Source organism: Pseudomonas sp. CFBP 13719 (genome assembly GCF_014842095.1).
Lineage (GTDB): Bacteria > Pseudomonadota > Gammaproteobacteria > Pseudomonadales > Pseudomonadaceae > Aquipseudomonas.
Genome location: NZ_JACYVB010000002.1, coordinates 1 through 56,800 on the forward strand (window position 1 = coordinate 1; position 56,800 = coordinate 56,800).

Consider the following 56,800-nt stretch of genomic DNA (forward strand, 5'->3'; position numbering starts at 1 on the left):
TGCGAGTTCGATTCTCGCTGGGCGCACCAATTTTGCTGCTGTAGCTCAACTGGATAGAGCAATGGCCTTCGAAGCCAACGGTTGCAGGTTCGAGTCCTGCCAGCAGCGCCAGTTTTGGAAATGTAGCCGAGCCAGGTTCCAAGGCACGCGACTGTATATTGCGTATCGCGTATCGCGGATTCTTATCCATCATTTCCGTCATCTTTTTCAAAGCGCCAGTAGCTCAACTGGATAGAGCAACAGCCTTCTAAGCTGTAGTATGTGGGTTCGAGTCCCGCCTGGCGCACCAAGCAACGCATGGCCCTCTTCTTTGCTCAACACGAAGGTTCCTTTTAGACCTTCTCATTGGCTACCATGATGGTAAAGGAGAATCCCATGCCCCCGTCCATGACAAATGCCCAGCTGTCCCTACTCAAAGAGCAACTTTTCAATCTTGATCTCGAAAACCCTGATGGCGCTCTGTGCAAGTCTATCGAACAGATGTGTGTGGATCTTCTTCGGGCGGGTCAGCTTGAGTCGATCAAAAAGATCGTCGTGGAGGTTCAGCAGGTGTGGGATACGCTCCCCGAAAAGCCCCTTTACCGTGGCAAGGGCCGATTCATCCCGGAAATCAACCCTCTGGCCCACTTCATTGATTCCAACGAAACCGCTTTCCTCAAAGGGATCAACAAAAACTACTTTGGTTTTACAGCTGCCGGACTCGCCCTGGATGTTCCAGAGCGTCTCTTTGGGAAGCGAGAGGGTTATCTCAGATCGACGAGTCTGATCCAGGCGCTGAAAACGCATAAGGATAACTTCGCAGTGTTCCGTTGCGAGTCAAAGGGTCAGGTGGCTGCCTATTTACAATTGCTCTCTGATGATTCTGCCAGCCATGGAGACCATTGGGACTTTGTTCAAAATGGAGAAGTCGATTTTACTCACTACGGTGTTTGGGCTTTTTCTTCTGGTATGCTCCACTACCCAGCTTGCGAAGGGTTTGTAAAGGTTTGCGGATTTGGCCCTGAATTCGTTAGTCAGCAGGAATCTGAGACCCCTAGAACTGCACGCCAGATTGAAAATCAGAAGATTATGCTCAAGGTATTGAAGACCTCTGATGCCGGGCCCACCCTCATCGCCTTTCAAAACCAAATTTCAAAGCAGTATGGTGACATTCTGTCCGCTGTTCCTTTTTACGATAAGCTGGCCAAAAGTCTTGCTGCTGACCAGGATGTTGACTTTGGTGGCGTCAAACGTGCGATCGGCAAAGCTCTTCTTGCGATCAATTATGGCCAGGGGGAAACACACGCCAAAATAGCCGGGGACATCATCAGCTGGCTTGGAACAAACCTCATGGGGAAGATGTACAAGCAGGAGAGCCTTGAGCATTACTATGAGTTCACCAAGAGTTCTGCTCTTTTGCCCTTCATGCCTGTCGACTCTCGGCTGGACAAACACTTTGCGCGAGATCTGGGTCTTTAAAGATGAACAACTACAAGGAATTCCTCAACACATTGATCCAGTCCGGCAATATCGGCGCAATCGAGGCTCTGGTGGATCACGTGCTCCCCATGCTTGACGAATCCGCAATGGGCGAAACGCGGGATTTGATGGATGGTTACATGTCCTCGGCGCCGCATAAGGCAATTGTCGACCTCATTGCCTCCAAGATAGGCGTCACAGAGGAAACATCCTCAGCTTATCTGCTGGCGCGGATCGCAGATCCTTCCCTTGACAGGGTTGAACTTGGTCAGCACGTACAAAACCTGAAGGGTCTTTCGGGGCATATCCTTACCACAGCCATTTTCAAGGGGGATGTGCAGATCGTGAGGGCATTGCACGATAGCCATGCACACCGCTACCCCGTAAATTTCGGCTTTTTTAAAAATCTCGGCCCCTGTGTAGACGGCAAGGAAGTGAAAGCGAATCAGGACTTCACCTCTTTTGGTTCAGCTGCCGATGTGGAGTACATCTTCAGCGTTCTCATGAAAGCTGGCCTTGAGCAATTACTTGGTCGCAACAACGATGGAAGCGCCTGGATACTTGGAAAAAACCTAAGGGAAGCTGTGTTTTCTACCAGGGGGGCTGTTGTCGCACCCCAGATCCCCACCCTTTCACGTGGCCAGGTTTCACAGCCCGAACTTGCGCTGGCGCTTTGTGACAGACGCTCAGGCTCACCGTATCCGGAAATGTACAACAAGATTCTGGTGTGGGTGGACAGCAGCCAGGCTCATGACGTGCCTGGAACCCCCTTGTTGGCGCGACGTACGTTCACTATGGGCCCTGAGCCATCTTCTTATCCGGGGGCCAACGATGACCCTTCAGAAGAGTTTGGCTTGGAGGAATATGGGGCGGTCATGAAGGCTCAAAAGCCCTATCGTCAATCCTATGGGGAAATTAGCGGAGAAAGGGCATTCAGAGGCTTTTTCGTTGGACTTGACCCCTCCACCGAGACCAGAGTCGACATCAATCTGTCGTATGACCTTGCTCAGTACATGCTGACTGCTCGTCAACGGCTTGGACTCGATGCGCCAGCTGGGAAAACCCTGGTCTTGATGGATCTTGATACGGTGCTTGGTTACGACATCTCCCAGGTTAGTGATACCGCATTGGAGGCCGCCCAATTATTTGCAGCCGCCTATTTCCCGCTTGAAACACTGATTTCACTGCGGGATAAATCGCTGGTCATGGCCAAGGACGCCATTCCTTGCGACCTGGGCCTCACCACTGAGCAAGAATCTTTCGGGAGGAACCTGTTCAGCAAGCTTGCTGATCCGGAAATGGCGGGTGTTGTCTCACAACTTGTTCCTCGACCCATTCTGGAAAAGTATTTCGATCAAAACGCGTTGGCGTATGGCCAGGATGCTCGTGACGTTGTGAAAGCCATGGCGATTTCAGGTTTTTCACTGGGGAAGGACTCTTATACCCTGACCAAAAACAAAGCAATTTCCCTCAACGAAGCTGGGATCAGGTTCGCGGAGGTCAGCGATCAGGGGTTCACCAAGAGAGCAGCATTCGACACAACCAATGATCGAACTGAAGAGTCCTACCTTGCAGCGATGCAGATGGGGCTGTGGCCGGGCAAGTCGAATGAAATGGCTCTTTCCATCAAGGACGCTCTTACGCTAGCAATGCGGCTGAAGCAAGATCTGGAGTACCCGGCGCTCCTCAAACTGCATGGAGCACAGGCTGTGGCCCCTTTCATCAAGACCGAGCCCCAAATGAAATTGTTTGAGCGAGTTTTCCCTGCGCAAGAAATTCGGGATTGCCTGCAGCTGCTACCCAAGAAAATGAGAGAAACCGTATTCGCTGGCGACCTGGGGCTTTGACATGACTGACGTAAATTTCCATGATTGGCTGACAGAGGCCGCGAAGGCTGATCGCGCAGACGTCATTAAAGGCCTACTGGAGCCCATTCTTTTGTTGGCCAACGATGAAGAGTTGCGCAGCCTCAAACAAAATCTTGGATACCTGACAGATAAGCGAATCTCAGATGAGGTGCTCCTGGCCCTGTTTGGTACCATGCCGCCGAGTGACATGGGTTCGATTAACTATGTTACCAGCAGGCTCAGGGATTCCTCCCTGTCCCGTGAGAGCCTCGGGCTGTTTCTCCCTCATCTCGGTGAAGCGGCAGGTGCCTGCTTGCTCAATTGTCTCTACGTGGGTGAGTACACCATGGCGATGAGAATTTACGCCGACTACCCGTCGCAATTCCCTATGGAGGTTCATCTGAGCGGGGGCATGCGGGTCAAAGATTTTCCAGTCGATTGCCGAAGCGATACGATGGAAGGCTTTGGGAGCACCAGAGATATCAGAGGGTGCATAGAAATGCTTGCTGACCCGAGCATCATTGCGCAAGGAGATTCCAACGATGATGTTGCATTCTATTGGGCGATGGATGCGGACAAGCAAAAAGAATCACTCAGGCATCTGGCGATCAACTACGAGGGAAAGATTCCGGTTCTAGCTGGCAATACTCTTCAAATGCCCGAGCTGGCTCTCGCCCTTGCAGATGCGCGCAATGCCCCCTCCCAGTTCCCGGACATCTACAGCCATTTCCCTGCGTGGGTTGAAAACGAATACCTGAAGGACTGTCCAGGGGCCATCGGTTTCACCAGCCAGATCAAGTCGACTTGGGGTGAAGACAAGGATCGCATTTACACTGATCTAAGTGACTACGAGGGCCTGCGCTCGGAAGTTTTCACAGATCGCTATAACAACGTGTCCAATGGAATAAGGGCACTCAAAACGCTTGAAATCGGTTTGGCGACCCAACTGCCACCCGACCAGCACAACCTCTATCACCGATACCTCGAATATTTCGCAGATGACTACACCCTGATGGGGCTTGAGCAAAGGCCCGGCCAAACCCTGGCATTGATCCCGCTTGATACCCTGTCGAGGGTTGAAATAAGCCCTGTCGATGAGTCTCGGCTGGTAGAAACTATCGGCTTTTGTGAGAATTTTTTTCCACTCGACGTGCTGATCAATCGCCACATTGGAGACAAGACCTACCCGCTGCGGGCTGAGCAGAAGAAGGTGTTCGAGGCCGTTGGAGCAGTTCACCTGCTGACAGAAATCGCCCAGTCCCGCCACAAAGAGGCGGTTTTTGAATTGTTGCCACCCAAAATGATTGAAGATGCATTCGCGTACGCCGGCTTTGCTGCCTCTGCAAATGCGCTGGTCGAGCTTCAAGAGCGATTTGGGTGGAGGCCTCAGGAGACTGAACGTGATTTACAGATCACCACAGAGAAGCTTCAGGCGCTCGCAGACTCAGGTTATGACCTATGGGTTGATGACGCACATACGCAACGCAGGCAGATAATGCTCAAGGGTAATCTGGATGACCCTTTACCCTATTTGCAGCTATTGCGAATGGGCGGTTATCCTAAAGGACAACCAGAGCCTACCATTGAGGCGGCATTGCGAAACGCCAGTCGGCGAAACAATGCGACCTTCGCCACTGCTTTTCTGCAGTTTTGTGGGCCCATCGAAGTGGCCAAAGTCGCACGCACTCGTGGTGAATGGGACACTTATATGTCAATATTCACCCAAGAGGAAAAGCGCACCGCACTGGATCTGTTTCCAAAGAAGCGGCGAGAAGCCTACTTTTCCGAAGACCTTGGCCTTTGATGAGGATTTGATATGTCGTACACAGTGTATCTGGCGGGGTTCGATGTTTTTCGTGAAGATGCCGTCACCTGGGGTCAGCACCTAGTTAAGCTGTGTGCCGAAGTAGGTATCACAGCCCTCTATCCCCTCGATAATGCGTGCCCAGAGGGGTTGTCCAAGTCAGAAATGGCCACCTGGATCGCGCAGGCAAATGTCGGGTGCATCGAGCAATCGGATGCTCTCCTGGTCAACCTCAATCCATTTCGTGGTCATGAGCCAGATTCAGGCACCGTTTTTGAATTTGGTTATGCAAACGCGCTGAAAAAGCCGATATTTGCCTATTTTGAGGATGCCAGGCCTATGGTGGATCAAGTGCCGAATACTGATGGTTTGGATGCCCAAGGTTTTTTGGTTGAAGACTTCGGCCTGCCAAAGAACCTGATGATGGCAACGCGTTGGGCTGGTTCGGCAAGCAATTTCGAGGACGCTTTATCGCAGCTCGCTGCTCAGGCCAAACTTTCATCAAGCGTTTGAAGCAGATCGACAGCAGCAGCGCTTCGCGCAAAAAAGCGACCCTCTGCAGCAATGCTCCTTGTTCAATATAGACCTAAAGGGTGGTATAGTGGTCGCCACAGGAGGCCACTTCCATGCTTGAAAAACTCTCTGCCCATTTATCCAAGGCTCTAGCCAGTGGCGACCTCGATCTGGGCTATACCCTTTTCGAACATTTGTTTAATCTTCGCGAATCAGAATTAACCCCCGCACTGATCATCGATCACCTGGGTGTGCTTGAGCATGCGCCCGTCAAAGGATCAAAACTCTGTGAATTCTTCCAGTCGATCGACGAACCTTTGGCCAATGCCTATCATGCCCTTGAGCCTCGTCGCATAGGTGGTCTTGACCTCACTGCACAACTCAGATCCGTCCTCCATTTCACGACGATGGGGTGTCATGCTTGCCAGGATATTGCCTACTCTCGGGTTGAAACCGGGGTATGGGGTCTTGATCATTTCAAAACGCTTCAAGATTTGGTTGGCCAGCCTAACAGCTTGGATTTTGTGACCAAAATGGCCGATTCGGGCGCATCGTGGCGCGGACTTCGTTCTGATTTTGTTGCGGTGCTTGGATTGTACATGTCAGGAACAATCGAAAATCCCTTTGCGGTGATCTCAGAAGAGCGCATCGAGGCTGTTGTGTCTGTGCTCAATGAGCTTAGTGACCGTGGCCAGAACGACATCGAGAGACAAACAGCAATGCTTGCCCTTTGTCGACGGGCAAATCGAGCTATGTCAGACACTCAGTACATTGCCTACATGCTCGACAGCCAGATCCACAGGCAAATTTTGATGCACGCTCACCCAGAGTTGCGCGACAACGTCTTTGGCATGGATCTGGGGCTGTAGAGATGGCAAGCCTAAATCCTTTTCGTCGATATTGACATAAATTGCACGCATCTCGATAATCCCATCACTTACCCCCCCAGCCGGTCTAACTTCTACCATGCAAAAATATGCTTTTGCTTGCCTGGCCATCCTGCTTTCAGGATGTGCTACTCAGGATGGATCCAGCATCCCCGTTCAAGAGTCCTCGACCAGCCCATATGGCGTGATTATCGTTGAAGAGCCCGCCAGCTGGGATCCGTCCATCAATCAGCCCCAGGAGGTCATACAGGAGCCGATTAGCGATCTGAGTGCTCAAGCGTATGCGGTTGCTCCTGAAGAGCCTTTAACGTCTCCTCCGGACGCCAGCAACCTCGATGCAGATGGACTGTATGACCTAGGTCGCCGCTACATGGAGGGTGACGGCATCGAAAAGAGCGAGGTACTGGCTACCCACTATCTCGAATTGTCTGCGGAGCTGGGCAAGGATGAGGCTAAGCGTGTACTGGGTTTGATTGCCCTTCGCAAAGACCCATCAGATGTCCAGGCACTGTCGATGCTGGAGGATGCTGCATTGACTTCCAACAAGGCCCAGATGCAATTGGGCTTTCTTTTCAGCAATTTGGCAGAGCCCAAGCTCAATGATCCCGCTAAGGGCCTGGAATTATTGGAAAAAGCTTACGCTGGAGGTAATGCAGATGCAGCTTTCTACGTGAGCAAGCTCTACTTGCGCGATGGACGCACCCAGGAGGGCCAGGTTGCTCTTGGGTTCGCTGCCGAGCATGGAAGTCTCAAGGCCCAGTCAGCGATGGCCAAACAGCTGTCAAGCAGTGGCAAGGGGGCTCAGGCTGGGGAGTACTTCCTGGCTGCCGCTCGCCAGGGTGATATTGACGCGATGTATGAATATGCCAATGGGCTGATCATTCAAAAATTCCAAAGTACTCTCAAAGGGCGCTTTGCCCATCCAGCTGAAATCGAAGCGTTGGCGTGGTTTTCGATTGCTGAAGACCGTGGTGATGCCCGATCAGCTGAGGAGGTTCGAAACCTTAATGGTGTTATGCCTGAGCTCGCCCGTGCTGGTTATACGCTTGAAGACATCAAGGTTGAGCTTGAGGAAAAGCCAGAAGGGCTATGAGGGGGTGGGGGGGAGGTCGTCAATTCGGGGCGCAGCCCCGGCTTTCCTCTGAGGGCTCTCCCACGTCAAACTGTCGAGAGTGTCCGAGGAAAGATATTATGGCCAAGCGGCAGCCAGACCCATCCGTTTTCAATCTTCGCCCTAAGGGATGTGATCTTGAATACCCATCACCGGTCGCCTCAAAACGATACTGGGAAGATCTCAAGGAGCATCGCCTGGTTTTAGATCTTGTCCAACCAGACGGGATTGACCGTGCCGACATCATGCGGGCCTTTTTGTCCCTGTATGCATACATCCCCGAAGCGCGGCCAGGCCTTCTTGATGCCATATCGAAAACACATGGCTATCAGGAATGCTTTGAAGCCAATCAGAGGCTTGTATTCGCGTTGGAACCCATGACCGACCACATTGCGGAGGCTATGGAGGATATTCATGTGTTCTGTGAGCAAGGTGGGGCTACTAGAGTGAGAGGCTTCGACCTAACATGGAAGAATGCGACGTCGCAGGGCCTGGAAAGCCTGCTGCAGCGATCTATTCTCAAGCACCATGACGAGCGTAGCTATTGGAGGTCATTGACACTTACAGAGCTTGAGCGCTGGTACCCATTGTTTGCAGCCAGGCAAGGTTATCCAGATTTGGAGGTAGATAAACTTGACTGGAAGCAATTGCGCTCAGCCAGGCTTGGCCAGATTTATGGGATGGTCAAGAACCTTGAGGGTGTCGAAAGAGCCGTCGCGCTGTCTGCTCGTGGACTGAAGTACGACTTACGAGAAGAAGCCTCATGGCTGCCGCTGGAGGACGTCGTTCAGGTCTTCGGTAATGGCTCCCTTGATACCCTATTGGCATTACCCCAGGAAGGGGCTGGTCAGTTTGTGCGCAAGGTTTCAAAATTAGCCATTGGGTTGGCTTCCAATCGCATTGATGCAGTCGATTTGTTCAAGGGGTGTGACAGGTCGACACTCACCTATTGGCGTAAAGCGGGGTACATCGACCAGCTCACCTGGTATCGGGTGGTAGGTGCCACCAGCAAGCAGGTCGACACGATGATGGCCAGGGATATTGGTTTGTGAAATCGGTTAATCAATATATTGCCAGATAAGCAGCTTGGTGTGACAATATAGGTATAAATCGAATGGAGCAGATAGTCATGTCCACTAGCCACATCAAGCAATTTTCCTTCCCGATCAACATGGATTCCATCGTTCGGGGAGGGTTCTCATTGGTGGAGATTGAGTCCCATCCATTCGTACACCCCAAAGAACTGATGAGTGCTGTCAACCAGGCGGGTCAGGTAAAAATCCACTGCCCGGTTGATATCAACCAGCCCAAGAAAACTCACGTGATCGCTGTTGTGGGTACAGGCGCCACCATTCCATCGGACATGATCGATTGTCTTTATAAGCCAACTCCCCTGCTGCTGGGTGATTCGCGCTTTGGATACCATATTTATTTAGTATCAGATTTGCGTGGCGTAGTCGAAAACGGTTCTGACGCAGGTCTGAAGCCGGTGTTCAAAATCACTGTGTCGGTTGACATCTACGATCTGAATTCACGGGATGTCTTGGAAGACTTCGTGGATAACTTTTGTGTTGCCCATCCGACAGTTATCCGTGCTCACAAGGAAGCACTTGACCAAGGTGTCCTTGAACTCTTTTGCTACAACGAAGAGTTCAGCCATCAGCCCGAGTTCTCCAAACTCATGAGTTACCTCTACACCGCTAAGGCAGTGTTGAACGTCAGCCTCGGTAAGAACGTGTAAGGAGGTTGACATGAAGACTCTCAGAGAAGAAATGCTGGTCAAAGCGTCAGTGGACGTTAATTCTAACAAGTTCTGGCGCGCCCAACTTCTTGAAGATTTCTCAGTGCAGGTTTATAACGGCAGAATCGGCAGTGAAGGTCAAAAGCAGCCACTGAAAAGTTTCTCTTCCGAAGCGGCAGCAGTGCGCTTTCTGGAATCTAAGCTGCGCGAAAAGGAAAAGGGCGGCTATAAGCCTTTTCAGGGGGTAGCAACCACCAAGACCAAATCTGGTGCTAGCCGCCTGGCTCTCGAAATGGCCGCTTCGGAGCAGATTCGCACCCGCGACAAGGACAGGGTCATCGATTTGATCAAGCGTCTTGTACAGGCAAACGTCCACTCCATTTTGAAAAGCACAGATCTCAAATACGACGACGAGACCGGGGTTTTCCAGACGCCCCTGGGCATTGTGACCCAGGAGACCATCAACGAGGCGCGAGACCTTCTGCAAAAGCTTGGCAGGCACATTGAGGTTCAGGATTTCGATAGCGCAGACGTGAAGGCTCTATTGGCCAGCTACCTCATGCTGATCCCTCAGAAGGTGGGTCGCCAGTTGACCGTCAAGGGAGTTCTGCCAGATCAGGACTCCATTCAGAAGCAATCGGGTATTTTGGACGACCTGGAAAGTTCGATCGCTCAAGTGGCAGTGCTTCGCCAACAGCAGGCTCAGGCACAGCAAACAGCAACACCCGCGCCCATCGAAAAGATCTTCAATTGCGAGATTAACGTTGTAACGGATCAATATGTAATTGACGAGATTGCTGCCTTCTTCAAGAAGGGCGCAAAGTCCATGCATGCCTCATATGGTTACAAGATTAAGACGGTTTACGAGTTGACGATTGACTCAATGACTAAGGCCTTTGAAGAGCGCGGCAAGAAAGTTGGAAATATTGAAAGAATGTGGCATGGAACCCGACCTGGCAACCTTCTTTCAATATTGAAAAGCGGACTTATGATCCCCCCTAGCTCAAGTAGCTTCGTAACCGGGAGGCTCTTTGGAGATGGCATATATGGGTCGTATGAGTCAACTAAAAGTTTGAACTATTCGACGGGATGGTGGGCTGGCAAAGTTGAAAATCAGTGCTTCATGTTCTTGATCGACATGGCACTAGGAAAGACATACGTTCCTAATAGAACGCATGAAAAGCTGCCACGCCCAGGCACTGATTCTACAACCGCCGTTCCTGGCAAGAGCGGCATTCAGAACAGCGAGCTTATTTGCTACGACACTGCTCAGGTAGTTCCAAGATTCCTGATTGAATTCGAGCAATAAGTCCAAAGGAAAGCCCGGCATGCCGGGCTTTTTTAATTCTTGTCGCCCATGATACGCTGTCCTAAATGGAGAGAAATCATGGCCCGACCTGTTACCGAAACCCGCGAAATTGCACGGCTGCTTGAGGAGCTTGAAAAGCACCCTGAGGCGCTGGGTTACCTCAAGAAATTCGAAAATGCTGATCCTGTGGCTGGGCCGTGGAAAAACCCACTTTGGTATCGCGGCCAGCTCGAAGAAACCATTCTTTACCATGCTCAGTATGGTGATGGTGCGTGTCTGGATATGCTGCTCTACGCCGACATAAAGCTCAATGTTTTCGAGCGCTACCACGTTTTGATGGCTGGCAACAGGCTCAATGCCGTAGTCGAGGACGTGTTTGCTGGTCGCCGCATAAGCTCGCGGACAGGCGTGGTCTTCAATAATTGCCTAACCCAGCTTGTCGACACCGGCAACACCGAACTGTTCGAGGAGAAACTGCTCACGCTTTTGAGTATGGGTGGCCGAAAGCTGTTGGCGTCGCCCATCACAGCGGCCAACCTTAAGCCCCAGGATTTCTTTCATGCAAAAGACATACGCAAGACCCCTGAGACCCTAGCGCGTTTCAGGCTTGGTGTTGCCAGGCTGCTGGATGCGGGCATGACCAACATCCTTCAGCACCTGACAAGACCAGTAGATCCAGCCCTGCTCACGGGTGTCGATAAATTCTCGGAAGACGTCGGAAGAGAGAAGGAGAACAAGTACAACCACTGGGCCGATTACCTGAAGGCATTGGTTATCGGGCACAACCCAGAACGTCATGGCGCCATCCCAATCCTTAACGTCGGTGCCTGCGGGGCTGTTTTCGCTACCCTGAGAGAGGTGGTCAAAGAAAACGACCTGGACGCTTTCAAGAAGATATCTGCGTCATTCGACCTTGAGCAGGTCTACGCAACCCTGGATGCTTTCACGCCTCTCAAGCGAGATGTTTCAAAGACATTCAAGCTTGAGGAAGATGGCGCTTCGTTCACACCTATCAGCCTCCTGCTCTTGGCCATGCCAAGGCATGAACGACGCTCAGACGCCAGTGAGCTCGGGCAAGCCGATTCCAAACCTGATGATTTCGAAATGTTTGACCTTCTGAAGGAAGGTGGATTGTCGCGCTACCTCGATCAAGGTCATCACAAAGGCTACTTCGCAGCTGGGCTCGCCTCGCACTTTGAGGCTGCACCAGATCTGTTCGATGTGGCATACGAGAAAGCCGGCCTTGGCACTCTTGTCGATGATCTTTCCAACGCCGAGCTGGTGTCGAAAGCCCTCAACTGGGGATACGTAGGCTGCAGTTTCTATCAGAAAAGGATTCGAGAGTCAGAAAGCCCTGAGATGGTCAAGATCGAAATGCTCAAGAATCTGAATAGAAAGGAGCAGGAGAGGTTGTTTGAAAGTCCCGGCCTGATGAAGCGCTTTGGCGTTGTCGATGCAGACCGGCAGCACACCACCTCGGATACCCTTCGCACCCAACTGATGGCAATCGACCTGGGTCTTTAGGGTTCTAGGTGGTGGTCGGGGGCGTCCTTCAGCGTTTACCTGGCTTTTGGAAAGTCTTCGCTTAGGCGATCCAGAGCCACTTGGCTACCCAGGATGGTGATTCCGATGTCTGCATCCAGAGTCATGCCGGCATAATGCCGATTCCGTAAGAATGGGCCAAGATCGGCTAATCGCCCATCATCAATGGCTTCTTGGTCGATCATCAGATTGATTTTAGCCCCGCCTGGGGACAGAACTCTGATGGCCTTGATGTCATGCAATCGCTGGGGGAGGCTCGCAAGAGTGGATCGAACGGACACAATGCCTTGCTCGGCCAATTCTTGATGGAGTGATGGCCAGTTTATCACTGAATCTTTGACGACGAAATTCAGCGAATCAGACAGCTTTGAGGTGTTCATTCATTCGTCCTGCGTCAAAGCGTTTCGTTGTCCTTATGATCGCAATGAGCAACGAGAGGGGCAAGTGATCAAAATGCGACCAGGGCTGATCGGCACTCCTGTTCAACCCAGGACACAAGATAGGGAATCTCGCCAGTCTTTCTCAGCGTGATCTCTGTCATCCCCTTTCCTTTGCGTATTGATCCCAAGCCAGCCGAGATCTCTTGTGAAGGCTCTGAAGGCATCGTGATCTTGATTCTAGGGTGCAGGCCTTGCGTCAGTGTGATCTGGCCCAACTCGATGCCTGATGCGCTGAGGGTCACACCCTCGCGGGTTTGGGTCTGATAAATGTCGTCGTGTTCAGCCAGCGCTGCTCTCAGTCCCGTGATCAGGTCTCTCACTTCATCGCTTGCCTGGTCTTGCTGTTGACAGAAGGTGCGCCTAGACCTGGCTACCGATGCCTGCTTTTTCTCGACCCGTGTTGATTTCACCGTATTGACCAAAACATTGTCCTGGCCAAAGAACTGGTAGGCGATCAGATCGATATCAGCTTTCACGCTGTCTAGGGCGTCCAGATCATACCGATTGAACGTTGGGGCGATACACACCAGATGGACTGCACTCCAATCTATCAGGGCATTGGCCCAGCGGCTTCGAACGAGGGCTTCAAACTCTCTCTGGTGGCGCATCAGACACGTCTTGTAGGCCAATACCTGACTAAGAGCGCTTGCCTCGCTGACCTTCTTGAACTCGATGATGACCGGGTGCCCATGCTCGTTGATGGCAAGGGTGTCCATGCGCAATGATTCGCCCTCTGGGCACCATTCGGAAGCAACAGCTCCTAGCTTTAGCAGCTGATAGAGATTGCGTTCAAAAAAATGCTGCACCTGGCGCTCATCAAAGGGCTGCCAAGCTGCCAGTGGGATGCAGCCATCATGGCTAAACGAAAATAGATTCTGTGACATTGATAACGAGCCGTTTTTTCGCAATATACCACATAATCGTTGGTGCTGCTTCTGCCTCAGAAACTCCCCTGGAGACGATCACCACTACCCCTTCATCTTGTCCAACCTGTGCACTGGCCTTTAATTGGTGAACCGTAAGGGTAATAAGGCATCCGCCATCAATCACCCTGAATCAGGCACCATGTGGTGCTTTCAAGCTAGTAATTTATAAATTGACATATTGGCAATAATTACGTATAAATTGCGAATTCTCATTAATCGTCTACGGAGGCCGGCTTCATGGAGCTGCTGAACATTATCTTCCTGTTGATTGTCGCGGTCGGGGTCTCCCGAATCCTGGCTAACGTGTTGCCCATTCCACTGCCGATCGTCCAAATCGCGATGGGTGTAGTGGTGGCCTATCCTGGCATCGGTATGGATCTGGAGCTTGACCCTGAAATCTTCATGGTTTTGTTCATCCCGCCGCTGCTCGCCTATGATGCGTATTCCTTGCCCCGTTTGAAGCTTATCCAAAATCTTGGGCCGACCTTGGGCATGGCGTTTGGCTTGGTAATCTTGACCGTGGTGGCGTTGGGGTACTTCATCAACTTCCTGATTCCACAGATGCCACTTGCCGTTTGCTTTGCACTGGCAGCTGTCCTTTCTCCGACAGATGCTCTTGCGGTATCAGGCATTGCCCATGGAAAAATTCCTTCGCGCATCATGGGGCGGCTTGAAGCAGAATCACTCTTCAACGATGCCAGCGGCTTGTCATTGTTTCGTGTAGGTCTCGTTGCAGCCATCACCGGCGTCTTCTCGATCGTTGATGCAGGAATCTCCATTGTTGCTATGGCTGTTGGTGGCCTCGTCATTGGTGCTGCTATTTCATTTGGTGTCGGAAAGATCAAAGCCAAGATGCACGACAAGGGCATGACGGATCCGGCGACTCATGTGGTTGCTATGCTGCTTGTACCATTCTTGAGTTTCGTAGTTGCTGAGCATTCTGGCTTCTCGGGTATTTTGGCTGCCGTGGCCAGTGGTTTTGTAAGTGCACGCGTCGATATGCGCCCCAAGCACATGCAGACCCGCATGTTGAATAAGTCCATATGGCACATGACCTCTGTACTTTTTAGCGGTCTTGCCTTCGTTGTACTTGGAAGCCAGGCTCCAAAAATTCTTGATAGTGTTTGGGATCACAGTCTTTCGAACTTTGTAAACACTGGAACACTCGTTCTTGATGTGATCCTTATTACACTTGTTATCTACGTCATCCGTTTTCTATGGCTCTATGGCTACAAGAAGATGGTGCGTGCTGCAAACTCGTTCAAGGGCAGACCTACCGATTTCACTCAGGATGCGATCGTATCGCTGTTGATGACCGTCTCAGGAATTCGTGGGGCCATTACTCTGGCGGGTGTGTTATCGGTTCCACTGATGCTCGGTGATGGGCCATTCCCTGGGCGTGACGTCATGATCTTTGTCTCGATGGGGGTGATCCTCGTATCGATTATTGTTGGCGCTGTTGGTATCCCACTGCTGATGCGTTTCGTTGCTAAGGATGAGAGTGCCATCCATGACAAGATTCTAGACGATACGCGGCGCCAGACAGCTGAAGCCGCCATTTTGTACCTGGAGTCCTGGGAGCACAATCATGAGATGGCTTCGGACGCCTCTGAGGCCTCTGTGATGGCCGAAGTCGCTGCACGCATCATGTTGGACTACCGTCAGGACGTCGATGCCCTGGACAGCGAAGCAGAGGTTGTAGAACGTGCTTCGCTGATGGAGAAGCTGGAGCTTGACCTTCGCACCAGGGCAATCGAGGCGCAGCGCAAAGCGCTGAAGAAACTGCGGTCTGCCAAAAAGATCGATGACGAGATTTTGCGTGAGCTTATGGAAGAGCTTGATTACAGCGAGGCAGCTCTGCGCTAAGCCATTAGGACTCCATATCGGAGCCCGATTCCCTCAGGTGCGTAGGAAAAGGCACCTGAAGGATCTGAAACAGAAAATCCGGAAGTGGTTGTATCTCTACAGGGTTTCCTCTGTACAGGCCTGGATGATCGCTTTTGGCAAAAACACCGTGCGGCACGCTGGGCTCATCGCCCATCCACATGCGAGCCCTGAAATCTACCACCAATCCGCCTACTTCAATCCACACGTGCGGGATAGGCGAACCCAGGTGCTTAGGAACAATCTGTCCGCACATTCCCTGATATTCAATGCCATTTCTATGCAAGACCGTAGCCACTAGAGAGGACATGCCGTCACACTCCACCGGCTTGTCTTCGAGGTGGGAAAGGAGTGCGGTCAGTCGTTGTTGCATGTTAACTCCAAAGCCAATCCAGCTTGATGTTCTCCATCGATGATCCATTGTAGTCAGGGCGCTCATCCTGAGAGAAGTGCCACCTTGTCGGATGTGAAAACTCAGGGGTTGAGGATTGAGGCGGCTTGTTGAGCAATGTGTTCATGCGAATCTGGAATGCGGGATCACGATCCAGAAGCTTTGGAACGGTTTTTCCTGGGAAGCCTGCGCGAATACTTTGCTGCTGGTTTGCCAACAAATAGATGCCAATGGAAGATACCAGCTTCAGCAGGTAGAACTGAATGATAGTGTCCTTTTCATTCATGTTTACAAGCCGGTCAAAAAATCCGTAGTCACCAATCGCCTCTCGGCAGGCTTCAGGTGTTTCAGCGCTGAGGATGGCAGGCAGGTCATCTTCAACGGCCAAAATTCGTGCGTAAGCAATGGTGCCAGGTTCAAGATAGGTTAGAGAAAGGCAGTTGGCATTTTCGGAAACCTCGTCAAAGTTTACGATGGGTCGAGGGTGGTCGATGTAATCGGCAAAAGGGTAGATGATTCGTTCTGCCCATTCTCGATAGTTGCCATAAGTGACCAGGCATGAAGGAAGCTCAACGCCTTCCACTTCGAATCCTTCCGGCATGCACAAGACGAATGACTCAAAGGGTAATGTAAAACCCTTGGCCGAATTCATTGAATACTTTGCGCCAAGAAGATCTCTATAAATCTCTGGGCCTTCTGGGATCAGGCACTCTCTATTGGTTCGCTCGAAATGAAGATCCTCGCAAAAGATGGCGAAGTTCAAGCTGGACATGAAATTTTCTTCGGTGCGGCTGATGTCCTTGATCAATTCGCGGCGAGGCACCTTGGTAATGGCTTTGCCGGCCATCCGCCTCAGGTTGACCTGTGTGGTGTAGAACATGGAGGGATGGAAACGGTAAGTTAACGCTTTCTTGGACATCATGGCACTCCTGCAAGTGGCAGGATCTTAACCCAAAGCCCTGCGGGCGACCAAGCTTAGTCCGGTGACGGGATTTCATTTGGCCTAACCTTGGCTGCCAGTTGACGATCAACGACCTTGATCTGCTCAGGGAACCAGGCGCACACATGAGTGACACCGCTGCTGTGCTTTCGAACCATGCCGTCATAGCCCAAAGCGTCACGCACCGCTTGGTTGAAGATGTCGATATGGTCATCGAACATATCGCTGGCCAGGCTGAAGAGCATGTAGGACATCTCGACCGTGCCAGCATATATCTCGGCTGCCTGATTGATCACGCGATTCAGTCCATCGCTTTCGACGTCACCGAAATCGAGCATGGCGCTAAGCAGAGCGTCCTCTGGAAGTCTCAGGATGATTGCTTTCACCTGGTCGAGGGTCAGTGTGCCCTCCTTGCCAGCAATCAAGGGATTCTTGATATCAAGCTTGACTGTATGGAGGGTAGGTGTGATCGAGAGGCCCTCTGTGGCTACATTTCCCTTAACGCTGGCGTAACTCAAGGCGTCATCGATGTCGTCAGAAAAGTAGAAGCCAGCGCCCAGCAACTGGTCTCCTTTGTTCAGAAATGAGGTGTTGAACTGCTCAATGCAAACAGGACTGCCATGGTAAAAGCGTTTTCTGGGGTTGATCTTCATGATTATTTCCTCTCTTGCCCCCAGCATGGCATGCCCGCCCACGTCGCCTCCAGGGCTATAGGCCAAGATCTGCGCCAAACTGCTTGTCTCTTAGCTTGCCGGGGTACCTGGACAGGTTATCGGAGTGCTTGTTTTCGCAAAAATTGAATATCAGCTCGTAATCCGGGTAAGTCTTTGCATGATCGAGCAGAGTTTTTTCATCCATTTTTGAAAGCTTGAAGATTGCGTAAGGGCAGGACTTGAGTGCCGCGATCTTCATAAGTTTTGATGCGTTGGCGCGCATGATTTTTTTAGGGATGAAGTCAATTTCGTCCAACTGGCTCATTTCTTTGATCAACACCTCGGTTTTTATGATATCACCATGGAAATACCTGATGAATTTGATATTTTCCTTGATGAGCGCCGGAAGAATGCCTGGGTGTTTTGAGAAAAATTCACGACGTGTAAATCGCCAATCCTTGCGGATGGCAAGCAAGGTTAGATCTTCGTCTGTGCCACACTCTGCCATGTGCAAAAGGTTGATGCTCGACCTTGACCGACATATGTCCAAGGCCTCTTTCTTGAGGCTTGGGTTTCCACTTTCCACCATTTTTATCAATGTTGCTGAGTGATATGAGGCCTGTTTCTTCGACCAATTTTTTGGCCAAAGCTGTTCTTTTATCTCGATCGGTTCCTCAGCATCAGGCTCATCCTGCACCAGATGGTCAGGCAGGGTCGAGCGTGAAAACCACTCGATATGCCGGGTATGCAGTGCCTTGCTTACAGGCCTGGCAAAAGATACGGCTGCTTTGACGATCCGAGCAATTTCCGGCATGCCTAAGCGGGTCTCGATTGCAATGCTGTCAGGCACTCCAGCGGCCCAAAGGCTCACCGCGTCATCGTTTGCCAGTTGCTCGATGCCATACGGAATTTGTCCGTGGTCGAACATCAGCTGACAAAGCTCGGAACCTATGGTCATGGGCATTGCCCAGCCAGCCCCCTTCTGGAAACCAGCCTCAATCAACTGCTTGGCTACTGATGGGTAAGCATGGCAATCGATAGTATCCTTGAGTTTCAACCGACTGGCTATGACCCTTTCAACCACATCGTGTCTATCCCAGTAGCCATCGTCAATGGACAGATCCAGCAGCAATGCAAAGCAGACCTCGTTGGGGCTTCGACGCTCGCTGTAGGGCACCATGACATCAACAGCCTGGGTTAAAAACATGGCTTGCAGCATGTCAATCAGCTTGCCATCCATGACCTCATCGGTGAGCGCAATTGAGCTCAGTTTCTTGGAGAACTCAGATGCAAATTCATAGGGCGGAGGATCGCAATCCATCACCTTCAGGCACAGATGCAGGGACTCGGTCATGACAGGCAGGAAGTCATGATTCACTTTTCCGCTGGTGAATATGCTTTTGGACGTCTGAAAAAAAACCGCATTGACCAGCATGAAATTGAACTTGGTTTCCCAAAGGGATTTGAAGTAGATCACGAAGCCAATCTTGAGAAACCGCCAGATCATTCGGGCGAACATTCCGACGGCAAAAAGATAAAAGCTCCAACGGCTGAGGCATTTTTTCATGGCGTAGCACTCCTGAGGTCTGGCAATATATACCTAAACAGCTATTGGCGAAAGTGCCCTGGTGCCAGGGCCCGCCACACCCGAGGAATCTTCCATGTCCGCTCCTGATCCTTCCGTACAATCCAATGCAGGTTCAGTGCTTGCTGATGGCGTTGCAAGCGCAGTTAACGATAAGCTCGTCAATGCTGACTCGCTACAGCCCAATACCACATCGGATGCGCTCAAATCCGGCTCTGAGCGCAACCTTGGTCTAGAGGATTCCCAGCGCAAAGCGGATGATCTGCTTAAGGGGCATGAAAAAGGCATGACCCCAGAAGAGCGCGACCTCAAAGCCAAGGATTTGATGGCTTCGCTTGCGCGTACCAATCCCATGCCAAACCAGGCTCCACGAGTGGCCGAAGAGGCAGCTGAAACGATGAGGCGCCTGGTAAAGGCCATCATGAACGCGATCAAGTCGATTTTTAAGCTCGGTGCTGATGCGGAAAACGATGGCAAGGGTGGTGAGTCGGAGCCGATCTGGATGCTGGGGCGAGGCCAACATGCGTCAGGCTTTGGGGTGATCCATGACCAGCTCAAAGAATTGATGGAAAAGAAAACTGAGCAGTTCGATGATGCGTCCAAGGACGCTGCGAAAACCCAGGAGTCCGATCTGGACAAAGCTGGTCTGGATACACCTGAGATTGGGCAGAAGAAGTAACACCCGGCGCATTGCCAAATAATCAATTGAATGTATAATCGATCCACTTAAGTTTTTGGAATCCAACATGAAACCGGTAGCCCTATCGGCCTTTTTAGGCCACGTGAAGGGAGTCCTTCAGGACAACTTTTCCAAAGGAGTGTGGGTTACCGCCGAGATCCTTTCCCTCTCGGGCACCGGACACCGGTACCTTGAGCTGGTTGAATATGACAATGACCGTAGGGAAATAGCCAAGGCAAAAGGCGTCATATGGAAGTCTGCTGCCGGCATGCTGGATGCCTTCAAGAAGGTGACGGGCAACGCACTGCAGGCAGACATGAAAGTCCTTGCCAGGGTGTCACCACGGTTTCACGAAAGTTTTGGTTTTTCTCTCGTCATCGAAGAGTTAAATCCCACCTATACCCTGGGTGACATGGAGATCAGGCTCAAGGCAATTCGAGATTTCCTCCGAGAGAAGGGTGTGATCGAATCCAACAAGCGCCTACGTCCACCTGAAGACTTTTTCCGCCTGGCTGTGATCGCTCCCGCTGAAGCAGCAGGGCTGGGCGACTTTCGCACGGAAGCAGATCACATTGCTTCTCTTGGCCTGTGTGAGTTTGCCTACTTTCATGCGTCATTCCAGGGTGAGACAGCCGGCGACCAGATTGTCGATGCCATGGCGCTCGTCGTTGCCGCGCACAAAGCAAGAAATTTCGATGCCCTTATCATTCTACGGGGCGGCGGTGACAAAGCCGGGCTGTATCAGCTCAATCACAAACGCCTTTGTCATGCTGTCTGCAGAGTCCCTTTGCCCGTAATGATCGGTATCGGGCATGAGCGTGATAAATTGCTGCTTGATGAGCTGGCCAACTTGCGGTTCCCAACGCCAAGCCTGGTTATTTCCCACATCAAGCAAACCATGATCGCCAATGCCAATGCGGCTCATGACGCCTTTGAAGCTCTCGACAGGGCCGCAGAAAGCGTTTTGGTGGGCGCTGAGGAGCACTCGCAGCGCTTACTCGATCAGCTTGCCCAGAACGCTGCCCAAGTGCTTGAGCGCGCCGAGCAGGGCCAGACCAAGCTCTACGAAAACCTACTAAACAAAGCTGAGCAGAGAATTGGCGAGGCTGAACAGGTCGCCACCAGAACGCTTGAGAAGATCGTCAACCATGCTGATCGTCTTGCCGACCAGGCTGAAGAGTCATCTGCAAGGCTTTTGGATCAAGTATTCACCCTGTCAGATAAACTTCTGGATCAAGCGGAATCTCAAGCCAAGCACCTGATCACCCAAGTGATGGCCTCGAACCCATTGGCCATTTTGGCTCAGGGGTACGGATATGTAAATAGCAGCGCCGGGCACTTCGTGACCCGAATGGATCAGGCTCAGCCTGGTCAAACTCTCACTATTACACTTCAAGATGGCAGTTTCGGCGCCGTCGTTGCCCCTCAGAAGGAAGCTTCATAATGACCGACTCAACCGTATACATGGACAATATTCGCAGACTGCAGAATTCGGTCAAAACCCTGGCCGAAATGCCAGAGCCAGATGTTGATCAAATACTGCCCCTGATCGAAGCTGGCAGCGAAGCCTATCGCCAAGTAAAATCTCGCATCCAGCTGGTGCGCGAAGGTCTGGCGAAGGCCCGAGGCGACGTCGAATCTTAAATGCCTAGGTCGGTGCCCATTTTGCCATCGCGCTCTTTGGCCGTGAGCAGTGAGTAAAATCGGGTGTCCGTGATATTGCCGGCCATGATCAATGCTCTGGCGTACTTTTTGTCTTTTGGGCGTAGATCGATCTTGAATTGATCGCTCATGCCTTGCATCAGATATGAAAATACAGGCCGCATGCTGTAGTGAGGGTTGCCACCTGGGTTTCGAACGTTTTTCCTTGCGCCAGTGAGAAGGGGTATATCCTCATCCTCGACACCTCGCTTGGTTTGATCGACAAGCAATTGTTCGTGTTCACACAAACAGGCCAAAGCGTCCATTAGCTTATCTTCACTCAGGCCATCCAGCTGATGAAGGTAATGCCCTTGATCCGGAATGCTCTTCTTGGCAGTCCTCAGTGCTTTCTTGAGATCCAGCCGAAGTTCGTCTTTAAGGATCTTGCGCATGGCCTCTTTTGTGTCTTCATCCAGGTCACTGTCGTGAGACTGAAGAGTTTTGATTATCCCATCAAAACTGAAGGTCTTGATGGTTGCAGGATGGCCCAGAGACACAAGCTTTGCCGCTGAACGTATTGACCATACGTTAGCGTTCACCAGCTGAGCCGGCTCATAGCCACCCCTAAGCTCAGAAAAAGTGGGGTGGCTGACGAGTTTGTCGATTATCACGTTCTGCAGGTGTTCAAATCCATGCTCAAGGCTGCGGTTCCCCAAGCGATGCAGCAATACACCCGTCAGCTGATGATGACGCAAGGGGCGCACCTTATTCAGCAGGGTGTCTACGAACCTCTGGAGCATCGCGGGCGAGGCATGAGGCATAACCTCAATAAGAAAGTCTTCGTCATCATCGATGCTCTGGATGCTGGAAATGGCTTTGGCCAGAGAGACGTCAAGCAAAGAAACCAGTGGGGCACGGTCTTTATGGTCAACAGCCCTGAGAACCTGAAGGATCACGGCTTTGGAGACAAGGTTGTCAGCCAGGTAATCGCGCCTGGAAAAGTCCCAGATCAGGGGCCGATGGTCGGAACGCGAACTTACTGATTTGAACAATATTGAGGCGCAACTGGGCGTTCCGAGTGCCTTTTTTCCCAGCACTTTCTCGCATTGGGACAGCCCCTGTGAGGCCCTTTGCAAAGCATCATCCTTGTCGCTAAACGACAGGGTCATTGCGGTGATGGTGTCAGTCAGCAAATCCTGCCCATGACGACTCATCGCAAGGCTCACCAGTTCGGCGAATTGGGGTAGCGCTTCCTTGCTGCTGCGACTGATCAGTCTGTCTGACAGCTCAAGCGCCAGGCTGTAATCTTGGCTGATCATAGCGTCAGCATCGAGACCACGCGATAGAGCCCATTCAAGAATGCCAGCATTCTGGCTCACGAAGGACATGACTAGAGCCTCGCGCAAACCCGCAGTGCGCAAATCTAAGGGAAGGGCATTGAACTCAGTATCAATGCTTTCGAGGTCATTGGTAAAAAATCGCCTTACCGCCGCTACAAAGTCTTTGGCAGCTGGGATTGCGTCTAAATCAGTGATCATTGGGATCTCCTTTGAGTCAGCGTATCACCAGCAATTTCGGGGCAGCAACCTTGCGAAAACACCTCTTCCGAACACACAATGGAAAAAACAAGCGTGAGTTGAGCTATGCACACCAAGGACACCGAAATTCTAGGTCGTTTGATTTCGGCCATTGAGGCAAACAAGCTCAATGAAGCCTTCCCATCTGATGCGCCAGGCTCATGCCATGCGATTTACCTTGGCATGAGAGAAATTTATCGCCAGCGTCAGCCGGGTCAGTCACCCCATCCAGCCCTTAACGAAAAAATCTTCATTGATGCGCTCGATGCCTGGCCTATGAAGGATTTGCTGCATTTCATAAAAAGCAAAGGCAACGACTTTCCCAAACTTGTGCATGAGTCTCTTTTGCAGATGGTTGATAGCACAGCCTCGTTGGGCGCCGATGCTGTCACCTACCTGGTCAACCTCGAAGTTACGCTTGCGCAGAAGCGCGGACATAAGCCACGCGAAGATCTGATCACCCATTTCATCTCAACCTACGGCGGCAGAATAAGCTTGCTGAGGGCGTTGAGTCCGATCCTGATCGAGCATTTTCCGAAATCAGAACCTATCGATGCAGCGTTGGCTCAGCACGTCCCCGTACACAAAATGGCCGACCAGAGCTTCGTCGACGTATCAACCAGCAGCGATCTGATGATGGCGGTGCATTATCCACGCACTCTGCGTGCCTGCCTGGAATGCCTGGTCGAATCAGATTCAGAGTACAAGTTTCAGTTTTTTAGAGACCACGCCAACGGTCGAATGCCAAAGTGGGCGCTAAGCATGTATGTAGAAGTCCTGGGGCTTGAGGAGTGCCTTGAGCAGGCAGGACAATGCCTTAGGGGATCCTACAGAGCCAGCATGGATTTTTTAGAAGAGCCGCTCAGGCATTATGTCGAGCAGTTTGGTGCGATCGAACTGCTTAACACGACGGCCATGAGGGAAGACCTTGAGTCGGATGAGCGCAACGGTGTGACCTCAGCTTTTTTCAAGTGGTATGCCAGCCGCTTGCCCTATGAGGTTCCGGAGTATACCGAGCTCGCCATCCCGCTTGTTCCCGGCATGATCCGTGAGGATGGGAAACTGCCATGCTCGGGATTTCTGATTGCCTGGAAGCAATCGCGTCCGGAAGAGCTATTCCTCGCAGAGTTTCTGGAGTCCGTGTCTAGCCGCCACCCTAAGAAAAATAACTCCTCTGCAGGCAGTATTTTCAGGGACTTCGAGCAATTTCTCCCCCCTTTTGATGATTCGACTACCCGGCATGCCCCGTCATCCCTTGTGCATGGCGCGTTTGCTCAAGGAGCATCCTTGAACGAAGTTGCATTGACAATCAGATCCGTTCTGGCCATGACCGAAGTCCAGGCAATTGGAAAGGTGCTGCCCACGTTGTCCTCTACTGCATTGCGCGGACTGTGTCAGCTCATGGGCCACACTCGACATAATGAAATCATGAAAACCTACCCCAAGGCATCTGAATTTGTCATGGCTGTCGACCTGGGTCTTTGACCTTCTTGTGGTTTTCAAATGGCTCATTCATTGGTAGAATTAGCCATATATTGATAGGTGAAGACATGACTGAGTTGACCAGAACCATAGCCTCATTTTCACTCGCATTTGGAGAGGAGGATGGAACCTCTTTTTGCGCCATCCTTTGGCCAGATGTGGAGGGCGAAATGCCCTTCACTCAAGCACCCAACATGCGTTTGCACCTTGATGGATTTGTTCTGTTCACGGCTGATTTTTCGGATGTTATGGGTTTTTTCGGAGTTGATAGCGTTTCATTGGCGAAGCTGTTGACCCACCAGATTGTGATTCTTACACCTAAGGCAGACGGCTATTCGCAGACGGAGGTTATCCCACACGAAAATTCCCCGCGCATATCCCTAACCTAGCTCGAACTTCATATGGTGGGCTGTAATCCTGTGCGTTATACTTCGCTCAGGAGGGCCTTCACATGCTCGATTCACTTAAAGAGATAGGTTCTTTCAATTCTCTGCCGATGGCAGAGCAGAAAAGGCTATTGTCTGTCCTTTCGTCTCATGTACTCACAGATTTTGATGTTGATCAGATCTTGATGACCATTGCCTCACACGGCCAGTGGAATTGTCTAAAATCTGTAATGCGTCAGCCTGGAATCCGAAGGCGCCTCGCTCACGTGATTTCGTTGATGCAAGACCAAGCCGCTTCGCGCCAAGAATCCATTGAATTTGCACAGGCTCTCCCCAAACGTCTGGATTCTGAGTCTGCACTCGTAGCGCTTCACTTCCCGATACAAATCAAATCATGGGCGATTGCCAAGCAGCTCATAGATCGGGGCGCCTATCTTTCCCCCCAGCATTTCAGAGCCCTGTGTGATAGATATACGGCAGGTGATGGGGAGTTTGATCGCAAACTCATTGTATGCTTGATGAGTCGGGAAATTGTGGACTGGCCCAAAGCACTTGGTTTTCATTCAATGGACGGCTGGCAAGCGCTGATAACCAGAGCGTCTTCCAGTGAGGATCCTGCCCTTTATCTTTGCGCATCGTGCTTGATGAATATTCGTCAGAAAAAGGCTGTTATCAAGCAGGCCCAAAGTCGCGCCATGGTTTTGATGGCCATAAAACACATGCATCTCACAGGGAAATGGCAGGATGCTATCCCGGATGCTTACAGAGATGATGTTCTAGGTTGTCAGTTGGGACTGTGATTTGGGCTTTCTGGGTGCTTGATTCTGACGTACCGGAGCTTGACCTGCTCAAATGACAGGTCGCATTGGGCAGCGATGGCTGGGCCATGGGGGCGGCAAATATCCACAACGGCCATAGCAAATTCGCAATAGCTGACGATGTGCTTGGGCGCCCAGCGCGGTGGGTATTCCAGAATGTCGTGCATGTTGGCTAGTTTGTCGCTGAGCCGCACCAGCGCCGCCAGACTGGAATAGTTTTTCGCTCGATCTATTTGATCCTGCCGGCGCGCCTCTCGCTCAAGACCTTGTTTGTCAGTAACCTCCTGGATCAAGGAAAAAACCACAGCAGGACAGTTCTCGGATAATTTCCGAATGACATCCGCAGAGTGGTCATTTTCTTCGATGGCGTCATGCAGGATTGCGCCGCAGAGCAGGGTGTCGTCTTTGTACCCGTAAGACACCAATATCTCCACCAGCTTCAGAGGATGACTGATGTAGGGTCGTACGCCGCCAGACCTCACTTTGTGGGCATACATCTCATGTGCGTAGGCTAGGGCCTGGGGGTAAAAGTCGTGTTCTCTGTTCATGATGCCATGGTACGCTTGCTGTAAGGGTTTCACAATATATTGAGAAGGGTTCGACATGAGCTGGCCGGTGTGCTTTGACGCCAAGACTATCAAGCGGATTGACAAGTCCTGGAGCCTTTTCCCAGCAATGGTGAAGGACATTCAATCCTTGACCTGCAGCTTGTATGACGCATGTCTGTCCGAGGGTGTTTTATCCCCTGTGCAAATCAGAGAGAGTGCTGACCTTGCTGTCAAAAGCAACCTGGGTCTTTATTCTGTTGCTGATTGGTCAAAAATTGTTTATCGATTGGGTTCTACACTTGAGTGCCTTATTTCGAGTGTCGAGAAAAGCCTGACCATCGAAGAGGTAAACCTGGTAGAAGCTCGCTTCGAGCTTGGTTACTTCGACGGCATCGATGCTTACGCCCGGCGTTTGGCATTGGGTGAAAACCCCCGTCAAGCGCTTCAATTGGCCGAGCGCATGCACGACGCAGGTTCGGATGGTTGGATCAATTGCCTGCAGTCATCAATCACCGAATGCTCCGGATCCGATGATTCAGCTGCACTCAAAATGATGTTGGCTGAAGCCAGCGACGAAAGAATGGCTTGGGCTCTCGAAAGCAAGATCAGCTTCTGGAGAGTCCCGACGAATGCCCTTAGCCCTCTGGTTCATGTCCAAAGATTGTTGGATGGTGAATACCCTTGGAACACCATAAGCGTGCAGTTTGTACAACAGCGTTTGGGGTCAGACATACAGAGCAGCTTGCGCATTAAAGTTCACGAAATGTTCGAGGGTTTCACAGACGATGAGAAAGAAAAATTTCTATCTGCGGTGTATGCAGCACAACCCCCGGATCATTTGAAAAGCACCTACAAGGCAATTGTTCACTTTCTTCAGCCTAGTGATGTGCTCAATATGAAGCCAATGGAGCTCGTTTCTAACGCACTGAAGGGGGATATTCCTCGTTGGCTCAAGTCAGTGCTATCTACCCAAGCACAAGGGCTGGCGAGATTTCAGCCAACCATTGAGAGCGTGACGCTCATGGTCTTGAATTCATCGCCTGAAAAAATTGCCGGGATAGCGCTTCCTGAGCGATTTGCTCAAGAGATGCAGAATTATGTCTCCAACCTTGCCGATGAGGCCCGACACAGCTATCCCCTCGACGATGTGCTGTTTTGGGATGACTATGGGAACAAGGCTGTGAAGGCGGGCCCCAACATCGGTACGACACTGTTGGAGTTTCTCAAGGCCACCTTGCCTCACGTCATCCTCAACCAAAGCCGTAGAAGCAGCGCAGAAGAGTTCGCATCTTTCATGGTAAACGTCGACATGCAGGGTTTCTTGTTGATGACTGCTGCGATTATCAAGGCTCAAGGTCGGGAGACAGAGCTGGTCGATGTTCTTGCCCAGTCGTTCTCAAAGGACTATCAGGCCATTCAGAGATTCGGTGAGGTTTTTGATCTGAGCAACGCTTCATTGATGAAGTCGACTTGGTACCGGGATTTGCATCTTGCCGGCGATCTTGGGCTCTAGGGGGCAATGCGATGCAGGAAGTCATGACGCTGGACAGGCTTCACAGGCTCTACAAGCTTGGAAAAATGGATCGAGATCAACTGGGTCGGCATTGGGATGAAATTGTAAGATCTTTGCTTATATCGCCCCCAGCAGGGGATGTTCAGTCCCTGGTGAAGTGGGCGGCTGAACATCAGGAGAGGGCGCAGAAGGTTGTAGATTTGTTTGAGTCCAACCCTTCTCTGGCTTTTGAAGGTGATCGCCTTGGTTGCATTCTCATGGTAGGGACAGATGATCGTTTCAGATCCGGGCTTTTTCGCCACTACCTTGAAGAAAATCTTCACCAGGGCGCTTGCCAGATCACCTGCCATTCGTATGCAGAGCGCCCAGGCGGCTCGCTCTTGGGGGATCAGTGGAAGGGTTCGGTGATTTCACAATTCGGTCAGCTGGGCATCAACCCCTTCTCCAGCGACCTTTATTTGAGCCATGGTTTGATCGACAGCCTGGATCGTGATGAGGTCATGCACTTGATCTCCGGACTGAAAGACTCGATCGCTGATTCACAAAGGTTGTCACGCTATGACCAGATCAATCTGTCGAGCCTGCTTAGTGCTCAGTCGTTGATGGGGCAGTCTTCATTGATCGTGGAGCAGTGCAGATCGTTTTGGAACCACGTTGCTCAAGCTCAGGTGATACACGAAGATTCGGCATTGAGCAGCATGGCTGCAAGCCTGAGGGGCGTTATCACGCAAACCTGCTCCTTTGACTTGTATCAGGTGGTGATCAACGCCAACGAGGACATTGCTTCAAAATTCCCTCTGCATCTTGAGCTGATCATTCTGTCTGACCTGACCCAGCACCATTATCCAGCTAGGGTTGATGACAATCCGGATTTCCCGACTTTTACGCTCGAAAGGGTATTGGGAAAATCGATAACCACCAAAAAAACTCAAGCATGGCTGCAGGATTGGCTCACCAAGCAAGGCAATGGCCCTAACGGGATTGATTGCCTGGATGAGAAAATGGTCTTCGATGCAGTGAGGCCACTTTTGGACAAGCATCGGGATGCGCTCATGGCAAAGTTTTCCGAATTCAATCCGGAGCACTTTTCGGCCAGCGAAATACTTCGCGATATCCAGATTGGTCGATATTTTCGTGTGGCCACCAGAGCGCTTCTTAGTGAATCGTATCGGGCAACTCTACAAAGTCTTCCCTTGCCCAGGTTGGTCGCGAGTGAGAAGGCCCATGCTGAGTTCTTCATACCTATGCTGGGCGGCTACTTTGAGTCTGTGAGTGAGGAGCGAATCTCGCAAGCCTATATCTCATCAAGGTCAATTGCGCCGCAGCTTGATTTCCTATGTGAAATGTACCGGGAGCGCTTCACGGTCTCGGCACCGGGGTTCCTGCTCAAGGCCTGCACAAGCCGAGATGACGCAGTAAAACTTCTCAAAGAGCTTGAGCAGCGCGGAATAGCAATGCCAGCAAGGGAGGTTCTGCAGGGTAAAGGGATCGATCCAGCTTTACGGGATGAATTTTTGAGTAGGGACATCGGAATATGAGCATCGATAAATTTACCCAGACGCTGCTGGATATCAAACAGCTACAAGAAGACATGGCCCAGGGTGTCAACAAGGATATCTTGGGTCGCTATGTGGCGCTCGTAAACACCTTGGACAGCAAGCTTTTGGGAAGTAATGGGCTGACGCTTGAGGCTAGCAGTCTATTGGTGGAGTTACTGCCCTCGGACAAGGCGCATCACCTTTTCCTGACTTCTTTGTTTGGTGCTGCCCATGCTATGGATAACGACACCCTTGTCCGGATGCTGAGTCAGTACCCTGAGCCTGTACTGACGAGTACACACTCGATGCTTTGTCACATCACAGGCATGTTCAAAGTTTTAGATAACCACGAGATATTGCTCGACTGGATTTTGAAATACCCCTCGTCAGATGATGGCTACCCACGCCTTGTCAGGGAAATGATTCACAAATGCTGCCAATACACTAGGAAAAACAAGCCGTTTTCAGAGTCGGTGGTCATGGGTAATAGGGTTGCCTACCCTGGTGCTGATGAATTCGCTCAGCTATACGATTACGTCGGCCAGCTTCAGTCATGTCTGTCAGCCCCCAGTCTGCTCCTGCGCGATCCTCAATCGTTACGCAGAGATGCTCTGCTCATCCGGAAGAAAGAGGCGGGCGGATCAACGGACTTGCAGTGTTCGAAATTCTTAAAACCAGGTTACGCCATCACGCCCGAGGAAGTAGCCCCCATCCTGGCTAACCCGGCAACCGAATGGGACGTCCTTGATGTCATGACCATTGCAAGCTTCAAGCCCATCCGATTTGTCGGCATGCCTCTTACCCCTTGCCCATCGGAGGCCGAGAAGGCGCTGTGGGCTTTTACTCGAATGGGCCTGACTCGCCTTCACGAACTGTCGGAATTGAGCGTGTTGACGCTAGCCAGGTGCTTCCAGCACCATTCGGTTTATGTCGACGTCTGTCATAAGGTTCTCGACGGCAAGCTTGAAGACAAGGCGGCGAAGAAGCTGGCGATGAATATGATCGAGGCTACGATGCTTCTGCAGTATTCAAGAGCACTGACTCCGCACCCACGTAGTTACGAATCAGTGGTGACACAGGTGCTTGAACCCATGGCAACCTCTGCGTACATGCATGCCATGAAGAGCATGCGTTTCGAATTGTATTCCTCTGTGAGCAGTCAGGCAGATATGATGGAGAAAAAGACGCCTGACTTCTGGACGCTATTCTCGACCTTCAGGGAATGGAAGAATCCCAAGGTGCGGGACATTTTCTTTGCGAGTGATTTAGGCTTATGAGTGACATGAGAAAGCTAATGAAACAGGTGGGGGATCTGCGAAGATCCCTCGATTATTACATTGCTCATGGTCGTTGCGACGACGATCCGGTGAAGAAAGCTATTGCACTGGCCGAAAAATCCAAGCTGTTGATCGAAGGCCAATGGCCCGAGCAGTCAGGATTGACCGGGATTTTTTGCGGAATGGATGGGGCGCGCTACCTGCTCGATCATTTCTATATCCTTCTGCACAATCAAGGGTTGCTGGAGTCCGTGTATCGGCTGCATCCCAATCCCACATTTCTTTCCAAGGCGTCCAGATCCCATCTGTGGGCCATGAATCAGACTCACCTGCAAAATGATCGGCTGGACATGAGTTTGCTGGCGTTGAGCCTGGGCGGATTTCCGACTCTGTCGGATATTCAGGAGTCGTTCCGGGATTTCAAGGTTAAAGATGCCCCTAATGCTGAAATGTGTCGAAGTCTGCTAGAGAATACCTTTGCAGCCATCGAATTTTTTTCTGACGACCCCTTGTCTTTACACCACGGTGGTAAGTATTTCACAGTGCTCTTGGGCAAGCTGATAGACGAAGGTGAGTCTTCGTGGGCTTTTGATTTCCTCGATAGAAATCTTGATGTGCTTGAGCAGTTTTCGCCTGTTCAATACACCCGTAAGGATGAGCCAGAAGGTTTCTCGTTCAAAGAGAAATTTCTTGTACACTTGCAGAACTACCTTCGGTGCGATCGCCTGCTTTCCAAGCTTGCCGAGGCAGATGAGGAGGTTTTCAGCAAAGTGATGGCGAGCAACGAAACTCATGACCACATCATGTGGGAAATTTCCGCTCGCAAGGGTTTTGAGCTTTCTTCAATTCCGCTCGATCAGCCGACTTGCAAGCGGCTGGTAACGAGCGCACTCAGCTTATGCCTGGTTGAGGAAGGGATTAAAAATGAGCCGCTCCGGCTCGTTGACCTAGCGCGTATTGAGGAAGCTTGGCTTTCAACAGGGATGACCAGCACCGCTTTCATGCAGCTTTTGCGCAAGCAGCCTTACTTCAAGCAGTCCTTGAAGGGCACGGAATCACTTCTTGTTGAGCTAAGCCAGGCAGGGGGTAACTTTGAAGCCCTGAAGGTGCTCAATGAGAAATGGGCTGGCAAATCGTTGGATTTCATCACGGTGGCCGCTTATGCAAACTCGTCCCTGCGCAAGGCGCTTCTTGAAAACCTGCCAGCACTGTCGCCATTGCTTGTCATGAGGGATCATGACGCGCACGTCATCTTCGAGAAGGATCGTACCCACGTCACAACGTTGGAAATCAGAGCTCTCATCCACTCGACCCTCAAGGGTGATTCTGATCTATGTGGTGAGTGGAAGCAGCAGGGTTTATTCAAGGCTCCGAAGTCTGTAGACGAGCTGAGCCACCTACGTCAGGAGGATCTTGCGAAATTCAGAAAGTTGGCTCACGGTCATTTCAGTGATGAAGAGCTACGTAAAATTTCATGGACAGACCACCGCATACGTGAAAGTTTTTTTGGGCAAGACCTAGGATTGTAGAATCGACTAAGCTATAAATTGCCAGTTCACCCAAAGGGTTTTAGAATGGAGTGAACTGGAGAACAATAATAATGAAAATTCTGTTTGCCTGGGAGCTTGGCTCGTCCCAAGAAACACTTTGGTGCATGGGTAGGCTGGCAAGAGCCCTCAAAGCTGTGATTCCAGACTGCAAAATTGCGGTCGCCTGCGTCAATCCCATCAATCGTGCGGACGTGCCATGGGCCACTAAGGTCTACGCCTCGTCTAAATTGGCTTTTCGGCATGAAAAAAACAGCCAAGGGGTGGCCCATCAGCTCCATCACCTTGGTTGGACAACACATGAGCTGCGGGCCATGCACCTTCAAACATGGAGTGCGGCATTCGAAAAGATCAAACCTGATCTGACGTTCGCCTTTGAGGCGCCCAGTGCCGTCATCGCAGGAACTCTACTGGGCAATCGCATCCTTCTGGCGACAGCCAGGCTGCGAGACGACTACTCCCATCTTGAAAATGACTTTCCAGAGCTTACCGACTGGGTTAAAGAACTGTGTGGCCATTCCCTAGAGACGATCCTCAATCGACCAGGGATAAGCTTCCTGTCCTCGTTCATCGATACCGGCAGAAGCTCGCTGGTGCTCAACGTCAGCCTTTTTGATAAGGGAGAACAGCTTGATTCGCCGAAAGCGCTGATTCTTGCCAATGGGGTTTTCGACCAGAGTCAGGTCGTTCTGCGCCTCAGCGAGCAAGGGATTACACCGATACTGATAGGGAATGCCAGCAAACTGCTTGATTGTTCATTCACTGATTCAAACGCCGTAGGGCTGGTGGTGGGGCCTTATGATACTCTTTCCACCACCTATGCATTGAACAGGGGCATTCCTTACCTAGGTACCCCAGGGACTGACCCTCAGTCTCAAGCTATTGCAGGATTGATGGAGGGATCAAAGCGCGGCTACCGGCTTGGCAGCGATGGTCTGATGCTTGATGTACTGCTCGCAAGCCTCACCAGCTTCAATGCCCAGGCCCGTGAGCAAAATGCTCTGGATGGAGGAGGCGTCTGTAGCGTCGAGTCAGCCTGTGAGTTTTTTGTAGGCAAAAAAAACCCCCTATGAAGGGGGCTTTGATCCGCCAGGAGTCTGTGATTCAGTAGAAACTCATTGCCCGACGGCCAGTGGCGTACATTACGTACTGAGCAGCCAGGATGACAGGGTTGCGCATGTACTCACGCTCTACTGTCATTTCAACACGCTCAGACGGCCTGGTCGGGTTGATAACCACGGTCATCTTGCTGAAGCTCTCTACCTTGAGGACAGCATTGGCGCAATGGAGGCGCGGGCTATAGGCTTCGAACTGAACAGCAACGACTGCAGCGTAGTCCTTGTTATCACGCTTGTCATCGTACCCGGTGACAGCGCAAGTAGTTTCGCTGCCCACGTAGTAGGCATTGATGCCTTGAGCAATTGCCTTGTCCCGGTTAGGCGACTCGACGCTAAAAGTCATCGATGGCCGCTCGTCAAAGCGCACGGTCTTGATGCTGACAGTGCCTATCGAGTCACTCGGTATGCCGTTGACTATCACAGGGCCTGTGAATACGTCGTCAAACGACTGAGCTTTGGTTGCCATCCATACAGCTGCGATCGTGGAAGTCAGCAGCAGGGTAAGCAGGGCATAACGAAAACGGATACGGTTCATGGCCATCACTCCTGGCGAGTTGTTAAGGGTAATTATAGGGCCAATTGCCAAATTGTCAATATCTACAAATAGGCTTTGTGAAAATATTTCCGCGCAGCCATTTCTTCACGGTTGGTCAGGAGTGAGGTATCTCACAGCTTTGCGTTTGCGTGGCCAAATCGTAGGCGTAGACGTATTTTGAAAAGTACCCCTGGTAGCGCTGGTCAAGAAGGGCGCTGCATTTCTTGATTGCCTTTTGCATGGGTTTTGTAAGGGTAGGAGTTGCGGATGCGATCATCCTCTTGCGAAGGGCCTCATTGTCCTTTAGGCCTTCAGCATAAGCCAAGGATTCAGCGCGCCGGTCGGCGTCATAGAGTGTGTCATTGACCAGCAATTGCAAGGCATTGGTATTGTCAGCAAGGCGAAGCGCTTCAACAAATACGCTGTCGCGCTCTGCAAGCCTCCCCTGTGCTTCAGCCGTCACCATCAAGATAGCGCTGGCAAACGAAAAGCCTTTTTCATGATAGCTTTCGACAATTGCCCGGTTCGCTCCGGTAAGCAACTTGTCTTTGGCAAAGACGTCCATGACGGTTTGAGCACTGAGTGCCTGCTCCTCCAGCTTTTTGGATGAGAGATCTACATAATGCTGGGTGACGCCAAGCAGGGCGAACTTTAAACCGACGGCGCAGAGCAATCCGATGACCACTCGTTTTCTAACGTGGGGAATTTTCATTGGTTTTTTCATGGATGGAGGGGTTATTTTCTGCGCTTCAAGTGGCGCGCCACTCGCAGGGTTCGGGTGTGATCAAGGCTCAGTGGCAGTCCGGCATCAGCCTGCTCGATGTTGCTCGACTCCAGAGGAGCGGTGCAGGCCTGCGCGACTATCGAAACACTGGATTCGTCTTCTGTTGGCATGACGACACGAGCAGAATTTTGAGCGGCCATTAGGGTGCCTACCTGTAGTCGAAGAAAGCATGAAAATTATGGTTTTGAAGAGAAACCATGGTCACCACACATCCTAACGGTTTAGTCGTATATTGTGAACCCTGGCGTGACCAATCGTCCGGCGCTGTGTGCACGTAAAGGTTCGCCCACCCCTGAATCGACGCGGATTATCTTGCAACCCCTCACGCTGGCTAGGCATAATTTTATTAACGATAAAATCTAGATCTGGAGACACAGACGTGAAAACCTTCCTGCGCCGAGTACTGATCGGCTTTACTAAGGATCGTGAAGACAGCAGAACCACACTGAGTCTTTACTTCAACATCCTGCTCATTGCGCTTAGAAAGACTCTGAAAAACCTTACCTTCTTTGGTGTGATCCTGTCCGTCGCCTACTGGCTGGGATACCTGACATTCGGCATGTCTCCAGCCATCAGTTTGAAGCTTGAGATTTGGGGGGTGTACTCTCCGCAGGCCCGAGAAATCGCGGCGATCACCGCACTTGTGGTGATGTCCTGCGCAGCTTTTCTATACCTCAACCGACTTTACATGCTTGGCAAATTTGCCGAAGAGATGGGCGATGATTATGGTCGTGGTGTCAACGCCTCACATCTGGCTCCATTGGCCAAGCTGATGGAGGCTGAAGAGGATTTTGCACAGCGGCGTGAGGATCTTTTCGACCAGGCGAACAAACATACCTGAAGTCCCAAGGTTGCCAATAGCTGGGTGGGTTGATCTTTTTCTTGATGATGTCAAAATCAATTAATAGCTAAATGATTTTACAAAAACAATAAGAAGGGACAACCCCCATGAGTTCGCTAAATCCGGAAGTACTCCTGTTGAAATCGACAGGGCTGACTGAGCGCTTCAACGCAGCCCTTCAGCACCTGAGCAGAAATGCTCTCCACCAACTCTTTCTGACCAAGATTGGCTCTGTGGCTGAGATCGGCAAGAACTGGCGCGAGGCATCAATTGCTTTGGCAACATTTTGTGTCGATCAGTTCGCACTGACCCGAGAGAAAGGTGGCGTGTTGATCAACATGGCGCTAATCAAGTCGCTGCTGCAACTTGATGCTGTTCATAGCGGCGCCCAGCTCGATCAAGCGTCAGCCAAGCACTACCTGTCTCTACTGCCAGGCTTCAAGAAAACGGGCACAGTTACTGATGCCGGCATGGGCTTTCATGAGTATGCCCAAGGCTATCTGGTGAGCATACTGGACGAACTGGTTGAGGACATGAAGCTCAACCATACCGATCCTGCGATGTTTCGCACTGCCAAGATCGGTGACGTACTCCTTGAAGGCAATGGGTTTGAAGTCAAGACCTCCAAGCAGCTTTCCAGTTATGTCGAGTACACCGAAGGCAACATCGCGGTCATGGTGATTCATGATGTCAGGGAAAACCAGTTCCTTCTGGTCGAGCGCTACAATCCCATTGACGGCGTGTTCACACTCGAATTCCCCCGAGCCTCCGGGCATGGCGAGATCACCCCAGAATCCCACGCTTCGACTGCCTTGCGCGACCTGACCGGCTTATCGCTGCGCGACCTGGAGAAGATTGGGGAAGTTCGGCCAGACGCTCACCTTGTCAAAGGCAGCTGTGATGTCTTTTATGGCAACTTCGATCTGGAAGAAAATCATCAGCCCCTGGTGCCTTCAGTGCGCTCGCTAAAGCGAATCACCGAAGATGGTCTCTATCAGGCCGCTTATGAGAAACGCATCACCTGCGCACTGACTTTATCGGCCATATCGGTGTGGCATGCGTTTGAGTCAATCCGCAAAAAGCGTGTTGCCAATAGCAAGCGCGTCCGAACGCCTGTAAAGGCTGCCGAAGAAGAAGTGGAAGCTGACGCTGACGAAGAATGATGATTGGCACCCGCCAATGGGCGGGTGCAGGCATCTTTGAGGACATGTAATGACCGATGTTAATTTGACCATTGTATACAGGGGCGTCGCTGCACATTGGGCCGGTGTTTCTACCTGTGGGCACGTTCTCATGGACGAAAGGGTAGGCTTGTACAGCGATGGTGCTGCTCCAGACCTTTCGTGGATTAAGAACTCGACCTGGGGCGAGATGCTGGAAGCCATTGAACAGCCTTTGATGGATCCTTGCTATGGAACGCTCATAGTTGACTTCGATCAGAAAAAAATAACAGACAGCACAGGAGCGGGGCGCCCTTTCGATTTGCATATGGAATGGCTGGCCATGACCTGGAAGTTGCCACGCATTGCCCCCGTGACGAAGAAATCTCTTCGCGGCCATCTGAGGGCAGGTCGACTGAGCAGGCTACAGTCGCATCTTCTAATGGATGATGAGGCCTTGGGCGAAACACTCCCAAAAACGCTACCCAAAGCCATAGCAGCATACGAAACGCAGGAGTTTAAGCATGGCTGGACTGCAAGATTTCTACTTCCTCCTGGCTGGACGTACGAATCCGTAGAGGCCTGATTGTTGAGGCGGGGTGATCGCATGCATCATCATGAGGTATAGAGAATCGATCGAGACACCACATGCCCGCCCACGCAAGCTTCATCAAGAAATGCATGGCCCTGTCTAGCCAGGTAGCCAAAGACCTCCAATGCACAACCAAGCATCTGGAGTTCTCAGAGGTTTTCATGCAGCGCCTTCTCTCAACGACCAAGCCAGAAGCTATTCTTCGTCAGATTTTGAATGCCGAAGAGTATGACATGGCAGCCCACGAAGCTTGTTACCATGCAATGCATGTGAAAGAGTCTGCTCAAGCCCTGACATCAATCGCCATTGCCACGGGTAATGCCAGAGCCCTGTACAACCAGTACATTTCAGGCGTCGATACACACACCTACGCAAATTTAAGGGCTGAAGACTTCGACCATTCAGATACCCTGATCGCCCTAAAGACGCTTAGGGGTGCAGAAGGAAGCCAGAAGAAAACCTTCGTGAGCCCCCGGTATGCATTCTTTGCGGGCTATGCACTGGAAATTGAGATCGAACATTCAATCTCGCTGGACGATGCGCTCTCTGGAATGTCGATACTTGAGCTTCACGGCTGCGCCCCAGAATTGTTCAAAAAAGGGGTGGAGCTTTTCTCGCAGGATCGGATGGCGGCGTACTCCCATTACCCCTACTACTACCTCAATGAGTGCACGGAGAAGGAACTTGAGCCTACGTTCAGTCTTCTTTGCAGGCTTCATGGCGGCATCGCCGCGCAAAACCTGTTGAGTGACGCGTTGGTCAATTCGCCACTCAACGCAGTATTCCTAAAGGCTGACGAGATCGCCACCTTGCTGGGAGAATCGAAAGTCCTGACCGCCATAAAGCAAATCGTGGCCTCAAAGGATGACATGTACGCCAGGCCGCTGGCTTGGGCGATGAAGGCTGTGAGGCAGGAAGGCCGACTCTCCGAGCTTGATGCACTGACAAAGAACGAGTCCAGATATCTTCTTGATCAGGGCATGATTCAGCTGACAGATCTAAGCGGTCTTCCCAAGCTGGCAGCCATGCACAGCGAAAGGCGATTTGCGGCAGACCTGGGCCTTTGATCGGGGAGTCTGCGAGCGCCTCGCAAGAATGACCCTTTACTGGTAAATTGGCTTTTTATCTACAAGGCCAACAACATGAAATATCTCGCAATGATGTTGGCATTGGTTTGCTGTGGTGCCAATGCCGCCCAATCCGACCCTTCCGTAGCCTCGCAAAGCGCCTACATCCAGTTGATGTCTGTGATAGATGGCACGCAGTCTGATATCGCTCTACCCAGTATTTCCGACCTGCGTCACGAGATCTGGGAAATGGCAGAGCAGGGCGCTCCTGAGCTCTCTAGCGCCTGGATTGACGCGGGTTTGACTGAAAGCAGTCTTCTTGCCCAAGTGTCATGCATCGATAGCCCTCAGGACTTTTCAATTGAGGACAGGGGGCAGATCTGGTTCTACAGGGACACCCGAGAGCTGTATTGCGAGGCAGCAGGCCAAGGCTTCACCTTGATGGTAGAGGTGGGCATCCGCCAGGAGAGAGGCGTCTCTTGGGAGTACACGCATCTGCAGTCGATAAATTCGATTAAATAGGTTATTGACAGCGCTTCGATTAACCCTATAATTGACCCCAAGTTGCCCATTTGGCAATTACCTAAACCTTCTGTCTCACTCGGAGATATCGATATGCGCAACTTCTGGGGCTCGGCCCTTGTCACGCTGATCTGTATGATTGGCGCGTTCATCTACGGAGGCCCATCCGCTGCGTTTGCAGTGCTGATCCTGGGCGTGCTCGAAGTCTCCGTCAGTCTGGACAACGCCGTGGCAAACGCCAAGGTACTCAAGGACATGAGCCGCTTCTGGCAACTGGCCTTCTTGACCGTCGGCATCTTCATTGCCGTCTTCGTTGTGCGACTTCTGCTTCCGGTTGAGATCGTGGCGCTGGCTGCCGACATCAGCTTCATGGATACGGCGCACATGCTGATCAATGATCCTGTGCAGTATTCCCACCACCTGCACGAAGCCCACTTGTCCATCTCAGCTTTCGGCGGCATGTTCCTGCTGATGGTCTTCCTGGACTTCGTCTTCAATGACGAGAAAGAGCACTTCTGGCTGGGCAAGGTTGAAGAAAAGCTGGCCTCCTTTGGCGGCGTTGATGGCGTAAAGGCTTTCGTAGCACTGGCTGTGCTTATGGGTATCGCTTCCGTGCTGAAAGCCCCGAAGTCCGCCGAGTTTCTGTACGCAGGCTCCCTGGGTCTGGTGATCTTCTTCGCAATGTCTCTGCTCAAGAATCTGTTCGAAGAAAAAGAGACTGGCGATGCTGTTGTCGACACAGTGAAAAAAGGGGGTCTGATCAGCTTTTTGTACCTGGAGGTACTCGACGCCTCATTCAGCCTCGATGGTGTAATCGGTGCCTTCGCAATCAGCAAAGACCCCGTCATCATCGGCATGGGCTTGACCATCGGTGCAATGTTCGTCCGATCCCTGACTGTGTATCTGGTCAAAAAGGGCACCCTGGATGAGCTGGTTTACCTGGAAGCAGGTGCAATGTGCGCCATTGGTGTTCTGGCCCTGATCATGATCAGCTCTGGCTTCATCGACATCCCTGAGCTCTTCACTGCTCTGGTGGGCGCTGTTCTGATCGGCTTGTCTGTATGGTCGAGCCTGCGCCACAAGAAAGCGGAAGCGGCGCTGCCGGCTCAAGCAGAAGCTTGATTCAAGCTCAATCCTGAATCACCTGAGGGCGGGTATTCCGCCTCTCAGCTAACTAAAACGACATACCAGTAAATTGAACTAGGAGCAATATCATGGCAATTTCTTTGAGCAAAGGGGGCAACATCTCGTTGTCCAAGGCTGAGCCTGGTCTGCAGAAGATCCTTGTAGGTCTTTCCTGGGAAGAGCGCACCACTCATGGCCAAGCTTTCGACCTGGACGCCAGCGCGCTGTGCCTCTACGAGGACGGCAAAGCCAAAAACGACAAGGACTTCATCTTCTTCAGTAATGACAAGTCTGTCGATGGCTCCATTATCTTCGGTGGCGACAATCGCACCGGTAGCGGTGACGGCCACGATGAAACCATCACCATCGATCTGAGCCAGGTGCCTGCTGAAATCACCCGCGTACAGTTCATCATCAACATCCACGAAGGCAAAGAGCGCAACCAGTGCTTCGGCCAGGTCGGTGGCGCCAAGGTTGAAGTGCTGAATCAGGAAACGAACAACTCCATCGCCGTGTACGAGCTCAATGAAGATGCCTCGGTCGAAACCGTCGTTGTCATGGGTGAAGTGTATCGCCACGGCGAGGAGTGGAAGTTCCGCGCCATCGGCCAGGGCTACGAGCAAGGTTTGATCGGCGTACTGGCAAACGTTGGCCTCGCTGCCACGCCTTGATCGCCCCGGTGGGCACGAAGGGGGTGATCGCGCCCCCTTCAATTCAGAATCCATTTTCAGATAAAAGGAATACCGTCATGATTCAACTCTCCAAAGGCGCCAGAATCAGCCTCGCAAAACCCGATGGCACCGCACTGACTTCCGTTTCGATGGGTCTGGGCTGGGATGGCGCTCGCGGGATCTTCGGTGGCGCCAAATCCGTTGACCTCGATGCCTCTGTTCTTCTGCTGGACGCCAACAAGACCCTGGTCGATCAGGTCTGGTTTCGCAGCCTGAAAAGTCGTTGTGGCAGCATCGTGCACTCCGGCGACAACCGTACCGGCGCTGGCGATGGCGATGATGAAACCATCAAGGTCAACCTGGCAGCCCTGCCTGACAACGTCCAGTACCTGGTCTTCACGGTCAATTCCTACACCGGTCAGTCGTTCAACGACGTTGAAAACGCCTACTGCAACCTGTACGACGAAGCCGGCAACAAGGTCGCTCAGTTCAACCTGTCCGAGAAAGGGCGCCATACCGGCCTGATCATGGCCAGTATCTACCGCAAAGACGGTGCCTGGAAGGTCAATGCGCTGGGTATCCAGAGCAATGGCAACCTGGCTCAGGAAATGGTCGATACCATTCGCGGCAATATCTGATCGGCGAAAGCCATGAAAAGCCCGGCGATGCCGGGCTTTTTAGTATAGGTAACCCTTAAATGGCAAGGATTGGACTGATACTCGCACTCACGGCTTTACTGATCCCCTGGCGTGCCCAGGCTCAAGTGCTGGAGTACTCATGGAGTGACTTTCGTGGGCAGCCTCAGACAATAAGCGTCGACTTGCCTTATCAGCGGCTTGAGGCAGGCATGCTGCGTGGCAAGGATCAGATCTCACAGCAGGACATCCTGAAACTGAGTTACCGCCTCGCTCAAGGCATAGCCCGTCAAACAACCACCCCCCAATATCCAGTCACCGTGGCAGGCACCGAGCAGCGTTTCTTCTTTGCGGTAGATGGAAAGGATCCCGTATCGGATACAGCTTTCGCCCAGAGCCTGAGAAAAGATCTGGTCTATTCCATCAATCACAGTTCCGAGCGGGGCTATTTCATTTTTGACGAGTTTGCCAACGGCATACGTCCCGACTATCGAGAGATTTTGAAGGACAACCAGGATGTCTTTGCAATCTTCGCCCATGCGGTTGTCAAGAAATTTGGACAAGAAGATTCCGTTGAATTGATCAACCAGTTACTGGCGTTTCTCCAGCAGATCCCCTACGACGACCTGCTTGCAGAGCCGTTTCCCATGGCGACGCCCATCCAGATGCTGGTGGAGAACAGGGGCGATTGCGAAGCAAAGCAGGTGTTTCTGGTGGGCGTGCTCGGCCAACTGTTCCCTGATCGACCTATGGCTTTGCTCAACCTGCCGACATTCAATCACATTCTTGCTGCGATCAGCCTTGATGCGGATCTTTCTAGCAAGGTCATCCACGATGGCAAGCCATTTGTGCTGATGGATGCGACAGGGCCAACCAAGCAAGCGTTTGGCGAAGTTTTTATTTACTTGAGAGACGCGACATCGAGTTCTTGGATAGACATTTAGGCAAGTATTGCCAATTGACGAAACGGCAATATACCGTATAATCGAATTTATTAAACCGTCAAGCTGGAATACTGTTAGATGAAGCACACCATCTGGTTCAACGCAGGTCTTTGGGTGATGGCAGAAGCCATCGAAGCAATTCGCGAACAAGAGGCGGCTGTAGCTGAGGCTGAACAAGTCGTAGGACGCCTGATCGTCACCCACACCAACCCACACTTCATCGGGTTCGGCATGGCGGATCACGCTGAACTCGAACCGTCCTTCAGTGATCAGGCATCCTATGCGCGATGGGCGCTGGAGTTCGTCAAGGCACATGGTATTGAGTGTATCGTGGCAAGCCGCAACCTTGAAGCTTTGGCACTCAATGCCGAAGCCTTTCAAGCACTTGGGGTAAAGGTGCTGACCGCATGCGACTTGGCGGATTGGGATGCTATTGACGACAAGATCGCTTTTTATAATAAATTGCAAGCGGAAGGTGCTGGTGAGATGCTTCCCCGATGGGCTACTTGGCGCTCTGATCTGTCAAGCAGTCTTCACGAAGCAATTTCTGCGATTACCCAGCATCAGGAAGGGGAACCTTCGCGTGACGCCTGCATCAAGCCGGCACGGGGCATTTTTGGCCAGGGTTTCTTCCATTTCAAGGAAAAGCCGGACGTTGAGCAGTTACTGTTCAACGTGGATGCCAAGCTCATGGAGCCCAATCGCTTCGTTCCCCTTGCCTTCGTAAATGGTGAGGCCAAGGGGCATTCTGACTGGATGGTCATGGAATTCATGCCCGGCTCGGAATTTTCCGTAGATTGCCTGGCTTGGGATGGGAAACTGGTGTCAGCAGTGGCTCGTGAAAAGCGATCCCCATCCAATCATGGTCAGCTCATCGTCAACAACCCTTGCATCGAGCAGTACTGCCAGCAGCTAGCAGGCATCTTTCGCATGCAGGGTGTTTTCAATGCTCAGTTCAAGGTGGATGTCACCGGAGCCTTGCGTGTTCTGGAAATCAATCCTCGGTTCTCGGGTGGCATGGGCATGAGCCTACTGTCGGGCGTGAACCTTGTCTGGTGGTGGATCAAGCTTGCCTATGGTGCTGATCCCGCCACTGTTCCCGCCCCGACTGAAGGTGCGCGGGTCTATTCGTGGCGCAAAGCCGTGCGCCTCCCCGACATTCGCGGCAAGGAGTCACAAGCATGAACATGCTGGAAACGCCACCATTCACAACCTATCACCACAGCCTGCCGACAGGAGACCTGCAAGTGCACGTCAATCAGGCTGGCTGGGATTTTGACAAATGCATGGATATCGGTGCACGCATCAATCCAAAGCGCGGTTTTCTGTTTGTCAGCAAATTGCTGGGCAAGCACATTCCAACCCCCACTGATCTCATCTGCGAAGCTCATGAGGCGCTGCTTGACCATCTGGCTCCCCGTCTGAAGCCAGGGAAGCCGATGACATTCATCGCCATGGCCGAGACCGCTACGGGGCTGGGCCATGGCCTTTACGAAGCTGCTTTGCGTCGATTTGGCGCTGATCAGCCTTGGGTATTTCTGACGTCAACGCGCTACGACATGGGCGCGTTTCCCCGGATCGACTTTGTCGAGGAGCACTCACACGCCGCCTCGCAGTGGATGTACCTTCCTCAGGGTAAGAATCTGGGTATCTTCCTGGAAAGCCAGGACGTTGTGCTGATCGATGATGAGGTATCGACCGGGAAAACCTTCTTGAATCTAGAGCACGCACTCAAGCCTCACATGCCCTCGCTTGAATCTGTCTCCTGGGTAACCTTGACCAGCCTGGCCAGTGAAACCGCTCGGCCAAGTGTGTACTTGCTCAATGGCTCATTCAGCTTTGAAAGCAAGCCGCTGGATATCCCTGCGCCACAGTCCGTGGGAGCTCCCATGAGCGCTGTAGGAGTTCTGTCTCCATCCTGGGGGCGCATGGGCATCAAGGGTCTGATGAAGCCGCCTGAGGGCTTTGCAGATGCCTTGACGAAGATCATTGGCGGCACACCCAACGATAAGCCTGTTTTGGTGCTGGGCCAGGGTGAATTCATGCACGCTGCGGTGATTGTCGCCAAGGAGCTCGAATCGGTAGGCGTTCAGTGCATGGTTCAATCGACCACTCGCTCTCCTGTAATGGTCTGGGGCGCCATTGGCAGTGCCTTGAAGGCTCCAGATCCGCTTGGGAACGGCGTTGACCATTTTGTCTACAACCTCGACCCCATGGCTTATGCCAAGGTGATCGTGCTCTGCGAAGCGGGAGCTACCGAGCAAACCAGGGCTTTCTGCCGCGAACTGGGCAATGCAAGCGTGCTGGAAATGGATGGCTGGTTGGCTTGATTGCCAAGCCAGGTCGTTGAATGCCGAGATATCGGTATATTGCATTGACAGAATGTCGCATAACCCATATATTGCCAAAAAAGCAAGGTAGCCATCATGACCCAATCAGCTTCTCCTCTCGTTTACTTTACCGACCTGGATCACACCCTGTTTCAGAGTCTTGCGAGTGATCCACGCGGCACTGTTCCCATGGCTGTAAATGCCAAGGAAGAGGATCATGGCTTTGCTCGCGCTGACCAACAGGCCCTTTTCAATCAGATGATCAGCTCTGGTATCGTTATTCCAGTTACTGCGCGCTCCCACGAGCAGCTGGAACGGGTCAATGGTTTCGTGACAGGGCAGCCTTACGATATTGCGCTGACTGATCTTGGCGCCTCCTTGCTGGTTCGCGACAATAACGGCGATGGCCTGTGGCATGCTATCGCAAGCTGGACTGAGTCCTACCTTCAGTTCGCACACCCTCACATTCGCCGCCTGACCAAGGATTACGAAATCATCGAAGATTGGGTTCGCAACTCCGAACTCAGCGGACAAGTTCAGATTGATTTGATCCAGCTGGGCAAGCTGCATTTGCCGCTGTACATCGTTCTGACCGTGAAAGGTGAAGAGGACGTGAAGGCGCAAAACGTGTCCTGCGTACGACGTCGCTTTGCAGAGCCGATCGCACGTGCTACTGGCAAGTACCAGATCCATGAAACTGAGGGTCAGATCTGCCTGTGGCCGACTTTCGTCAGCAAGGGTATTGCTGTTGAGCGTCTGCAGAAAGCTCTACGCGATGGCCTGGGTGATGAGCGATTTGATCGCGCTCGTGACTACTTGAACCTGGGTGCCAGCGTTTCGATGGGCGTTGGCGATTCGACGACTGATCTTGAATTCATGCGCCACACCGATTTCATGGTGGTGCCGAAAACTTCGCAGATCAGCACGATTCTGAATGCGCAAGTAGTCAAGATGCTGGATAAGGAATCCATGTGATGATCAACTCCTACGCCCGTGGTGACGTCCAGGTACTGCTGGAGCAGATCAATCCCGTCTTTTTCACGGTTGAAGAAAAAGAAGCTGCAATCCAGAACGGCGTGCACTACAGCGAGATTCTTTCTGCTGAGAAAATGCCAGATCAGTCCTACCAGGATCTGTTCCAGCAGCAAGTCGAGACTGAAGGCCCAGCCATGGCCAAGCGCTTCCATGATCTGGCAGCAATCATTGCTTCTACTCGCAAGAAACCGGTGATTGTGTCGCTCGTGCGTGGCGGCACGCCCATTGGTGTGGTGCTCAAGCGTGTACTTTCCCATTACGGGGTTTCAGTCTCTCACTTCACTGTATCGATCATCCGTGACCGTGGGCTCGATTTGGTCGCAATCGAAAAGATCCTGAGCCTGGGTCACAAAGCGGAAGACCTGACTTTCGTTGATGGCTGGACAGGAAAGGGGGTGATCCGCAAGGAGTTGTCCGAATCGATCTCGGCGCTTCGCAAAAAGCATCCTCAGATCAAAGACGAGCTGTATGTGCTGTCTGATATTGCTGGAGTGGCTGATTATGCCGGCACTCGCACTGACGCCCTGATCCCCACCTGTCTGCTCAATGCAACCGTATCCGGTCTTCTTTCTCGTTCTGTGTACCGTCAGTCTCAAGGTATCCCCTTGATGCACGGCGCCGCCTACCTGGAAGACCTCGCATCGGCTGACCTGAGCCAATGGTTTGTCGAGCGCATGATGCACTTCATCCAGCCGCAGCTGGGCGGCGGTTTGCTCAACTTCATCTCCAAGGGCCGCGCCGCCTGTGAAAACGTGCGACAAAAGTCGATTGTGGCAGAAGAAATGCACCAGATGATCCGGCGCATCCTGTCGATCGAAGGGGTCACCGACCGCAACATGATCAAGCCTGGCATTGGCGAAGCCAGCCGCGTGCTGCTCCGCAGAGTGCCGGATTTGCTGATGCTGCGCGATGACAAGGATCCATCCGTAGAACACCTGATTCGTCTGGCCAACGCCAGAAACATTCGAATCAAAGTCTGCCCCGATCTCAAGATCCAGGCTGTGGCGATCATCAAGAGTGTCGGTAACGACTAACCCTTTTCTAGAGGTAATTAAGGATGCACGAATTGACTGACAGAGAGCGCCAGGCGCTTTCTCTGGGCGCTACCATGTACGTGCCCGGCACACGCGAAAACCTGGAGGCGGTGGTTTGCCAGCGCAAAACTGCTGCCAGATCGCTTGTGATCTGTACGGAAGATGCGGTGGAGGAGTCACGCGTCTCCCAGGCTATCGACAATATTCGTGCAGCCTTGCCTGGCATGATGAATCTTGAGCGCGACGGTGTTCAGGTTTTCATTCGCCCTCGCAATCCAGCAGTTCTTCGACAGCTTCTGCAAGACGACAACATCCGCAATTGCAGTGGCTTTGTCCTGCCTAAGTTCTCGCTTGAAACTCATGACGAGTGGGCAGAGGCACTCGAAGGTGCCCCTCCGCTGCTGGGGGTGATGCCTACGCTTGAGACAGCCTGCGTATTCGACGTCAAGTCAATGCAGTTGCTGGGCCTCCTCCTGCGAAAAGGCTCCCTGTCCAGTCGCGTGATCGCACTGCGCATCGGCGGCAACGATTTGTTCAATTGCCTGGGTCTGCGTCGTCCACGCAATCTGACCATCTACGACACGCCCCTGGGTTTGACAATTGCTCAGTTGGTGTCGGTGTTCAGGCCACAAGGATTCATGCTCAGCGCCCCTGTTTTCGAGCATTTCCAGGACATCGAAACGATGAACCGTGAACTGATTTTGGACAAGGCGCATGGCTTGATCGGCAAGACAGCCATCCATCCGTCCCAGCTGGCAATCATTGAAGATATGCTGGCGCCTTCGGCAATGGAGATCCAGGAGGCAGAGGCTATCCTGGCCGAAGATGCCCCGGCTGTCTTCTCACTTAACGGCAGTATGTGTGAGCCGGCAACCCATTTGCGCTGGGCCAAGATGATTCGTTTCATCAGCGAGCGCTCTCAAACCAATAAGCTACGCATCGTAGCCTAACCAAGGAGTACACCATGAGCTTTCTCAAAAATCTGGGCAAAAGCATCACCGCCAGCGCCAAGCGCTTTGCACCCGCTTCCCTGACCCCCGAAAAACGCTTTGCTCGTGCGTTGGTGACTTCTTCGGCCCTGATTACGATGGCCGATGGCAGTGCCGAGGAGAGCGAAATCGAGCAGGCGAGTCAGATTATCAGCGGCCACAACAGCATCAAGCAGTATCTGACGCCCGCCGAAGCGCACGACATGTACGCCGAGATCATCGAAGAACTCGTCACGGCCTACAAGAACCCGACGTCGCGCCTGATGGAGGTGAACAAGCGCGTTGCTGAAATTGGCGACACTGTGAAAGAAGCCAGCTGGCGCCGCGAGATCATCGAATTCGCCAACGTGATGGCCTCAAGTAACAGTCGCGGTCGTGCGGGCGCTGACGAGCAGGCGATCATCGACAAGATCAAGACCATCCTGGCCTGACGGCCTGCTGCGGCTTAAAACCCGCAGCGCAATGATGTCAATTTATAGGATAACCGAACATGCGTATCAGCCTGTCCAAAGTAGAGCAAGAAGCACCGGAACTGGTGTCTGCCTACAAGCAGACCAAGATCAGTCTTGCAAAGCACGAACATTTGCGTGATCACATTGCTCGCGTAGCCCTGGTGCTGGATATCTCGGCGTCCATGAGTGGCCTGTATAACAGCGGCCTCGTCGACCGCCTGGTTGCCAAGGCCATGCCTGTTGGACTCCAATTCGACGATGATGGTGAGATCGATGTTTTCGCCTTTGGGGTCGATTCTTACGAGATAGCCAGCTATGGCATGGCTGATTACAAGGGTTGCGTTAGCAGCATCTTGGAGCGCCACAATCTTGAGGGAGGTACCCGCTATGCACGCGCTCTTGAGTTGCTGGAGGCCAAATATGCCAACAGCACCGACCCGGTTTATGTGATCTTCGTCACTGACGGAGATACCGAGCAGGCGGACAAAGTCAGCTACCTGATTCGGAAAATGTCCAAGCTGCCTATCTTCATCCAATTTGTTGGCTTAGGCGAGCAGATCCCACCAGAAGGCTTTGATATCGATGGCAACGCGGAGCCTGCGCCTGCTAAGAAAGCAGGATTCTTCGCACGACTGCTCGGGGCTTCTGGCTCTACAGCAAGCGCGTCATCTCGCCGGCCCAGCACCAGTGGTTTCAAGTACCTGTGTGAGCTCGACAGCATGGGCGGCAGGGAGGTGGACAACTGCAACTTCTTTGCACTCAAAGACCCAGCATCGGTTAGCGATGAGCGCTTTTATGAACTGCTGATGAACGAGTACCCGTCTTGGGTGAAGGAAGCAAAATCCAAGGGCATTCTGAATTGATACTGGGCAGGCCCAGTCACCCGGCTGGGTTTGTCAAATATTGACACTGAAAGCTTTTTGCAATATATTCAAAAGTAATAGAAATGGAGTGTCGCCGTGATTCTTGCTACCTACACACTGATCGTTGTATTGCTGGCTGCACTCTCAAGCTGGGTGGCATTCAAGGTCACAGCCAAGAAGCTGTACACCCTGGTGGTGCCGCTGATCGTTCTGGCCTTTGGCTATCTGCTCTGGATCGGCGTACTGGAAAACGTCGCTGCCCGCCGTTGGGGCGGGACAATGAACGTCACGCTGCCAGAAAACGCTCAACTCATGAGCATGACCTGGAAAGAGGACTCTCTGTGGGTGATGTACTACGACCAGACCACTCAAAAATGCATCTTCGCTGAGGATTCCCGCCTGGGCGTTCTCCAGGGTGATGTTCAAGTCAAAAACTGCAAGCCCCTGGGATTAAAGCCATGAGCACTTACTCGCTTGGCCACATCATGGACTCCATCTGGAAGAGACTTCCAAAGGGAGACTCCCTGCTGAGAATGAACCCATACTCCATGCCCAATCCGCATGAATTCTTGTTGACCGCTGGCCGCAAGATCATTGAATTTTGCGGGGAGGAGGGTGCTCTCCTGTATGCCCAGCTTCCCAAGGAAAAAGACCGCAATGCCTGGTACAGGCTAGTCGCTGCCTGGGCGTTCCATTTCAAAGGCCGTGAAATGCTGAGTCGTGCGCAAGTGGCAGACGAGCTGTCAATCGACCCTTCGAATTTGACCAACTTTCTCAATGGCAAGCGACCCCTGACGTCCAACGCCCTGCTGAGCATCGCCAAATTCATGGGCATCCAGCCGTACGATATTCGCCCTGAGCTCGGAGCGCATAGTGCCGACAAGCAGAATCGCGATCATTGCAAGTTGATCCTCAGTGTTGAGCGCAGCCTCAAGGATATCGAGCGTGAAATCCAGGCCTTGGCCCGTGAAGGTGTGAAGGTGGACTCGCTCCTGCTCAAAGTAAATAAGACCCTGACGGGCATAGCCCGATAATGTCGGGCGTCTGTCACCGCTATTGGCAATATATGCAATAACCCTTTTATGCCCGCTCTTTAATTGGTATTATCCTACTAAATCAGTAGGAGAAAGCTCATGGCGTACAGTGAAAAGGTTATTGATCACTACGAAAATCCGAGGAATGTCGGCAAGTTCGACGCCTCCGATCCCTCGGTAGGTACTGGCATGGTGGGAGCGCCTGCCTGTGGCGACGTCATGAGACTCCAGATCAAGGTAAGCCCTGAAGGAGTCATCGAAGATGCCAAATTCAAAACCTATGGCTGTGGATCTGCCATCGCCTCAAGCTCATTGGCCACTGAATGGCTCAAAGGCAAGACTCTCGATCAAGCAGCTGCCATCAAGAACAGCGCCATAGCTGAAGAACTTGCGCTCCCACCCGTCAAAATTCACTGCTCAGTGCTGGCCGAAGATGCCATCAAGGCAGCAGTTGCAGATTTTCGTGCAAAAAGGCAGGCATCATGATCGATCTGGCACTGACAGCAGCCGCAACCGCGCAAATCCAGCGCTCTCTTGAAGGTCGCCAGAAAGGCTTAGGCATTCGCCTCGGTGTTCGCACGACGGGCTGTTCTGGGCTGGCTTATACCCTTGAATTTGTAGATGAGGCTGATCCAACCGATTTGGTCAAAGCAGAGGCCGGATTCAGTCTTTACGTTAGCCCCAAGCATGCTGTTTATTTAAAGGGCCTGGAGGTCGACTACGTCCGGCAAGGCCTGAATCACGGTTTTGAGTTCCTCAACCCCAATGAGAGCGGTCGTTGCGGTTGCGGTGAATCATTTTCCATCTAGCACGGTTTCTTGCTGATGCTTTAGTCTGAGAGTATCGGCGCACCCCTCATTAGGACACCCTCGTGGAACCCAATCGCTCATCGCAGATGCAAAGTCTTGTGATCGCCATTCACGAACATCTGGTCAGAAAAAACTACTTTGACGCCCATTACCTGATCGACAGCATGACGACGCTTGGGAGTGCCATGACTGCTCAAGACGATGTGCCCCCAAGTTTCTGGCATCGCGTCAATGACATCATGGTCAATCTCTTCATTGGGGCGCCGGCAAGCGAAAGCGGCTTTACCTTCGTTCGAGCACTCTCAAAACTCAAGATCCTTGAACATGCGCAGCTTTCCCTTCGTCCAGGATTCGATGCGATGGGGCAGCATTTTTTAGAAAGCACCTACACTGGACATGAATCAAGCGAGTTCATTCGCATGGCCAATACCCTGATTGGCGATGACACCAAGGCATTTGTCAAACCCCGTGTCGTTCACCTGTTGGCGATGGCCAAGTATCTGGAGCCAAGGTCAGACTGCTACGCACTGGACGTCAGTGTGTTGCGAGAAAGGATCAAGACAAACAATCGATTCATTGAAGATATCGGGTCGATCATCAATCCCTTGCTTCAGCGTTTTTCAGAAGCGCCACAAGATCCTCGCAACCTGCTTGTTGCCGAGAAACTGGCTGAGCCTCTGTATGCTCTCATCAAGGAGCTCGCATCTGCGCCTGGGATTGCCAAGATCAATCTCTTCCTGACCAACCTTTCATGGCTTTGCATCACTCGCAGCGAAGTGGGTGAGTTCACCCTGGAGCACCCTGTTAGCCTCTGCAACCCTAAGAGCCTGGGAGAGCTATGCGCCGCATTGCTTCAAGATCAGTACCCTGCGATACACAAATCTGTGTCCGACCCGCTGAGCGACATCTCCGACACTTACAGCAAGGCCGCCCAGCTGGTTGATCTGATGCGTGCTCATGTCGAACCAGCCCAAAGGCGCGACGCTATGACGACCCTTTTTTGTGCCCTGTTGGCTTCGCACCACTACTATGTGGGATCATCGCATAGCCATGAAGCCGAGCAGGTAACGTCATTTCTTCAGGATGTCTACCCAGAGATCGATCTGCAGCGGGCGGAATCGACGATGAAGAGAAGGCACAGCATGAAGCTCACCCTGTATATTAAGAATCAACACAGGAACGATTTGGGCAAGCTTTCGTCGCGCTCCCGCGATAACTTGTTCGGACATGATTTGGGGCTTTGACCTTGTCGAACATCAAAGAAGATCTTGCTTATCGGGGCGAACTCAACAGACGAATGAGTGTTGAAAAGATGCCCTTTGAGTACGGCCTGCTGCTGTCTGTACGAGACGGTCAGGATCGTGAGGTCGCCGATCGCATCAGGCTGATGTCTGATCATGGGAAGTTTCCAGCCTTCTTTCGGCTTGACCTGAAGGATTCTGATCTTGAAGCCCTCTATGTCATTGATAAATTCCACATCCAGCGTGAACGCCTCCTCATGGGAATCGTGGAATACCTGGAAGAGGATGATGTAACGCCAGAGCAGGGTTATCGGCTGATGCCGCTCCTAGATCTCCTAGGCAGTCGACCCTTCATGATTGACACGAAGCGGGATGTGCTCCTCAAGGGCCGTCTCTATTTTGCTCTTAAAAAAATCATGCCTGCTTCTGATGCGCTGCGAACCTATGAACATTTTGTTTCCTATGATCAAAAGCCTTACCACGGCGCATCTTACAACTCCTTTTTTGAGCGAGCCATCTCCTTTGCCATAAAGGGGGATAATCCCGAGGGGTCGCAAGAGGATCTTAAATCAATCGCCAGTTGCCGGCATATGATCTTCATCCGAGAAGAAGCAGAGGCTCGCAGGTGGATAATGCAGCTTCACTCTATAGGCTTGTATCTGGATAGATACAAGGGGCAGGATAATGGTGCCATCACTCATTTGGGGCACGTCCGCGCCAAACACCTGATGCATTGGCTGGAGACAACATCCTCCGTTGAAGCGATGCAGCCATTCATGTCTACCAAAACCATCGGATCTGCCAAGAACGCCATAGCTGCTTTCCAGCAGTACGTTGTCGTCATGACGGCTCTTGATCGCATCAACAAGGAACAGCCTCTCAAATTCGATGTTCAGACTCCGTTGACCCGGCACGCCCTGAAGCTTGTCTCCAGGTTTCTGGACAAGATGTCATCGCGCCACTGGGAAGAGCTGAGAGCACTGGACAGTTTGACGGTGGATTGGAAGTCGATATGCCAAAAAACATCGGTTGAGAATCAGGAAATTTTGGTGCTACAACTGCCCCAAGTTCTAAGTGATGTCACGCACAAGGCTCGCGATCGTCATTTCATGGGGGATTTGGGGCTGTGAATGCTCAGAAAATGATTGAATCCTGGGAGCGTCACGAGTTTGGTGCGTGTCTCTCCCACTTGGCGCTCTTGTCTGATGGAGACCTGTTGCAGCTATCAGGTGAAATTCCCGACGCAAAAATTGGCGCATTTTGCTCGATCTTCTTTTTTTCGAGGCACATGACCAACGAGCAAACCAGCGCTTACGCCCGTCTGCTGGAACACAAATTCCAGACAGTAGCTCGCAGACGCAACCCTCAATCAGTGATGGATATTGGAAAGGCCTGCTCGCTGCTATCACTTTGCGTTCCTGAGCTTATGGAGTCCAGCTATGAACGCAAGGGTCTTCAAGCAATGAAGGACATTTTCCGCGCTTATACAGCGTCCCTGGCTTGCCTTAAGGTTCAAGTAGAGTTCGGAGAGCCTGCTTTGATCAACAAGGGCATGGTTGAGCGCTGGGCAGAAGCGCTGACCTACGATTTCGGCATGATTGATAAGGTCGATCCAGACACCCTGGCATTCATCAACAAGATGGTGACCCTGAGGGGGGATCGAGTAGCTTCAACCATGATTTATGCGCTGAAGCAAAAAGCGTCACACTCCCCGGCTGAAGAGCGGCCAGGCGAATTTTCAGACGGCATTGAGCAGATGGTGAACACCATGGCCAGCCATGATCTGCTCATAGTCCCAAAAGACGTGGAGTCCTTGGTAAAGGAAGCAGACCACCTTCCACAGTACTACCTGAACCATGAGTCCAAAAAACTGTGGGCCGCACGCAGTTCGCTACTTACTCATCTTCTGGATCCTGATGAGGGTGGCAGGTGGTTGGGTAATAGCTATTCCAAGTCAGGGCGCAAAGTCCTCGACCCCGTAGGATTGAAAAGACTCAGGGGTGCGATCGAGTCAGCGCTCGACAAGCCCGAATCCCAGGGGCTGGAACATTTAGCCTGGCGCAGTAAGGTTGGGCTGATCAACGCAATGTCCCGGTTGCCTGGTAATCAGAATGTTACTGAAAACCTGATTGTGAATTTGATTCGCCCTTGTGAAGATGATCACGTCAAATGGATCCTTTCTCAGGTCACCAGGAAGGCCTCCTTACTGATAGCCAGAGGGATTGGAAGAAAGATTCCTGAGCGAGTGAGTCTTATCACCCCAAGGCTTGGAGAAAAGTTGTTAGCAGTAGATTTGGGCCTTTGAAGCCACACACTCATGCCAGCAATTATATGTATAATCGGGGAAACTTATGATGCCTGATATGGAGTGAATCGATGTTAGACCCCAAAATGCTGCGTCAAGATCCCGATGCCATAGAAGCCGCTTTACTGCGCCGAGGCTCCGTAAGCCTGGGGGAATATAAAGACCTGGAATCTAAACGCAAGATTATCCAGTCTGAGGCCGAGCGCCTCCAGGCGGAGCGTAACCTCAGGGCTCGTGAGATCGGGCAGGCCAAGCGTGCAGGGCAGGACATTGCTCAACTGATGGCAACAGAGGGTAATGCACAAGATCAACTTCGAGATGCGCAGGATGAGCTCAAGAGCCTGCAGGAAATGATCGATGCCATCGTCATGGGCCTGCCCAATGTTCCTGATGTCTCGGTTCCTGATGGTCTGGATGAAAGCGGTAATGTCGAAGTTCGTCACTGGGGTACCCCAAGGGTCTTTGATTTTACCCCCGTCGACCACGTAAAGCTTGGAGAAGATTTGGCAGGGATGGATTTTGCATCAGGGGCAGCTCTGTCGGGTGCAAGGTTTGTCGTGCTCCAACGAGATGTCGCAAGGCTTCACCGCGCCCTGGGGCAGTTCATGCTCGATTATCATGTCGATCACCATGGCTATGAAGAGGCCTACACGCCTTATCTTGTAAATGCCCAGACACTGCGGGGCACCGGACAACTGCCCAAGTTTGAAGAGGATCTCTTTCGAGTCGAGAGGCCGGGTCAGTGCGATCTTTATCTGATACCAACCGCCGAGGTCACCCTGACGAACCTGGTGGCCGATAAGATCCTTGCAGTGGATGATCTGCCAATCAAGATGACTGCTCACTCGCCTTGCTTTCGTAGTGAGGCTGGAGCATCAGGCCGGGACACTCGTGGTCTGATCAGGCAGCATCAATTCGACAAGGTTGAGATGGTGCAGATTGTTCACCCGGATCAGTCGATGCAGGCATTGGAAGCAATGACGGGTCATGCTGAAAAGATTCTGCAGTTGCTCGAACTGCCCTATCGAGTCGTGCTTCTTTGTGCCGGCGACATGGGCTTCTCAGCTGTCAAGACCTACGACCTTGAAGTGTGGGTACCCAGCCAGGAAAAGTACCGAGAAATCTCTTCGTGCTCGAACTGCGGAGATTTTCAGGCTCGACGTCTGCAAGCCAGGTTTCGTGACAGCGATGCAGGCAAGACAGTGCTGGTTCATACCCTAAACGGCTCGGGCCTGGCTGTGGGTCGCACCCTGGTGGCACTGCTGGAGAATCATCAGACAGAAGATGGGCGAATCAGAGTTCCAGAGCCACTTCGTCCTTACCTGGGTGGTCGTGACTATATCGGCTGATTCGGGAAATGAAAAAAGAGGCTTGAAGGCCTCTTTTTTAATGTTGGTGCCCAGCAACGGACTCGAACCGTTACTCCCTTGGGAACAGAGTTTTGAGCTCTGCGCGTCTACCAGTTTCACCAGCTGGGCGTTGGTGCCCCGAGCCGGGGTTGAACCGGCACAGCCATACGGCTGGCAAATTTTAAGTCTGCTGCGTCTGCCAATTCCGCCATCGGGGCGCTGTACTTGTAAAGTACCACATATTGTCGTTTAGTCAATATATATCAAAGCCGACTTGACTGCCCAGTATAGATACAGCATACTCCACATCATCATAATGCGACATACCGAGGTCTACCATGGGAACTGGAAGTGAAGTGTGGCAATCAGCCTTCACCCAGGCACGCCTCGGAAATCCTGAGCCGTTGCGAAGTCTCGTTGCTCAGGAGGTCATTTGGTCTGATCTACACCCTTTGATGTCACTCATGGATCATCCTGCTCTTGAATCAGGCTCATCTCTTGAGAGCTTCTTTGTCCTCAAAAACGAATATGCGCATGTGGCATTTGGATTGGACGCACCCGAGGTTGCTGCCCCTTTGTGCTTCCTGGTGGCTTGCCATTACAAAGGATTGATCGATGCGGGTCGACTGTTCGGCACAGGGGTGCCTGGTGATCCGGAGATTCTAGTGCAGCTTGCCATGCTTCCAGGGTCGTGGGGTTTAGCATTACCCGCCGCTGCAGGTGTTCGATTGGGCCAGGGGTTGGATATTGCCGCTCAAGAGCTTATAGCCAGCAAGCTGAAAGGGGGCGACTTCTTTGCGTGTCTTGCCGTGGCTCTTCAGAAGCGCTCGGTGGTGCATGATGCCATGAAGGAAGGCCTGTGCATCACGGACTCGGCTTCGCACTGCCTAACGGATGGTTGGGGCCCTCTGGCCGGTGATTCTATTGAGGTTGGGCGGGATGGGTTAGTGCACAAGCTTCACAATCATCATTTTGAATCACCGCTAGAATTTTTTCTGCAAATCTGTCGAGTGGGCGTCTGTACACCCCATTTGCTGAGGACGCTACATGGCGCCGGTTTGGCGCTCAACCGACTTCCCGTTCCAATGTCTTGCGTACAAGACGCCGAGAGTTTTCTGGCGTGCTCATTGCACCACAAAGCTCATGGTGATCAGTTGGCCTGGATAGAACGTACCTACCTCAATGTTATGGGGTTTTTCTTTGCCCAGGGACATGACGAGGCACTGGTGGCTCTGCAGCAAGCTGAGATCGACTTAACACTCAAGACCGCAGTAATCAATGCCTGGGGCGCCTATAGACCTTCGTCGCTGGCGCTTCTGAGCCCCATC

General features: G+C 52.0%; 57 protein-coding genes and 4 tRNA genes (1 of these 61 cut by a window edge). 49 read left to right on the forward strand and 12 right to left on the reverse strand.

All coding sequences use genetic code 11. From position 1 onward, the window contains the following. The first annotated feature begins 34 nt into the window (after positions 1–34). From IFT57_RS05070 to IFT57_RS05125, 12 genes are all read left to right on the forward strand, one after another. Positions 35–111 (forward strand) — tRNA-Arg (locus IFT57_RS05070). A gap of 101 nt (positions 112–212) precedes the next feature. Further along, a tRNA-Arg gene (locus tag IFT57_RS05075) sits at positions 213–289 on the forward strand. 86 nt (positions 290–375) lie between these two features. Continuing rightward, complete coding sequence (locus IFT57_RS05080) at positions 376–1,458, forward strand: hypothetical protein (RefSeq protein WP_122531498.1); 1,083 nt, start codon at positions 376–378, stop codon at positions 1,456–1,458. A gap of 2 nt (positions 1,459–1,460) precedes the next feature. Further along, entirely contained in the window at positions 1,461–3,305 is a 1,845-nt protein-coding gene (locus tag IFT57_RS05085) for a hypothetical protein (protein ID WP_122531497.1), read from the forward strand. 1 nt (position 3,306) lies between these two features. Then, the gene (locus tag IFT57_RS05090) at positions 3,307–5,109 is read left to right on the forward strand and encodes a hypothetical protein (RefSeq protein ID WP_122531496.1); all 1,803 of its coding nucleotides are present in this window, start codon (positions 3,307–3,309) and stop codon (positions 5,107–5,109) included. Positions 5,110–5,121: 12 nt separating this feature from the next. Further along, positions 5,122–5,622: a nucleoside 2-deoxyribosyltransferase gene (locus IFT57_RS05095; RefSeq protein ID WP_122531495.1), complete on the forward strand. Its 501-nt coding sequence runs from the start codon at positions 5,122–5,124 to the stop codon at positions 5,620–5,622. A 113-nt stretch (positions 5,623–5,735) separates the two neighbouring features. Beyond that, a complete protein-coding gene (locus IFT57_RS05100; protein WP_122531494.1) occupies positions 5,736–6,491 on the forward strand; it encodes a hypothetical protein in 756 nt (251 codons plus the stop codon). Positions 6,492–6,588: 97 nt separating this feature from the next. Then, a complete protein-coding gene (locus IFT57_RS05105; protein WP_122531493.1) occupies positions 6,589–7,602 on the forward strand; it encodes a tetratricopeptide repeat protein in 1,014 nt (337 codons plus the stop codon). Positions 7,603–7,700: 98 nt separating this feature from the next. Further along, the gene (locus IFT57_RS05110; protein WP_241032734.1) at positions 7,701–8,672 is read left to right on the forward strand and encodes a hypothetical protein; all 972 of its coding nucleotides are present in this window, start codon (positions 7,701–7,703) and stop codon (positions 8,670–8,672) included. A 77-nt stretch (positions 8,673–8,749) separates the two neighbouring features. Continuing rightward, positions 8,750–9,361 (forward strand): hypothetical protein, encoded by a 612-nt coding sequence (locus tag IFT57_RS05115; protein ID WP_122531492.1) that lies wholly within the window; start codon positions 8,750–8,752, stop codon positions 9,359–9,361. Positions 9,362–9,371: 10 nt separating this feature from the next. Continuing rightward, a complete protein-coding gene (locus IFT57_RS05120; protein WP_122531491.1) occupies positions 9,372–10,670 on the forward strand; it encodes a WGR domain-containing protein in 1,299 nt (432 codons plus the stop codon). A 78-nt stretch (positions 10,671–10,748) separates the two neighbouring features. Continuing rightward, positions 10,749–12,194 carry a hypothetical protein gene (locus IFT57_RS05125; protein ID WP_122531490.1) on the forward strand — a complete coding sequence of 482 codons (1,446 nt, stop codon included), beginning with the start codon at positions 10,749–10,751 and terminating at the stop codon, positions 12,192–12,194. A gap of 35 nt (positions 12,195–12,229) precedes the next feature. On the opposite strand, the gene IFT57_RS05130 is transcribed toward IFT57_RS05125, so the two are convergent. Together IFT57_RS05130 and IFT57_RS05135 are read right to left on the reverse strand one after the other, a co-directional pair. Further along, a complete protein-coding gene (locus IFT57_RS05130; RefSeq protein ID WP_122531489.1) occupies positions 12,230–12,592 on the reverse strand; it encodes a hypothetical protein in 363 nt (120 codons plus the stop codon). Positions 12,593–12,660: 68 nt separating this feature from the next. Next, positions 12,661–13,536, reverse strand: a complete 876-nt coding sequence (locus tag IFT57_RS05135) for a hypothetical protein (RefSeq protein WP_122531488.1) — start codon at positions 13,534–13,536, stop codon at positions 12,661–12,663. A 279-nt stretch (positions 13,537–13,815) separates the two neighbouring features. On the opposite strand from IFT57_RS05135, the gene IFT57_RS05140 reads away from it, so the two are divergent. Next, complete coding sequence (locus tag IFT57_RS05140) at positions 13,816–15,444, forward strand: Na+/H+ antiporter (RefSeq protein ID WP_122531487.1); 1,629 nt, start codon at positions 13,816–13,818, stop codon at positions 15,442–15,444. A gap of 4 nt (positions 15,445–15,448) precedes the next feature. Here the strand turns inward: IFT57_RS05140 and IFT57_RS05145 are convergent, their stop codons facing one another. The 4 genes from IFT57_RS05145 to IFT57_RS05160 are packed head-to-tail and all read right to left on the reverse strand — an operon-like array spanning position 15,449 to position 19,013. Then, the gene (locus IFT57_RS05145) at positions 15,449–15,835 is read right to left on the reverse strand and encodes a hypothetical protein (protein WP_192150913.1); all 387 of its coding nucleotides are present in this window, start codon (positions 15,833–15,835) and stop codon (positions 15,449–15,451) included. Position 15,836: 1 nt separating this feature from the next. Beyond that, the gene (locus IFT57_RS05150) at positions 15,837–16,772 is read right to left on the reverse strand and encodes a hypothetical protein (protein ID WP_192150915.1); all 936 of its coding nucleotides are present in this window, start codon (positions 16,770–16,772) and stop codon (positions 15,837–15,839) included. A 56-nt stretch (positions 16,773–16,828) separates the two neighbouring features. After that, positions 16,829–17,446: an ADP-ribosyltransferase-containing protein gene (locus IFT57_RS05155; RefSeq protein WP_122531484.1), complete on the reverse strand. Its 618-nt coding sequence runs from the start codon at positions 17,444–17,446 to the stop codon at positions 16,829–16,831. 55 nt (positions 17,447–17,501) lie between these two features. Next, positions 17,502–19,013 (reverse strand): hypothetical protein, encoded by a 1,512-nt coding sequence (locus IFT57_RS05160; protein WP_122531483.1) that lies wholly within the window; start codon positions 19,011–19,013, stop codon positions 17,502–17,504. Between the two features lie 94 nt (positions 19,014–19,107). On the opposite strand from IFT57_RS05160, the gene IFT57_RS05165 reads away from it, so the two are divergent. The 3 genes from IFT57_RS05165 (at position 19,108) to xseB (ending at position 21,354) form a co-directional block, all read left to right on the forward strand. Next, a complete protein-coding gene (locus IFT57_RS05165; RefSeq protein WP_122531482.1) occupies positions 19,108–19,710 on the forward strand; it encodes a hypothetical protein in 603 nt (200 codons plus the stop codon). Positions 19,711–19,777: 67 nt separating this feature from the next. Further along, positions 19,778–21,154, forward strand: coding sequence for an exodeoxyribonuclease VII large subunit (xseA, locus tag IFT57_RS05170; RefSeq protein WP_122531481.1), 1,377 nt, complete (start codon positions 19,778–19,780; stop codon positions 21,152–21,154). Beyond that, positions 21,154–21,354, forward strand: a complete 201-nt coding sequence (xseB, locus tag IFT57_RS05175; protein WP_122531480.1) for an exodeoxyribonuclease VII small subunit — start codon at positions 21,154–21,156, stop codon at positions 21,352–21,354. Before xseA ends, xseB begins: the two co-directional genes overlap by 1 nt. Here xseB and IFT57_RS05180 read toward each other — a convergent pair. Further along, positions 21,351–22,889, reverse strand: coding sequence for a hypothetical protein (locus IFT57_RS05180; protein WP_122531479.1), 1,539 nt, complete (start codon positions 22,887–22,889; stop codon positions 21,351–21,353). The two genes, xseB and IFT57_RS05180, sit on opposite strands and share 4 nt — an antisense overlap. Before the next feature lie 105 nt (positions 22,890–22,994). Between IFT57_RS05180 and IFT57_RS05185 the strand changes: the two genes are divergently transcribed. From IFT57_RS05185 to IFT57_RS05195, 3 genes are all read left to right on the forward strand, one after another. Further along, positions 22,995–24,413 carry a hypothetical protein gene (locus tag IFT57_RS05185; protein WP_122531478.1) on the forward strand — a complete coding sequence of 473 codons (1,419 nt, stop codon included), beginning with the start codon at positions 22,995–22,997 and terminating at the stop codon, positions 24,411–24,413. A 65-nt stretch (positions 24,414–24,478) separates the two neighbouring features. After that, positions 24,479–24,799: a hypothetical protein gene (locus tag IFT57_RS05190; RefSeq protein ID WP_122531477.1), complete on the forward strand. Its 321-nt coding sequence runs from the start codon at positions 24,479–24,481 to the stop codon at positions 24,797–24,799. 62 nt (positions 24,800–24,861) lie between these two features. Further along, positions 24,862–25,596, forward strand: coding sequence for a hypothetical protein (locus IFT57_RS05195; protein WP_122531476.1), 735 nt, complete (start codon positions 24,862–24,864; stop codon positions 25,594–25,596). Here the strand turns inward: IFT57_RS05195 and IFT57_RS05200 are convergent. Continuing rightward, on the reverse strand, positions 25,581–26,303 hold the full coding sequence (locus IFT57_RS05200) for an HD domain-containing protein (protein WP_122531475.1): 723 nt from the start codon (positions 26,301–26,303) through the stop codon (positions 25,581–25,583). The genes IFT57_RS05195 and IFT57_RS05200 overlap by 16 nt on opposite strands. Between IFT57_RS05200 and IFT57_RS05205 the strand changes: the two genes are divergently transcribed. From IFT57_RS05205 to IFT57_RS05225, 5 genes are all read left to right on the forward strand, one after another. Continuing rightward, a complete protein-coding gene (locus tag IFT57_RS05205) occupies positions 26,218–27,675 on the forward strand; it encodes a hypothetical protein (RefSeq protein ID WP_163020515.1) in 1,458 nt (485 codons plus the stop codon). The genes IFT57_RS05200 and IFT57_RS05205 overlap by 86 nt on opposite strands. A gap of 11 nt (positions 27,676–27,686) precedes the next feature. Next, on the forward strand, positions 27,687–29,213 hold the full coding sequence (locus tag IFT57_RS05210) for a hypothetical protein (RefSeq protein WP_122531473.1): 1,527 nt from the start codon (positions 27,687–27,689) through the stop codon (positions 29,211–29,213). Then, positions 29,210–30,490 carry a hypothetical protein gene (locus IFT57_RS05215; protein ID WP_122531472.1) on the forward strand — a complete coding sequence of 427 codons (1,281 nt, stop codon included), beginning with the start codon at positions 29,210–29,212 and terminating at the stop codon, positions 30,488–30,490. The genes IFT57_RS05210 and IFT57_RS05215 overlap by 4 nt, the downstream gene beginning before the upstream one ends. Before the next feature lie 17 nt (positions 30,491–30,507). Beyond that, positions 30,508–32,019, forward strand: coding sequence for a hypothetical protein (locus IFT57_RS05220; protein WP_241032732.1), 1,512 nt, complete (start codon positions 30,508–30,510; stop codon positions 32,017–32,019). 71 nt (positions 32,020–32,090) lie between these two features. Beyond that, positions 32,091–33,110: a hypothetical protein gene (locus tag IFT57_RS05225; RefSeq protein ID WP_122531471.1), complete on the forward strand. Its 1,020-nt coding sequence runs from the start codon at positions 32,091–32,093 to the stop codon at positions 33,108–33,110. Between the two features lie 31 nt (positions 33,111–33,141). Here the strand turns inward: IFT57_RS05225 and IFT57_RS05230 are convergent, their stop codons facing one another. Both IFT57_RS05230 and IFT57_RS05235 read right to left on the reverse strand, forming a co-directional pair. Then, positions 33,142–33,690, reverse strand: coding sequence for a hypothetical protein (locus IFT57_RS05230; RefSeq protein WP_122531470.1), 549 nt, complete (start codon positions 33,688–33,690; stop codon positions 33,142–33,144). A 115-nt stretch (positions 33,691–33,805) separates the two neighbouring features. Continuing rightward, positions 33,806–34,402, reverse strand: a complete 597-nt coding sequence (locus tag IFT57_RS05235) for a hypothetical protein (protein ID WP_122531469.1) — start codon at positions 34,400–34,402, stop codon at positions 33,806–33,808. 451 nt (positions 34,403–34,853) lie between these two features. Between IFT57_RS05235 and IFT57_RS05240 the strand changes: the two genes are divergently transcribed. The 24 genes from IFT57_RS05240 (at position 34,854) to serS (ending at position 55,472) form a co-directional block, all read left to right on the forward strand. Next, positions 34,854–35,315 (forward strand): hypothetical protein, encoded by a 462-nt coding sequence (locus tag IFT57_RS05240; RefSeq protein WP_122531467.1) that lies wholly within the window; start codon positions 34,854–34,856, stop codon positions 35,313–35,315. A gap of 107 nt (positions 35,316–35,422) precedes the next feature. Continuing rightward, positions 35,423–36,478 (forward strand): hypothetical protein, encoded by a 1,056-nt coding sequence (locus IFT57_RS05245; protein WP_122531466.1) that lies wholly within the window; start codon positions 35,423–35,425, stop codon positions 36,476–36,478. A gap of 49 nt (positions 36,479–36,527) precedes the next feature. After that, on the forward strand, positions 36,528–37,061 hold the full coding sequence (locus tag IFT57_RS05250; protein WP_122531465.1) for a hypothetical protein: 534 nt from the start codon (positions 36,528–36,530) through the stop codon (positions 37,059–37,061). A gap of 62 nt (positions 37,062–37,123) precedes the next feature. Beyond that, complete coding sequence (locus tag IFT57_RS05255) at positions 37,124–38,134, forward strand: hypothetical protein (RefSeq protein ID WP_122531464.1); 1,011 nt, start codon at positions 37,124–37,126, stop codon at positions 38,132–38,134. A gap of 75 nt (positions 38,135–38,209) precedes the next feature. Next, the gene (locus IFT57_RS05260) at positions 38,210–38,656 is read left to right on the forward strand and encodes a hypothetical protein (RefSeq protein WP_122531463.1); all 447 of its coding nucleotides are present in this window, start codon (positions 38,210–38,212) and stop codon (positions 38,654–38,656) included. Between the two features lie 42 nt (positions 38,657–38,698). Then, positions 38,699–39,778, forward strand: a complete 1,080-nt coding sequence (locus IFT57_RS05265) for a DUF475 domain-containing protein (protein WP_244656723.1) — start codon at positions 38,699–38,701, stop codon at positions 39,776–39,778. A 92-nt stretch (positions 39,779–39,870) separates the two neighbouring features. Then, a complete protein-coding gene (locus IFT57_RS05270; RefSeq protein WP_122531461.1) occupies positions 39,871–40,452 on the forward strand; it encodes a TerD family protein in 582 nt (193 codons plus the stop codon). A 77-nt stretch (positions 40,453–40,529) separates the two neighbouring features. Then, positions 40,530–41,090 carry a TerD family protein gene (locus IFT57_RS05275; RefSeq protein WP_122531460.1) on the forward strand — a complete coding sequence of 187 codons (561 nt, stop codon included), beginning with the start codon at positions 40,530–40,532 and terminating at the stop codon, positions 41,088–41,090. 59 nt (positions 41,091–41,149) lie between these two features. Beyond that, the gene (locus IFT57_RS05280; protein ID WP_122531459.1) at positions 41,150–42,031 is read left to right on the forward strand and encodes a hypothetical protein; all 882 of its coding nucleotides are present in this window, start codon (positions 41,150–41,152) and stop codon (positions 42,029–42,031) included. A 78-nt stretch (positions 42,032–42,109) separates the two neighbouring features. Beyond that, positions 42,110–43,216, forward strand: a complete 1,107-nt coding sequence (locus tag IFT57_RS05285) for an ATP-grasp domain-containing protein (RefSeq protein WP_122531458.1) — start codon at positions 42,110–42,112, stop codon at positions 43,214–43,216. Beyond that, a complete protein-coding gene (locus IFT57_RS05290; RefSeq protein WP_122531457.1) occupies positions 43,213–44,361 on the forward strand; it encodes a phosphoribosyltransferase domain-containing protein in 1,149 nt (382 codons plus the stop codon). The genes IFT57_RS05285 and IFT57_RS05290 overlap by 4 nt, the downstream gene beginning before the upstream one ends. A 96-nt stretch (positions 44,362–44,457) precedes the next feature. Next, positions 44,458–45,336, forward strand: coding sequence for a hypothetical protein (locus IFT57_RS05295; RefSeq protein ID WP_122531456.1), 879 nt, complete (start codon positions 44,458–44,460; stop codon positions 45,334–45,336). After that, complete coding sequence (locus IFT57_RS05300; RefSeq protein WP_122531455.1) at positions 45,336–46,430, forward strand: cysteine protease StiP domain-containing protein; 1,095 nt, start codon at positions 45,336–45,338, stop codon at positions 46,428–46,430. The genes IFT57_RS05295 and IFT57_RS05300 overlap by 1 nt, the downstream gene beginning before the upstream one ends. 23 nt (positions 46,431–46,453) lie before the next feature. Then, positions 46,454–47,380: an HpcH/HpaI aldolase/citrate lyase family protein gene (locus IFT57_RS05305; protein WP_122531454.1), complete on the forward strand. Its 927-nt coding sequence runs from the start codon at positions 46,454–46,456 to the stop codon at positions 47,378–47,380. 14 nt (positions 47,381–47,394) lie between these two features. Next, entirely contained in the window at positions 47,395–47,850 is a 456-nt protein-coding gene (locus IFT57_RS05310) for a hypothetical protein (protein ID WP_122531453.1), read from the forward strand. Positions 47,851–47,909: 59 nt separating this feature from the next. Continuing rightward, entirely contained in the window at positions 47,910–48,734 is an 825-nt protein-coding gene (locus tag IFT57_RS05315) for a VWA domain-containing protein (protein ID WP_122531452.1), read from the forward strand. A 96-nt stretch (positions 48,735–48,830) separates the two neighbouring features. After that, entirely contained in the window at positions 48,831–49,196 is a 366-nt protein-coding gene (locus IFT57_RS05320; RefSeq protein ID WP_122531451.1) for a hypothetical protein, read from the forward strand. Beyond that, complete coding sequence (locus IFT57_RS05325) at positions 49,193–49,768, forward strand: helix-turn-helix domain-containing protein (RefSeq protein ID WP_122531450.1); 576 nt, start codon at positions 49,193–49,195, stop codon at positions 49,766–49,768. The genes IFT57_RS05320 and IFT57_RS05325 overlap by 4 nt, the downstream gene beginning before the upstream one ends. Before the next feature lie 99 nt (positions 49,769–49,867). Further along, positions 49,868–50,254 (forward strand): Fe-S cluster assembly scaffold IscU, encoded by a 387-nt coding sequence (gene iscU / locus IFT57_RS05330; RefSeq protein ID WP_122531449.1) that lies wholly within the window; start codon positions 49,868–49,870, stop codon positions 50,252–50,254. Next, positions 50,254–50,577, forward strand: coding sequence for a HesB/IscA family protein (locus IFT57_RS05335; RefSeq protein ID WP_241032768.1), 324 nt, complete (start codon positions 50,254–50,256; stop codon positions 50,575–50,577). The genes iscU and IFT57_RS05335 overlap by 1 nt, the downstream gene beginning before the upstream one ends. 62 nt (positions 50,578–50,639) lie before the next feature. Beyond that, complete coding sequence (locus IFT57_RS05340; protein WP_241032731.1) at positions 50,640–51,821, forward strand: hypothetical protein; 1,182 nt, start codon at positions 50,640–50,642, stop codon at positions 51,819–51,821. A gap of 2 nt (positions 51,822–51,823) precedes the next feature. Further along, complete coding sequence (locus IFT57_RS05345) at positions 51,824–52,948, forward strand: hypothetical protein (protein ID WP_163020513.1); 1,125 nt, start codon at positions 51,824–51,826, stop codon at positions 52,946–52,948. Next, complete coding sequence (locus IFT57_RS05350; protein ID WP_122531446.1) at positions 52,945–54,123, forward strand: hypothetical protein; 1,179 nt, start codon at positions 52,945–52,947, stop codon at positions 54,121–54,123. The genes IFT57_RS05345 and IFT57_RS05350 overlap by 4 nt, the downstream gene beginning before the upstream one ends. Before the next feature lie 71 nt (positions 54,124–54,194). Beyond that, positions 54,195–55,472: a serine--tRNA ligase gene (serS, locus tag IFT57_RS05355; protein WP_122531445.1), complete on the forward strand. Its 1,278-nt coding sequence runs from the start codon at positions 54,195–54,197 to the stop codon at positions 55,470–55,472. A 44-nt stretch (positions 55,473–55,516) separates the two neighbouring features. Here the strand turns inward: serS and IFT57_RS05360 are convergent. Both IFT57_RS05360 and IFT57_RS05365 read right to left on the reverse strand, forming a co-directional pair. Then, positions 55,517–55,601 (reverse strand) — tRNA-Leu (locus IFT57_RS05360). A 2-nt stretch (positions 55,602–55,603) separates the two neighbouring features. Further along, positions 55,604–55,690, reverse strand: a tRNA-Leu gene (locus IFT57_RS05365). A 246-nt stretch (positions 55,691–55,936) separates the two neighbouring features. Here IFT57_RS05365 and IFT57_RS05370 point away from each other — a divergent pair. Next, positions 55,937–56,800 carry the 5' portion of a hypothetical protein gene (locus IFT57_RS05370; RefSeq protein ID WP_192150917.1) on the forward strand. 39 nt of this gene lie beyond the right edge of the window, so 864 of the gene's 903 nt are visible here — the first part of the coding sequence; its start codon is at positions 55,937–55,939; the stop codon falls past the right edge of the window.

Coding starts and splice junctions, on each gene's coding strand:
- IFT57_RS05305 (WP_122531454.1), top strand. CDS start 46,454: ATGCACGAATTGACTGACAGAGAGCGCCAGGCGCTTTCTCTGGGCGCT.
- IFT57_RS05255 (WP_122531464.1), top strand. CDS start 37,124: ATGCCCGCCCACGCAAGCTTCATCAAGAAATGCATGGCCCTGTCTAGC.
- IFT57_RS05200 (WP_122531475.1), bottom strand. CDS start 26,303: ATGTCCTTCACCATTGCTGGGAAAAGGCTCCAGGACTTGTCAATCCGC.
- IFT57_RS05290 (WP_122531457.1), top strand. CDS start 43,213: ATGAACATGCTGGAAACGCCACCATTCACAACCTATCACCACAGCCTG.
- IFT57_RS05275 (WP_122531460.1), top strand. CDS start 40,530: ATGATTCAACTCTCCAAAGGCGCCAGAATCAGCCTCGCAAAACCCGAT.
- IFT57_RS05215 (WP_122531472.1), top strand. CDS start 29,210: ATGAGCATCGATAAATTTACCCAGACGCTGCTGGATATCAAACAGCTA.
- IFT57_RS05300 (WP_122531455.1), top strand. CDS start 45,336: ATGATCAACTCCTACGCCCGTGGTGACGTCCAGGTACTGCTGGAGCAG.
- IFT57_RS05210 (WP_122531473.1), top strand. CDS start 27,687: ATGCAGGAAGTCATGACGCTGGACAGGCTTCACAGGCTCTACAAGCTT.
- IFT57_RS05250 (WP_122531465.1), top strand. CDS start 36,528: ATGACCGATGTTAATTTGACCATTGTATACAGGGGCGTCGCTGCACAT.
- IFT57_RS05120 (WP_122531491.1), top strand. CDS start 9,372: ATGAAGACTCTCAGAGAAGAAATGCTGGTCAAAGCGTCAGTGGACGTT.
- IFT57_RS05235 (WP_122531469.1), bottom strand. CDS start 34,402: ATGAAAATTCCCCACGTTAGAAAACGAGTGGTCATCGGATTGCTCTGC.
- IFT57_RS05325 (WP_122531450.1), top strand. CDS start 49,193: ATGAGCACTTACTCGCTTGGCCACATCATGGACTCCATCTGGAAGAGA.
- xseA (WP_122531481.1), top strand. CDS start 19,778: ATGAAACCGGTAGCCCTATCGGCCTTTTTAGGCCACGTGAAGGGAGTC.
- IFT57_RS05155 (WP_122531484.1), bottom strand. CDS start 17,446: ATGAAGATCAACCCCAGAAAACGCTTTTACCATGGCAGTCCTGTTTGC.
- IFT57_RS05245 (WP_122531466.1), top strand. CDS start 35,423: ATGAGTTCGCTAAATCCGGAAGTACTCCTGTTGAAATCGACAGGGCTG.
- IFT57_RS05090 (WP_122531496.1), top strand. CDS start 3,307: ATGACTGACGTAAATTTCCATGATTGGCTGACAGAGGCCGCGAAGGCT.
- IFT57_RS05140 (WP_122531487.1), top strand. CDS start 13,816: ATGGAGCTGCTGAACATTATCTTCCTGTTGATTGTCGCGGTCGGGGTC.
- IFT57_RS05080 (WP_122531498.1), top strand. CDS start 376: ATGCCCCCGTCCATGACAAATGCCCAGCTGTCCCTACTCAAAGAGCAA.
- IFT57_RS05110 (WP_241032734.1), top strand. CDS start 7,701: ATGGCCAAGCGGCAGCCAGACCCATCCGTTTTCAATCTTCGCCCTAAG.
- IFT57_RS05150 (WP_192150915.1), bottom strand. CDS start 16,772: ATGTCCAAGAAAGCGTTAACTTACCGTTTCCATCCCTCCATGTTCTAC.
- IFT57_RS05105 (WP_122531493.1), top strand. CDS start 6,589: ATGCAAAAATATGCTTTTGCTTGCCTGGCCATCCTGCTTTCAGGATGT.
- IFT57_RS05310 (WP_122531453.1), top strand. CDS start 47,395: ATGAGCTTTCTCAAAAATCTGGGCAAAAGCATCACCGCCAGCGCCAAG.
- IFT57_RS05190 (WP_122531477.1), top strand. CDS start 24,479: ATGACTGAGTTGACCAGAACCATAGCCTCATTTTCACTCGCATTTGGA.
- serS (WP_122531445.1), top strand. CDS start 54,195: ATGTTAGACCCCAAAATGCTGCGTCAAGATCCCGATGCCATAGAAGCC.
- IFT57_RS05205 (WP_163020515.1), top strand. CDS start 26,218: ATGAGCTGGCCGGTGTGCTTTGACGCCAAGACTATCAAGCGGATTGAC.
- IFT57_RS05180 (WP_122531479.1), bottom strand. CDS start 22,889: ATGATCACTGATTTAGACGCAATCCCAGCTGCCAAAGACTTTGTAGCG.
- IFT57_RS05135 (WP_122531488.1), bottom strand. CDS start 13,536: ATGTCACAGAATCTATTTTCGTTTAGCCATGATGGCTGCATCCCACTG.
- IFT57_RS05130 (WP_122531489.1), bottom strand. CDS start 12,592: ATGAACACCTCAAAGCTGTCTGATTCGCTGAATTTCGTCGTCAAAGAT.
- IFT57_RS05145 (WP_192150913.1), bottom strand. CDS start 15,835: ATGCAACAACGACTGACCGCACTCCTTTCCCACCTCGAAGACAAGCCG.
- IFT57_RS05100 (WP_122531494.1), top strand. CDS start 5,736: ATGCTTGAAAAACTCTCTGCCCATTTATCCAAGGCTCTAGCCAGTGGC.
- IFT57_RS05315 (WP_122531452.1), top strand. CDS start 47,910: ATGCGTATCAGCCTGTCCAAAGTAGAGCAAGAAGCACCGGAACTGGTG.
- xseB (WP_122531480.1), top strand. CDS start 21,154: ATGACCGACTCAACCGTATACATGGACAATATTCGCAGACTGCAGAAT.
- IFT57_RS05225 (WP_122531471.1), top strand. CDS start 32,091: ATGAAAATTCTGTTTGCCTGGGAGCTTGGCTCGTCCCAAGAAACACTT.
- IFT57_RS05280 (WP_122531459.1), top strand. CDS start 41,150: ATGGCAAGGATTGGACTGATACTCGCACTCACGGCTTTACTGATCCCC.
- IFT57_RS05285 (WP_122531458.1), top strand. CDS start 42,110: ATGAAGCACACCATCTGGTTCAACGCAGGTCTTTGGGTGATGGCAGAA.
- IFT57_RS05165 (WP_122531482.1), top strand. CDS start 19,108: ATGTCCGCTCCTGATCCTTCCGTACAATCCAATGCAGGTTCAGTGCTT.
- IFT57_RS05085 (WP_122531497.1), top strand. CDS start 1,461: ATGAACAACTACAAGGAATTCCTCAACACATTGATCCAGTCCGGCAAT.
- IFT57_RS05230 (WP_122531470.1), bottom strand. CDS start 33,690: ATGAACCGTATCCGTTTTCGTTATGCCCTGCTTACCCTGCTGCTGACT.
- IFT57_RS05260 (WP_122531463.1), top strand. CDS start 38,210: ATGAAATATCTCGCAATGATGTTGGCATTGGTTTGCTGTGGTGCCAAT.
- IFT57_RS05185 (WP_122531478.1), top strand. CDS start 22,995: ATGCACACCAAGGACACCGAAATTCTAGGTCGTTTGATTTCGGCCATT.
- IFT57_RS05295 (WP_122531456.1), top strand. CDS start 44,458: ATGACCCAATCAGCTTCTCCTCTCGTTTACTTTACCGACCTGGATCAC.
- IFT57_RS05115 (WP_122531492.1), top strand. CDS start 8,750: ATGTCCACTAGCCACATCAAGCAATTTTCCTTCCCGATCAACATGGAT.
- IFT57_RS05125 (WP_122531490.1), top strand. CDS start 10,749: ATGGCCCGACCTGTTACCGAAACCCGCGAAATTGCACGGCTGCTTGAG.
- IFT57_RS05095 (WP_122531495.1), top strand. CDS start 5,122: ATGTCGTACACAGTGTATCTGGCGGGGTTCGATGTTTTTCGTGAAGAT.
- IFT57_RS05195 (WP_122531476.1), top strand. CDS start 24,862: ATGCTCGATTCACTTAAAGAGATAGGTTCTTTCAATTCTCTGCCGATG.
- IFT57_RS05270 (WP_122531461.1), top strand. CDS start 39,871: ATGGCAATTTCTTTGAGCAAAGGGGGCAACATCTCGTTGTCCAAGGCT.
- IFT57_RS05220 (WP_241032732.1), top strand. CDS start 30,508: ATGAAACAGGTGGGGGATCTGCGAAGATCCCTCGATTATTACATTGCT.
- IFT57_RS05160 (WP_122531483.1), bottom strand. CDS start 19,013: ATGAAAAAATGCCTCAGCCGTTGGAGCTTTTATCTTTTTGCCGTCGGA.
- iscU (WP_122531449.1), top strand. CDS start 49,868: ATGGCGTACAGTGAAAAGGTTATTGATCACTACGAAAATCCGAGGAAT.